Raw genomic sequence first — 47,216 nt, forward strand, 5'->3', positions numbered from 1 at the left:
CGTCATATCTGGATGAGAGCGTGCCGTCCTTGCAGGATGGGGCTGGGCGGGTTGTCGACTGCACCTGTGCAAAGAAAAATATTTGCTCGTTCTTAAAAGAAAGTCGGGCAGTTGTGGCCGATCTGATGGTGGATCAGCCATTTTTCTTGCTGCTTTCCGCTTTTGTCAGCGGTCTGTTGTTAGGACGTAGTCTTTTTTCAGGAAAGAAACCTTCCTGAGGCACATGACGTTACGACATGACCACGACCTATAATTCAAGGATCATGTCCCATGCTGCATTATGCTATCGTTTTCTTCATTATTTCTATCATTGCCGGTGTGTTCGGCTTTTCGGGCATTTCCGCAGCAACCGCTGGTATTGCCAAGCTGTTTTTCATCATCTTCCTGGTACTTGCTGTTCTGGCCATTCTGGCTGGCGTTGCCGGGCTACACGCTCTCTGAGCGCTGTATCCTTCGCCGGATGAGGGCATAAAAAAGGGCGGGATGAAAATCCCGCCCTTTTTGTTTTCAGCGTCCGTTTTTGTCTTTCTGGATGAAAGAGGGAAGCAAAGGGTTGTCGGTCTGAAGAGAGGCCTTTGTTGGGAGGTCTTTTACATTCCAGCCGCCGCCAAGATCAGTCAGCAGAGCAACTTCAGCATTGAATTGCTGCTGGCGAATGCTCAGTTGGCTCTCTTCATACTGAAGAGCGGTCTGCTGTGCTGTAATGACGGTCGTATAAATCTGGGTTCCGGCGAGATACTCATTCATGGAGACCCGTACGGCAGCCTGGGCACTTGCAACGGCCTGGTTCTGAAGTCCTAGCTGCTGATCAAGGTAATGCAGATTCGACATCTGATCTTCCGTGTCCTGCATGGCTGCAAGAACGGTCTGTCGATATGTTGCAACAGCATTATCGTAGTCTGCCTCGGCTTCACGGACAGCAGCAGTTCGCGCGCCGCCCTGGAAGATTGTTTCCGTGGCAGCCGCGCCCAGGCCCCAGGTACGGGTAGCGGTCTGGATCAGTTGCTGGAGTGGATTACCGCTATAACCATAAGATGCAGAGAGCGTGATTTCCGGGAAGAACGCGCCAATCGCATATCCGATTTCGGCATTATAGGCTTCCATGTTGCGCTCAGCCTGAGCGACGTCCGGTCGGCGTTCAAGGATCATGGAAGGAACGGCTACAGGAGCTGCCGGAATCTCCTTGGGAAGCAATGCTGGAGCGATCGTCACGTCTGCCGGTGCGCGACCGGTCAGCATTGCAATGGCATGCTCATATTGGGCGCGGGCAATATGAGCATTGGCGAGGCTGGCTTCGGTGGATTGCAGAAGATACCGGGCCTGCAGAACGCTTGTTGGGTCAGCAACGCCTGCCTCAAGCTGGTTTTCAAGAATTTTGAGATTGTCCCGGTATAGGCCCACGTTGCGCGTATAGAGATCGACCAAACTGTCCTGATATCGCAGGCTGAAATAGTCCTGCGCCAGTGTCAGCTGGTAGGACAACCGCATACTGGCAACCAGTGCGGCGTCGCCCTGCGTTGCAGCAACCTGCTGCTGAACCTGCCGCCGTATTTTTCCCCAGACATCAACCGTCCAGCTTGCAGATGGACCGGTTGCCCAAGTGTTGCTCGTGTAGGACTGTGATGAGGTGTAGGTGAAACCACCACTGGTGCTTGAGGCACTACTGCCCTGCGAATTCCTGTTGAAGCTAAAATTCCCGCTCAGTGTGGGGTACAGGCTCGCCTTGATGGAATCGATTGTCGCCGCGGCTTTGCGATACTGTGCTTCGTATTCCTTCAAGCTCTGATTGGATGTCGCGATGCGTTCTTCCAGATCATTGAGAAGCGGATCATTGAAGATGGTCCACCAGTCGCCTTTGGGCATCTGAACCAGATCAGGGCGCGCCTTGTTCCAGCCGGCTGGCGGCGGCACTTCTTTGAAGTGTGGAGAAATGACTGCCGAAGGACGATGGTAATTCGGTCCAACCATGCACCCACTCAGGAAAGGCACGGCTGCTGCTCCCAGCAGAAAAGTACGCAGGGAAGGCATACGAAGGACGGTCATCAGATTTCCGTTTCCCGGGGCGAGATGTGAAGCAGAATGGCAAAGTTATGCCGGGCGCGGCCGAGCATCTTTCCAAAACGATCGAGATATAGGAACACGACGGGCGTGCTGTAGAGCGTGAGAAGCTGGCTGACCATCAGTCCACCCAGAATGGCGATGCCAAGCGGGCGGCGCAGTTCGCAGCCATATCCATTTCCGAAGACGAGAGGCACGGCCCCAAAGGCTGCAGCCAGAGACGTCATGAGGATCGGGCGGAACCGCAGAACGCTTGCCTGTTGGATGGCCTCAAAAGCTGTCGCGCCCTCACGCTGCGCCACGAGCGCAAAATCGATCAGCATGATCGCGTTCTTTTTGACGATTCCAATCAGAAGAATAACACCAATCATCGCCATGAGTGAGAACTCCTGCCCGAACAACTGGAGAGCGAGAAGGGCGCCGACGCCAGCGGAAGGGAGCGTGGACAGGATCGTCAGGGGATGAATGAGGCTCTCATAAAGCATACCCAGAACAATGTAGACCGCAGCAAGAGCCGCAAGGATCAGCAGAGGTTCATCACTGACAGACTTCTGGAAGGCAGCGGCGTTGCCAGCAAACCCACCATGAATGGTTGGTGGAACATGCAGTTTGACCATAGCGGCTTCAACAGCCTGAACGGCAGGCCCGAGGGACGCTCCTGGCGCAAGGTTGAAAGACACAGTCGTTGCAACTGAAAGCCCATCATGGTTGACCGTCAGGGCCGTGTTTGTTGCGCGCTGGTATCCAAGCACTGAGAGCGGCACCATGTTGGAAACGCTAGTGGCAACAGCTGCACCGCTAGACGCGGATTTTCCACCTGCCAAAGCATTCGCTACGGAGTTGATGTAAGACTGTTCGCTCTGAGAGAGCGTGCTGGTTGTGGTGTCGGCTCGAACACGCAGGTTATTCGAAGACGTGCCGCCTGCGGCGGTTCCACCAGAGGCACTAACCCACATCTGTTTCAGCGTTTCGGGGCTTTCCCAGTATCGCGGAGCGACTTCCATTACCACATGATACTGGTTCAGATTCCCGTAAATGACGGAAGCTGAACGCTGACCAAACGCGTCATAGAGTGTATTCGCAATCAGCTGGGGCGTGATGGAATACCGGGAGGACATATCCCGATTGATCGCAATGGCAATGGCCTGACCGCCTTCCTCCACGTTGGATGAAACATCCATCAGCAGAGGAATTTTTGAAAGCGCCGCGACAATTTTAGGCGTCCACTCATAGAGCTCTTCGGCAGATGGGCCTTCCAGCGAGTACTGATAGGCTGCGTCTCCCGAGCGCGCACCAATACGGACTGCCCCAGGAGCCATAAGGCGGAGTTGCGCGCCTGGAACGTGCGAGAAGGCCCGGTTGATGCGTTGAACCGTCGCAGCCAGATCGTCCTTGCGCTCTTCCTTGGATTTCAGGGCGACAAAAAGATTGGCGGAATTGGCCGAGCGCCCGCCTGCGCCGCCCATGACCCCCGCAACATCCCTGTCTGCTGCGACGACTTTCATGGCGCGGGCCGTAATGTCTTTCAGGGACTGAAAGGACACGGACTGATCGGCGACGAGACGCCCCATGAGTTGCCCGGTATCTTCAGACGGAAAGAAGCCCTTGGGCATTTTCACAAAGAGAACACCGGCCAAAATCAGTGTTGCTGGCAAGGACATAACGATCAGGAACGGATGCCGAAGGCTCCATCCGAGTGACTGTTCATACCCTTTGGCGACCCGGTCGATCATGCATTCAAGCATGGAACCAATTCTGCCCCAGAAGCCCTGGGAGGCTGCGGGCGCAGAACTGAGGATCAGGGCGCTGAGCATCGGGGTGAGGGAGAGGGACAGCACCATGGAGATGGTCAGCGTGATAACCATGACCATCGCGAACTCATGGAATAGCCGACCCGCAATGCCGCCCATGAACATGATGGGAGCGAAAACCACAATCAGGGACATGGTGATGGATAAAACAGTAAAGGCAACCTCGCTTGCCCCGAGGATGGCGGCTTCCACCCGCTCATGACCCATTTCCATATAACGGGTAATGTTCTCAAGCACGACGATGGCATCGTCCACAACGAAGCCGGCGGAGATTGTCAGGGCCATCAGAGACATATTGTCGAGCTGATAACCCAGCAGCGACATGACCCCAAACGTTCCGATGATCGAAATCGGGACGACAATCGCTGGAATCAGAATGGCGGACAGGCTGCGCAGAAACAGCAGGACAACGACCACGACCAGCACTACGGCTATGATGAGGGTCTGTTTTGTATCGTTCAGGGAGGCGCGGATTGTCTTGGAACGGTCAATCAGGACGTTGATATGGGTGTTGCCCGGCATTGCCGACTGAAGAATGGGAAGGCGCTTGCGAATACCATCAACCGTCTTGATGACGTTGGCGCCACCCTGTGTGAACACTGTACAGATGATGGCGCGCTGACCATTGAGGAAGCCTGTCTGGCGTAGATCTTCAACGCTGTCATTGACTTCCGCGACGTCTGTCAGGCGAACAGGTTGGCTGTCACGATAGGCGACGACCAGCCCACGGTAATCAACGGCTTTGCTGGCCTGATCGTTCGTTGACAGCATGAGACGCGTGCCGTGGGAGTCAATGAAACCCTTCGGCGTGTGAGCATTGGCCGATGCAAGTGCCGCGCGAACATCTTCGAAACCAATGCCATAGCGGAACAGGCGGAGAGGATTCAGTTCTACACGAACCGCGGGGAGGGAACTGCCGCGGATTTCGACTTCGCCCACACCCTCAACCTGACTGAGCTGCTGAATCAGAACGTTGCTGGCAAACTCATAAAGCTCCTGTGGCGTCCTTGTGCTGGACGTCAGCGTCAGTGCAACAACCGGGGGGCCGTTGGAGTTGGCTTTGTCGTAAGTCGGGTTTGTGCGCAGAGTGGAGGGAAGATCCTGGCGTGCGCCCTGAAGTGCAGCTTCGACGTCTCGTGCGGCACCATTGATGTCGCGGGAGAGGTCAAACTGAAGAGTAATGCGCGTCTGATTGACCGTTGATTCAGACGTCATCTCCGTAACGCCCGAAATCGCACCCAGATGCCGCTCCAGCGGGGCTGCCACTGTACTGGCGATTTCGGACGGAGAACCGCCAGGCTGGTTCGCCATCACCATGATGACCGGGAAGTCTACGTTCGGCAGATCGGCGACGGGCAGGCTGAAATAGCCCAGGATGCCGCCGATCAGGAGCGCGACGGCCAGAAGGATCGTTCCAACTGGCCGCATGACGAAAAGGCGGATCAGCCTCACGGGTTGCTGTGCGTGCTTGGAGTTTGCGCCCGGCCTGCATGATAGCGCTGCATCAGCGTCCGCGTCTTACGGCCGATGCCGTCCATGAACAGATAGATGACCGGAGTGGTGAACAGGGTCAGCATCTGTGACAGCATCAGGCCACACACAATCGCCACGCCGAGGGGGCGGCGCAGTTCGGAGCCGACGCCATGGCTCAGCATGAGAGGCAGGGCACCAAACAAAGCGGCCAGCGTCGTCATGAGGATCGGACGAAAACGCAGGAGGGCTGCCTGGCGAATGGCTTCGAGCGGTGTGTGCCCTTCCAGTCGCTCAGCCTCGAGTGCGAAGTCGATCATCATGATGGCATTCTTTTTTACAATGCCGATCAGCAGCACGATGCCGATGATCCCCATGATGTCGAGGTCCATACCGAACAGGTACAGGCCAATCAGCGCGCCGATAGCAGCGGATGGCAGCGTGGACAGGATGGTGATGGGGTGGATGAAGCTCTCATAGAGAATACCCAGAACGATGTAGACCGCGATGACCGCAGCCATAACAAGCCAGACCTCGTTCGTCAGAGACGAGCGGAAAGCTGCGGCTGTGCCTTGAAACGCGGTTTCGAATGCCGGGGGAAGGCCAAGCTGCTTCTCAACCCGTTCAATGGCACTCGTTGCCGCACCGAGCGAATACCCTTTCGAGACGTTGAAAGAGATCGTCGTGGCTGGGAACTGGCCGTAATGACTGATGAGAAGGGGGGCAAGGCTATGACTGATCGTCGTAACCTGCTTCAGCGGGACCAACCCGGAAGTCGGCTGACGTGTCGGGCCGGAGGTGCTGCTGCCCGCTTCGGATGAAATCCCCGGCAGGTATAGCTGATTGAGAGATGTCAGGTCGTTCTGAAGATCCGGAAGCGCTTCCAAAATGACGCGGTACTGGTTGGCCTGCGTGTAGATCGTTGAGATCTGACGCTGGCCATAACTGTCATACAGAAGGTTATCGACCGTCTGCGGTGTGATGGAATAGCGGGCACCCGTTGCACGGTCGAGCGAGAGCTGGGCAACCAGACCTTCAGCCTGCAGATCGGACGTGACATCCGACAGGGAAGGCTCCTGTTTCAGCGCGTCGACAATTTTGGGAACCCAGGTCTTGAAGGTGTCGTAATCCGGGTTCTCCAGCATGAACTGGTATTGTGTGGCCGAAATCGAGGAATCCAGAGACAGATCCTGAATCGGCTGAACAAACAGCTGCGTTCCGATGACATTCTGGCCGACCTGACCCAGTCGCTGAAGAATGGTTGTCAGGTCAGAGGTGCGCTCATCCCGTGCCTTGAGATTAATCAGAAAACGGCCGACGTTCAGCGTCATGTTCTGGCCGTCAATTCCCACAAAAGAGGAAATGCTGGCCACATCCGGATCCTTGAGGATCTCTGCCCCCAAAGCGGCCTGACGCTCCTTCATGCCATTAAAGGAAATGGCCTGGGACATGACGGAAATGCCCTGCACAACGCCTGTATCCTGCGTTGGGAAGAAGCCTTTCGGGATTGTGTAGGCCAGTGCGCCCGTCAGGATAATTGTTCCGAGCGTGACCAGAAGTGTCAGGCCACGGAACCGCAGAACCACGTCCAGCCAGCGACCGTACAAGGCAATCATGCCATTGATGCCGCGTTCCGTTGCATCGGACAGGCGGCCCCAGAACCCACGGCTCTTGGAGGGGGCATGCGTATCCGTCAGCATCCGCGCGCACATCATTGGAACCAGCGTAATGGAAACAATGGCCGAGATGACAATCGTGATGGAGAGCGTCATGGCGAATTCGTGGAACAAGCGTCCCACGACATCCTTCATGAACAGCAGTGGGATGAGCACTGCGATCAGCGAAACTGTTAGCGAGATGATGGTGAAGCCGATTTCGCCAGCACCCTTCAGGGCAGCGGTGTAACGATCTTCGCCGGCTTCCACGTAGCGGGCAATGTTCTCGATCACCACGATGGCGTCATCCACCACAAAGCCTGTGGCAATGGTGAGGGACATCAGCGACAGGTTATCGAGCGAGAACCCGAGCAGGTACATTGCCGCCATGGTGCCCACCAGCGAAAGCGGGACCGACAGGCTGGGAATGATTGTGGCAGGGACATTGCGCAGGAAGACGAAGATGACGCCGACCACGAGCAGCATGGACAGACCCAGCTCGTATTCAACATCGTCAACAGAGGCACGGATGGTTGTTGTCCGGTCTGTCAGCGGTGTGATTTCGATGCCAGGGGGCAGGTCCTGCTTGAGCTGGGGCAGGATGCGCAGAACGTTGTCCACCACGCCAATCACGTTGGCGCCGGGCTGGCGCTGAACATTCAGGATCAGGGCAGGGGTCTTGTTCGACCATGCCGCCAGCTGAGTGTTCTCTGCGCCTTCGACGACCGTAGCCACATCGCGAACGCGGATCGGGCCGCTGTTCTGATAGGCAATGATTTGGTCCATCAACTGATCGACGGACTTGATCTGCCCATCAATGCGTAGAGATGTAGAGCGTTTTGGGCCGTCAAATGTGCCTGTTGGGGAGTTGACGTTCACGGTCGTAATGATCGTGCGCAAGGTATCAATCGCGATGCCGTACGATGTCAGCTTCGGGATGTTGACCTGAATGCGGTACGCCTTGCGATTGCCACCAGACAGCGTGACGAGACCCACGCCGGAGATCTGGCTGATCTTCTGCTCAAGACGCGTGTTGACGTAATCTTCCACTTCCGGAAGCGGCAGGGTTTTCGACGTGATACCCAGTGTCAGGACCGGAGTATCCGCCGGATTGACCTTCGCATAAATCGGAGGTGCTGGCAGATCCGTTGGCAGCAATGATGTGGCATTATTGATGGCAGCCTGAACTTCCTGCTCCGCCACATCCATGGACATGTCGAGGCCGAAGCGCAGGGTCACCACCGAGGCACCGCCAGAAGACTGTGACGTCATCTGGTCCAGGCCCGGCATCTGCCCAAGCTGCGTTTCAAGTGGAGCCGTGATGGACGTGCTCATCACGTCCGGTCCGGCGCCTGGGTAATAGGTCGAAACCGTAATGGTTGGGTATTCAACCTGAGGCAGCGCGGAGACTGCCAGGAAGTGGTAGCCGAGCAGTCCGCTCAGCAGGATGGCGAACATCAGGAGGCTGGTGGCAACCGGACGCTCGATGAACAGGCGGGACGGATTCACGGTCTTGCTGTTCCCTGTGAGCGGTCAGTGATTGCCGGTAACATCGGCTGCGGACGGATCATTGCCACGCTTGGCGGCATCGGTGCTCTGCTGGCCATTGCTGTGGCGATGATGGGTCTCGGCCGTCTTGGCTTCTGCAGCGGCGTTCTGGGTGTTCGGCGTGGACGTATCGGGGATTGAGATTTTCTGTCCCGGACGCAGATGGCTCACACCATCAGTCACGACGCGATCACCCGTCTTCACACCGGACAGAATGACGGCGTTGCTGTCGTCCGTCTCACCAACCTTGACCGGCACATCCTTCACCGTCATGTCCGGCTGAACGACATACAGGAACTGTCCGTCAGGGCCGGTCTGGAGTGCATTGCCTGGCACGATAAGGACGTTGTGCAGCGTATTGACGAGGAGATGTGCATTCACGAATTCATTCGGGAACAGCCGCTCGTCTTCATTGGCGAAAATGCCACGCATACGAACCGTACCGGTGGACGTGTCGATCTGACTGTCCAGTGCTTTCACGGTGCCGTCAGCAATCTTCTGAGTGTTATCGCTGTTCCAGGCCTCGACCGGAAGTTCCTGAACTTCACGCAGACGATCAGCAACAGGGCCAATCTGGTTCTGCGGAACCGTGAAGATGACCGAGATGGGCTCCATCTGGGTCAGGATTGTCAGGCCGCCGGATTGTCCTGCTGAGACATAGTTGCCTTTGTCGAGCACGCGGATACCAACGCGGCCATCAACCGGCGCAATAATGTGGCAGTACATGACGTCCAGCTCGGCGTTACGAACGTTCGCTTCGTCGAATTTCACAGTGCCTTCAAGCTGCTGAACCGTGAATTCCTGATCCCGGGCCGTCATGGCGGAAGTCGAGTTCTGACGGATCAGCTTCTGGTAGCGGGCATTATCAACGCGGGCTTTTTCAAGCTGGGCACGGTCTGCGGCGAGCGTACCCTTATATTGTGCAAGAACTGCCTCGTAAGGACGTGGATCAATCAGCTCCAGTTCATCGCCTTTTTTAACGTGCTGACCTTCCTGATAATACACATCAAGAATATGTCCGTTGACGCGCGGTGTAATCGTCACGTTTGTCACGGGAATGACTGTGCCGATCAGTTGCAGGATGACAGGCATGTCGCCTGTATGAACCGTGGCAACGGCAACAGGCTGAGTGTCGCCCGCTGCGCCATTTTTGTGCGATTTTCCTGAATGGGATCCATGCGTCCGCAGGACTGCAAAAAGGATCAGCAGAATCACCAGAACAATCGTGCCCCATAGCAGCCAACGACGGCGGGGGCGTCGGGCTGGGGAGGGGGACTGGGCGTTTATGCTCTGGTGGCGGTCGCTGGGTCCGGCCGTCTGCTCGTCCATAGTAGTCCTGTCTTTCCCGTACAGCTTTTTGGTATGGATGCACCTGAGAAACGGCATCCTTCCGTCAGTTCTTTCCTTATAGTGCAGTGAACGCAATGCTGCCATGACGGGACCTTAAATCCTGTTCAGGTTTGGCAACGAATACGCAACATGGAAGGCTAAGAGATTGCTTTTCAAGGCAATCTGTCTCTTGCTTCATTTCATGCTCGCACCATATCCTTATGGAAACCCGATGGTCCGTGGGCCGTTTAAGGCAGGAACGGATCACATCCGGATAAGGAGATACAGACATGGCTGATACGACAGGTACAAAGGCTGAGGGCCTACTTGATGAAGTCAAGGGCAAGGTCAAGGACGGCGTTGGCGGTCTGACGGGCGACACCGCCACGCAGGCTGAAGGCAAGTTCGATCAGCTGTCTGGCATGGCTCAGCAGGAATTCGCTGACCTCTATGACGAAGGCGAGACGAAGCTCGAAGCTGCGACGGCTTTTGTGCAGGATCGTCCGCTTATCTCGATCGTCATTGCAACAGTTGTTGGCATGATTGTCGGTGGTCTGCTGTTCGGTCGTAAGAGCAGCTGATTTCACACACGCATTACATCGTGTGCTAGAAGCCTCCCGGAGTAATCCGGGAGGCTTTTTTTCTATGGAATGGTTTTACGAGAATAACGGGCAGCAGACTGGGCCCGTATCCCGTGAAGAAATTCTGCGTCTGATCATGCAGCAGCGGATTCGTCCGGAGACGCTGGTCTGGACACCGACCTTTGGGGATTCCTGGCGTCCGGCATCGTCCGCCGGGCTGGTTTCACCATTGACGGGACTGATACGCCCTTCCGCCGAAATTTCAGAGCATTGGGCCTGGGCGCTTCTGGTTGGTCCGTGGATCATGGGGCGCCTGACGCTTTACATCATGGACTGGCGGCATGTTGCGGAAGCCGATCGCATGAGCACGATGTCTATCGTCAGTCTTCTGGTGCTGGGTCTTTTTTTTACTGCGTTTTTTATGGATCGGAATTCGATCCGGGAAACGGGCGCTACACCTCCAGGTTTCTGGTGGTGGCTGTTCCTGCCTGGATATTTCTGGCGTCGTCGCCAGATCACCGGACGAGGGCGATCTCTTCTTGCCGTCAGCATCGTGCTGCTCGTGTTCAACATCGGTGACACGATCAGCCGGTGGCCCGAAATACAGCAGCAGGTGAACCACACGCATCATGCCTCCAGCGCACCTCAGGGCCCGGCAGAGGGCGAGGGTGAGCAGGAAAACCTCTGAAAGGCACGTGAAAGAGTCTTTCGAGGCACACTTGACAACTTATTCTGAAAAATAAGCCATTTTTGGGCTTCCCTTTCGAGTCGCCATGATTCAAAACCGATTCGGTAGTCAGTTGATTGACCGGATTGGTCGGGGAGAAGTTCAGGAATGCCAGATTACGCCCTTGAAGCGGCCCACGGAGGGCTGGTCGTCGGGATCGACGAAGTCGGGCGTGGTCCTCTGGCTGGACCTGTCGTGGCAGCAGCTGTCGCGTTCACCTCTCCCCCCGATGAAATGCTGTCGCACCTTCTGGATGATTCCAAGAAACTGACAGCGAAACGGCGAATGGTCGCCTACGATCTACTGATGCAGGCTTCGAATATCCTGATCGGGGTCGGCGCAGCATCCGTCACGGAAATTGAACAGATCAACATTGCGCAGGCTTGCCACCTGGCCATGAGACGGGCGTTGGACCGGTTGGATCGCATGCCGGATCTTGCGCTGGTTGATGGCAAGCACGCGCCCAAGCTGCCCTGTCCCATTCAGATGGTGATTGGTGGAGATGGCATCAGCCTCTCCATCGCGGCAGCCTCTATTATCGCAAAAATTACACGAGACCGCCTGATGGCCCGTCTTGCCGTTCGGCATGATGCCTATGGATGGGAGCGCAATGCGGGATATGGCACCGCTGTTCATATGAGCGGCCTGAAAACACAGGGTGTGACGCCCCATCACAGGCGCGGATTTGCGCCTATTCGAAACATGATTGAAGCAGAGGCACACGCAGCATGACCGGCGAACTCCCAGTGGACCAGATCCTGCGTGGTGAATGCGTGGAGACGATGAAGACCCTGCCGGATGGCAGCGTGGACTGCATCTTTGCCGATCCGCCATATAATCTTCAGCTTCGTGGCGAACTGCGGCGCCCGGACGAAACTGTCGTTGATGGCGTTGATGATGCCTGGGACAAGTTCGACGATTACTCGGCGTACGACAAATTCACGCGTGAGTGGCTGTCAGAAGCACATCGTATTCTGGACAAGGACGGCACGATCTGGGTGATCGGCTCCTATCATAACGTGTTTCGTCTCGGTGCCATTCTTCAGGATCTTGGGTTCTGGATCCTGAACGATATCATCTGGCGCAAATCCAACCCGATGCCGAATTTCCGTGGGCGCCGGTTTACGAATGCTCATGAAACGATGATCTGGGCGGCCAAGAGCCCGCAGAGCCGTTATCGCTTCAATTATCAGGCCATGAAAGCGCTGAACGATGACCTTCAGATGCGATCAGACTGGTACTTGCCGTTGTGCACGGGGAACGAGCGCCTCAAAAACGAGCACGGTTTGAAGCTGCATCCGACGCAGAAGCCGGAAAGCCTTCTGCATCGTGTGCTTGTGGCGTCCACGAATGTTGAAGATGTCGTGCTTGACCCATTCTGTGGCAGTGGCACGACACCTGCGGTGGCCAAGCGACTGGGGCGTCACTACGTCGGAATTGAGCGTCACCCCGATTATGTGAAGGCTGCGCGTGAGCGCGTAGCCCGCGAGGAACGTCTGACGTCCGAGCATGTTGCCGTCACGCCCGCCAAACGCGATATTCCACGGATCCCGTTCGGGAGCTTTGTGGAAACGGGTGTCTTGCCTGCCGGAACGGCGCTTTACGATCGCCAGAAGCGTCTGAAGGCAACGGTCACACCAGATGGCACGCTGGTATCGGGTAATCAGCGGGGTTCCATTCACAAGTTGGGCGCAATGCTGACCAATGCGCCTTCTTGTAATGGGTGGACGTTCTGGTTCTTCGAGCGGGACGGAGAAATGGTGCCGATTGATATTCTGCGTCAGGAGAGCGTTGCCTTGCGCAACGTTGGCTAAGCGCTCTCGTGTTCTGAAAGCCAAGACATAAAAAAGGCCGGAAGGAGAGTTCTCCTTCCGGCCTTTTTTGTTTCTGAAGGTTTAGGACGTCAGCGCCCCGCAAATCCGAGGAAGCCGGATGCCGGGTCCGCGGTGCCACCTTTTTCATCGAAATGGGGTGAAGGAGCTGCGCGCATTGCCGTCGAGGCTTTGCCGCCAATCGTCAGGTGACCGCTGCCACCTTTCATCTGCACGCCGCTATCCTTGACGCTCGTTTCCAGGCGTCCATCCGGATTGTAGGTCCGCATGGAAAGCAGCAGGAACATGATGTCTTTGCGATTCAGGTCAATCGCCATGTCCAGCGGGGTCTGATCGAGAATGTTGTGGCCATTCATGTCAGCACCACGATTCAAGGCTTCTTTGGACGCATTCAGCGAACCGCGATTGATAGCATCAAAGAGAGCCGTCGTCGGGTTCGTGTCCACACGTGCATGGCCCGCATCGTCATCTGCCGCTTCTGCGCCTGGCAGAGCTGAAGGCGGGGCGGCGCGTTTCGCGGCCTTGCGGGCTTCTGCCTTTTTGGCAGATTCTTCCGCTTCCTGTTCAGCTTCTGCGTCATCGGCATCCTGCGCATGGGCAGAGTGCCAGGGCACGAAGATTGTCGGTGTGGCTGCCAAAGCGGCAATCAGCAGAAGGCGGGGCAGGGTGAGGGGCAGTCGCATAGGGTCAATATACTGCGATCTGAAGTCCTGTGCGAGTCTCCAGAATCGTCGTCCGCAACTTGTCACATGCTGCAATATCAACGTCCTTCCCGCCACCAGCCAAAGCCAAGGAATAGTAGGGCGAGAACGAGCGCAAGCCATGCTGGAACGAGGTCCTGCGTTCGCGTTTCCCCGGCCACGGCCGCTTGACTGACTGGCAGGCCGATCCATCCCGAACCGGATAGATCCTGCCCTGTGGTGATTTGTCGCAGATGAGGAATACCGATTCCTGCCCAGTTCTGGCTTCCGCCCGATGCCTGGGCCGTTGCGCCCATGACTGTTGCGGTTGCGCGGAGGTCCTGCCGTTCAAGAATATCCTGTGCGGCAGGACTGGCGAAGGCGACAAGGCCATCTTGCCGGATTGTCCAGATACCGCCGCCCGTTACCGGCATGCTGCCATGCCAGAGGCCTTTCCCGCCTGTCATGGCAATAGGCTGGGTGTGACCGTCGGGAAGAGTCACCATGGCTTGTGGAGTTATGGCGGTCTGACCCAGCGCATGACGGTCCACCAGAAGCTGGCCATTTTCGATGCGGGCACTTAGCCGGTTCTCTTCGAGATCCGGTTCTTTCATGAGCCAGTGCGAGAGGCGCCGCAGGAGTTCAGCTTGTGGCCCTCCGCCGCCTTCATTGCGTGACCAGAGCCAAAGCTGATCAGACAGAAGCATCGCAACGCGTCCCTGATCCACTCGGTCAAGCAGAAGGAGGGGTGAGCCATTGGGGCCGTTCATCAAATTCTGGCCGTGTGACTGGTCCACCTTTGCTGAACGGTACCAGGGACCCCAGTCATTGCTGTTGCCCAGTCCCGCAGTGACCGGATGAGCTTTGCCGAGATCTGTCAGAACGGGGCGGAAGGCTTGGGACACCAGGCCATCGGTTGGCACATGCGCAGGGAAAACCTGTGCCAGTGTCGTGTCCTGCAAGGAGCCATCCTGCACGAATTCCGGCCCCGCCGTGACAAGCAGGCCACCACCACGGCGAACATAATCCGCGATGTTTGTCAGATACTCTTCCGGCAGGATGTTGCTGTTACGAAATCCATCCAGAATGATGAGATCAAAGCTGCGGATTTTTTCCTGAAACAGTTCCCGGATCGGGAAAGGTATTAGCGCCAGATCCGAAAGCGGTGTGCCATCATCTGTGCTTGGAGAGCGGAGAATGGTGAAGTGGACCAGATCGACTGACGGGTCCGCTTTCAGCAGGCGGCGCCAAACGCGCTCACTCTGGTTTGGGACGCCAGAAACCAGCAGAACGCGCAGCCGGTCCCGAACGCCGCGAATGCGAATAACGTCATTGTTGTTCAGCGTAGAGGCCTCGCCCGGGAGGGCTGAGACGGAGAGGCCAACCAGTGTTTCACCGGGGTGCTGGACAGGAACGGTTATATCCTGCGGCTGGCCTGTTTGGATTGTTCGGGTCGTTGCGGGAGCGTCTCCCGCACGCACAGTCAGGGTTGCTGTCGCCGGGGCAGGCGTTCCCAGATCGTCCACCTGAAGGCGAATGGTCGCGTTCTGGCCGACAATGGCATACGGCGGAGTGCTCAAAATTCGCAGACGACGATCCGTTTCTTCTCCCTTCGCCGCCAGAACCAGATGAAGCGGTAGTTTCTGTCCGTTCGGGCCCTGAAAGCGAGTTGGAAGCCGTGATGGGACGTCATGATCCATGCCATCCGTGACAACGATGGCTCCGGCAAAACGACCTTGTGGCAGATCCGCGTGATCCATCGCGTCAAACAGGCGCGTTCCGTGGCCGGCGCCTCCCGGCACATCAATGCGGTGAAGTGTCAGGCCCGGCAGGTGCGTTGCATCCTGCGTGATCTGATTGGCTGTCTGATCTGCGAGAGACGCACGCTGCCCAACCTGCATGGACGGAGAATGATCCACGATCAGGAGGGCATCCTGTGGAACAGGTCGAAGAACCGGGTGCAGGGAGCGCGGTCCAGCCATCCAGCCCAGAAGCATCAGAACGGCCAATGCACGCCAGACCATCCCGCGTGCACCACGCACCAGACCGTAAAGGGCGCCAAGAATAACGACTGCGGCTACAGCGGCCAGTAGCCAGAGAGGAAGCATGGGGGCAAGGTCGAACGTCATGGTGCGTCCTCCTCGTCTTCGTCTGTGCCAACGGAGGGGCTTTGCGTGTCAGGATTGTCCTGCCCCAGACGATGGAGCATTTCCGGGTAATGGGCCTGATCGCTCTTGTAGTTTCCGGTCAGGGCGTAGAGCACCATGTTGACGCCAAAGCGATAGGCTTGTGTGCGTTGATCATCACCGCCGGGAAGAACGGCGTAAGGGTGATTGCCGGACGCATCGACCGCCCATGCGTGGGCCCAGTCTCCGTTGCCGATGATGACGGGGCTGACATCATCGTTTGCTTCATCTCCGTTGCGAGCCACATAAACGGGCTGGCTATTGACGCGCCCCGGGAAGCCGCTGTGGAGGAGATAGAACGTGTGTCCCAGAACGTGTTTGTCCGTTAGTTTGGCAAGAGGAGGAATAGTTAGTCCGTCTGTGACGCGCTTCAGAGCCGCTCTCACGGCACCTCCTGATCCTGCATCCATATCCGTGCCGGCGCCCTGCTGATCAATCAGCAGAATGCCGCCATGATCCATGAAGGCGTTGAGGGCTTTGGTGCGAGCGGCATCCGGTTGTGCGTCTGCTGTAATGGGCCAGTAGATGAGCGGATAAAACGCCAGATCATCTTTCCCGGGAACAACACCGTCAGGGTGCCCCAGCAGAGCGGAGCTTCGGGCACTTGTAGAGTCAGACAGCCCCTGAAGTCCTTCGCGGGAGGCTGTATCCACATCGTCATTGCCAGTGATGACGTAGGCCAGCCGGGTTTCCAATGCGGCCTGCGGCACCGTTGTCGGGAGTACTGAGGGGACTGGTTGCTGAGCTTGGGCCTGTTGGAACGAAAGTACCACAAGTGCACCACACAGAGGGCCAAGCAGGCCACGCCGTCGCAGGGACAATGCAAAATCCACAAGCAGGACCAGCAGCCCGGTGGCCAGAAGCCATGGGCCAAGCGGCCGGTCTGGTGACGCGCCTTCGGGCGTAAGCTGCGTTCCCATAAGCGCCTCTTCCCGAAGAGGGGGCGCGTGGTCGGACAGGTTCAGTGGGCGTGTTCCGCGGGCGGGACCATAGAGCCCTGCTGGGTGTGTGACGCTAACTTCGGTGGTGGCAAGAGCATTAGCTTTGACGGATCTGGCTGCTGCGGGCGGCATCGTGAGGCCGCCGGTGCTGTCCAGCGTGCGCCAAGGGGCAAGATCGGTGGGGCTCGTGCCAGTCACACCCGCGGAGCGCTCGATCAGACGCTCAAGCATCTGTGGGAACAGGCCGGAAATGGGAAGATTGGACCAGTCTGGAGAGGCTGTGATGTGGAACAGGACAATTTCTCCATTGCCTTCCGACCGTGCCGTGACCAGCGGCGTCCCGTCTGCCAAGGCGGCCCAGACGTGATCCTGCAAACCCGTTTCCGGCTTCGCAAGAACCTGGCGTGAGACTGTCACGTCTGGCGGAATGGCGAGGTCAGCAAAAGGCGACGTGGCGGGGAAAGTTTCCAGAGCCTGAGGCTTGCCCCAGGACATCGGCCCCCCAAGCTGGCGCATACCGCTCATCAGGGGAACGGGCAGCAGGGCATCCGGTACGTCGTCGGGCGCGTTATCCTGTTGCGAAGACTGAGTGGCTGCAAGGCCCGGCCCAGCAAAGCGGATAAGCATCCCACCATGGCGGACCCACTCCAGAACGCGGTTGCGGGTCTGGTCGCCAGACAGGGATCCATCGGTGGCCACCAAGACGGAAAGTGACGAACCGAGCAGAGCGCTCGCGTCACCGGTTCGGCGCTCCGAGAGTGTATCGAGCGCATGGTTAAGGAAGAATGCTGAACCAATGAGCGGTGTGTTGTCGCCGGGCGTCTGAAGGAGACCAACGGGGCGACGATGCCCGGCGTCTCCTCTCAGCACAGTTGTCGCTGGGCCTGCCAGGCCTTCTACAGCGAAATGATCCAGCTGATTGCGAAGCAGCGCAGGTAGCGGAAGTATTTTGTCTTCGCCAACCTGAACCGGATACGCCGCCAAGGTCCCGCCATTCCCTGCAACGGCACGAACCGTGACTGTTCGGCTGGGGCAGGAAAACCCTTCGACCTTTGCATGAAGAGTGCCGTTTGCTTCCTGATTGGCACTCAGGCGTAGAACATCGCAGGGGTTCCAGCGCATATCCTGCACGGCTTCTGCTTTGCTCAAGGCGTTTGGCAGAGCTTCGTCATGAGGGGCGGCGACCCCGTCAGACAGCAGAGTAATATGTTGGTTCGACAGATCCATATGGCCAAGCTCGTCAGCCAGCCCTGCGCGATCAACCGGCCAGGGCTGAGGGCGCATGTGCTCAAGACGTTCCGAAAGAGCGTGGCTGTCTCTCGTGACGAAAGGCTCCGGCATCGCGCCATCGGGGGAGCGGGCTGCACGAACAAGTATTACCGGGTTTCCGCTGCGGAGAGCTGACTGTCCAAGGGAAAGAGCCGCTGCAACGCGTTCATTCCAGTGCGGGATTGCGGCCCATCCGTCATCCAGAACAATGAGGACAGGACTGTTAGTCTTCCCAGAGCTGTGTGGAATGAGGACGGGACGGGAAAGGCCGAAAATAACCAGTGCAACTGCGGCAATCCGCAGAATCAGGAGCCACAGAGGCGAACGGGCTGCATCCTCCTGCTGCGCCGTCAGGCGGCGAAGCAGCAGCAGCGATGGAAAGGAATTCTCCTGCGGGGCCGGAGGTGTCGCGCGGACAAGCCACCACAGCGCTGGAAGTGCCAGCAGACCAAGTAGAAGAAGAGGCGAGAGAAAAATCATCGTCCGCTTCCCATGGCGAGGTGGAGTGCCAGCAACGCAGGGAGCGGGTCCTGCGATGTTTCATGCACAATGCAGTCGGCGTGCAGGTTTGCTGCACTTGCTTTCAACGCATCCAGATGCGCTGAGACCGCGTGTTCATAAGCTGAATTGAGACTTTCCACAGCGGGAAGGGTCAGAACACCGCCCTCCAGACCGGAAAAGCGGATTCGTCCTGTCTGGTTCAGGGAACGCTCGCCGGGATCCAGAATGCAGAGCAGATGGACGCGGACAGGCCGACTGGCACAATGCTTGAGAACGGCTTCGATCCGGTCTTCTTCCCAAAGAAAGTCACTGATGAGGACCAGGTCTGTCTGAGGTGACAGCGCATTTAGTGGAGGAAGTTCTGGTTCATCCGTCGAAGAGTCAAGGAGAGCTTCGCCAAGCCGGCTGAGCACCTGAGCTCCACCAAAAACGCGTCCGGCTTCTGGCCCTGTCAGAAGGCCAGCCCGTTCACCACCGCGGAGAGCCGCCCCGGCCAGTGCCAGTGTACAGAGCTGAGCACGTTCCCGTTTGGTGGGGAGCTGGTTGGAAGACCGCCAGTCCATGGATGCAGAAGGATCACACCACACGAGCAGAGACTGGGCGTTTTCCCGCTCCCGTTCCCGCACCCAGAAGGTGTTTTCGATGGGAGAGCGTGCGGACTGCCGCCAGTCAATGGCCGTTGCTGGTTCCCCAGAATGATAGGGGCGGAACTGCCAGAAGTCTTCCCCGCCTCCGGAGCGTCGGCGGCCATGTGTGCCGGCCTGAAGGCTGGCTGCAATCTTTTCGGCCTGAAGCAGCAGAGCCGGCAGGGCGAGCCGCTCGGCTGGTGCCGTGAGAGAGGCGGGAGAGTGCCTGTTCTGGGAGGAGAACAGGCCCCGGAGCGTTTCAATCGGACTTTTCACAGGGGTCAGAGAATCGTTTGAGCCTGCGCGCGGATCAGGGCTTCGACTGTTACGCCGGAGGCCCGCGCACCGAAGCCAAGACCGATACGGTGTGAGAGGACGGGTTCGGCCAACGCGATGACATCGTCCAGGCTGGGGGCAAGACGGCCGTTCAGCAGGGCGCGGGCACGGGTCGCAATCATCAGGGCCTGCGCGGCGCGAGGACCTGGGCCGAAAGAAACGGCGTCCCGGACTTCGGAAGAAGCAGACGGGTCTTCTGGACGAAGGGCGCGCGTCAGGCTCAGGATTGCGTCAACGATTTTATCACCAATAGGCAGCCGACGAACGAGGGCCTGCGCTGCCAGAAGGGATTCGGCGTTTAGAAGCGTCGGAGCCTGTGCCGTTGTAGCCCCCGTTGTTTGCAGGAGCATCTGGCGCTCTGCGTCCCGGTTGGGGAAATCCAGCGGAATGCGAAGCATGAACCGATCGAGCTGGGCTTCTGGCAGCGGGTAGGTGCCCTCCTGCTCGATCGGGTTCTGTGTTGCGAGAACGTGGAAGGGGCTTGGAAGGACGTAATCCTTGCCACCCTGCGTCACGCGGTGCTCTGCCATGGCCTGCAACAGGGCGGACTGCGTGCGGGGGCTTGCGCGGTTGATTTCATCCGCCAGTACAAGCTGTCCGAAGATCGGGCCAGGAAGGAATCGGAAGGCCCGCTGTCCGTTGACGTCCTGATCCAGGATTTCAGCACCCGTGATGTCTGACGGCATCAGATCAGGCGTAAACTGGATACGCGTGGCATCCAGTCCCAGCACGCGCGAGGCCGTGTTGACGAGAAGGGTTTTGCCGAGGCCCGGCGCGCCCATCAGAAGTGCGTGACCGCCAGACAGGATCGTGACGAGAACCTGCTCGATCACCCGGTCTTGTCCCAGCACGATACTGCCGATAGCTGTGTGGACATCGCGGAGAACAGGGGCCAGACGATCGGCCTCGGCCACATCTGCTTCGCCCCGGAGGGTTCCGGCGGAGGCGCCGGTAGAATAATGCTGCTCGCTCATATCACCAGTCTGACAGGTGTGGGGGTTTCATCAAGGCTCGATTGCACCCAACTTGGTGTGAGAAGAGAAGTTTTCATTTTAACCGGAGGGAAAATTGAGCGCTCATGATTGTCGGGATGCTTCCCCATCTGACGTTTTCCCCGCGACGGGACCTGCTGAAGCTGCCGCAGCACCCTCTGCCGGTGTCCGGAAAATTCCATTTCTGATTCGCCGGGATGGCACCTGGCTGTATCGGGGGTCTCCCGTGACGCGCAAGGCGATGCTTTGCATGTTTTCGTCCATGCTGACACGCGATAGCGAAGGCACGTACTGGCTGAAAACGCCCATGGAAAGCGGGGTTATTCAGGTCGAGGACGTTCCCTATATCGCCGTTGAAATGGACTTTCGGGGAAGCTGTGGGCGCCACCAGACGCTCTGTTTCCGCACCAATATGGACGAACTCGTTTGCGTGGGGCCGGAACACCCTATCGCGTGTGACTGGGACCGTCCGCTCGATGAGTGTGGAGCCATTCCTTACGTTCATTTGAGAAACGGGGAAGGTGATTTCCCGATTCAGGCGCGAATCAGCCGATCCGTCCATTTTGAGCTCGCGGCTCTTGCCGTGCAGGGCCATGTTGAGGGCAAGCCGTGTCTGGGCGTCTGGAGTCAGGACTGTTTCTTCCCGTTATCCCGCCAACCATGATGGAGACATCCGGACTTCTGGCCCGTCTGGATGACCGGAGCGGTCTGGATGTGTTGTGGAGGCTCCTGCCAGAGGCACGCCTGGTTGGCGGGTCCGTCAGAGATCTGCTGCGCGGCGTCTCCGTACACGATCTGGATATGGCAACGCCGGAGCCTCCCGAAATCGTACAGGACATTCTAAAGGCTGACGGAGTCCGGGTTATTCCGACTGGATTATCTCATGGCACTGTGACGGCTGTGATTCGGGGGGTGCCGTACGAAATTACAACCCTACGGCGTGACGAGCAGACAGACGGTCGGCATGCTGTTGTTGTCTGGACGGAAAGCTGGGAAGAAGACGCCGCACGCCGAGATTTTACCATCAACGCGATGTCTCTGGATCGGCATGATCGGCTGCATGACTATTTCCAAGGCAGCCAGGATCTTGAAGCCCATCACGTTCGATTTGTTGGAAATGCCGGGCGCCGCATTGAGGAAGATGCTCTGCGGGCCCTCAGATTTTTTCGCTTCGATGCCCGCTATGGCAGGGGAACACCCGATCATGAGGCCTGCACGGCGATTGCGGAACGGCTTGATCTGATTGATGGCTTGTCTGCCGAACGGATTGCCTCAGAGCTGCTGCGGATTCTGACGGGGCCAAGATTGCAGGAGACGTTGCAGGGTATGCAGGATGTCGGCCTTTTGGCTCGGATTGTCCCTGCATCCAATTTGGTTCTGTTAAAGCGGCTTTTGGCCTGTGAAGCGCCAGAAGATCCAGTGTTGCGGCTATCGGCTCTCGGTCATGGGCAAGGTGAATTTTTGGCAGAGCGTCTAAGGCTCTCCAATGCGGATCGTGATCGGCTGCGTTTGTTTGATTCTGGTCAGCCAAATCTGGCACCCGCAATGTCTGCTGACGATGTCCGGCGAGCACGTGTAGAACAAAACCTTCCCGTTTTGCTGGAAAGAAGCTGGTTGTTGCAGGCTGCGCTGATTGGTGCCCCGAGTATTGAATGGAACAGGCTGCGAGATCGTCTGACGCAGGAACCACAACCTGTGTTCCCGCTTGGAGGCAAAGAGGCCAGAGACGTCGGGATTATGCCAGGCCCAGGCATGGGGCAGTGGTTGGCTAAGGGGCGTTTATGGTGGATGAACCAGGGGTGCCTTCCGGGCCGAGACGCATGCATGGCGTATCTTCTGGATGAGATGGGCGACGCGTCAGAGTAGGCACATGGTGTCGTCGCGGTTTCGTGCTTTTGCAGAGGCCTGCTAAACCCCCTCGAATGAGCAGAAAGACAGCCCTTGATACAGACAGCCAGATTCTGATTCGACGGATCTGGCGTGATGAAATGCGTCATCACGTGCGCCAGATTGTGAGCGTGGTTGTGCTGACGGTTCTGATGGCAGGGCTGACGGCGCTCTATCCAGTGGTGATCAAACGCGCTGTAGACATGTTTGCGGCTCAGGACCCGCGCATTCTCTACCAGGTGCCGGCACTCGTTGTGATTGTGACGACCCTCAAGGCTGCCTCCCAGTACGGGCAGACAATTGCCGTTCAGGGGCTGGTACTGACTGTTATCCGTGGGCTTCAGTCGCGGATGTTCGCACATGCCCTGCAAACAGACATTTCGCGCATTGAGCGCGAAGCACCTGCTCAGTGGGCCGCACGTTTCACGACAGACGCTGTTTCGATCCGTGAAGCCATGGTCCGGGTCGTGAATGCGCTGGGCGACGCTGTTACTGTGGTCGGGCTTGTAGCAGCCATGATCTGGGCTGACTGGGAACTTAGCCTGATTGCTCTAGTGCTTTATCCGGTTGCTGCTGTGCCGATCCAGAAGCTTGGTAAAAAGGTTCGTCGGGCGTCGGGGGGGATGCAGGAGCAGATTGGCGAGACTTCTGCGCTTCTCAACGAAAGCTTCGCCTTGGCACGTCAGGTGCGCATCTACCGGATGGAAAGCCGGGAGAGTAAGCGCGTCGATCATTCCCTGGATCTGTTGCACATAGCGTTTCTGCGGATTGCGAAGGGGCGTGCGCGTGTTGATCCCGTGTTGGAAGTTCTCGGCGGAACTGCTGTCGCTGTCGTACTTGGCTTCGCTGGATGGCGTGCTGCAATGGGGGGAGCCACCCTTGGCGATTTCACGGCTTTCATTACGGCTCTGTTGACGGCGGCGCGCCCAATTCGGGCTCTGGGCTCTCTCAATACGGCGATGCAGGAAGGATTGGCCGGGCTGTCTCGTGTCTTTGCTGTCATTGATGAGCCGCCAGCGGTCGTCGAGCGTATGGACGCTCAGGCTGTCCCGTCTGGAACCGGGCATCTGGTTTTTGAGCAGGCATCCTACGAATACGAGGATGGGCGTGTCGGACTGGCCGGTCTGACCTTAGATGTTCAACCGGGGCAGACAGTGGCGCTGGTGGGCCCTAGTGGTGCGGGAAAATCAACTGCACTTTCCCTCATTCCTCGTCTGCATGACGTGACGGCAGGACGTATTCTGTTGGAGGGTGTAGATATTCGGGATGTGCGCGTATCGTCCCTGCGTGATGCGATCGCGTATGTTAGTCAGGACACGACACTTTTCGATATGTCTCTCATGGAAAATATCTGGATTGGCCGCCCGGATGCGAGCAGGGAAGAGGTCGAAAACGCCTGTCGGATGGCGGCCGTTGATTTTCTCGGTAATCTTCCACATGGATTGGAAACGCGTGTTGGACCGGGGGGACGGCGCCTTTCAGGGGGACAGCGACAGCGTGTTGCTCTCGCGCGGGCTCTTCTGCGTAACCCGCGCGTACTGTTGCTGGACGAAGCAACAAGTGCGCTGGATTCCGAAAGTGAATCTCGTGTGCAGGAAGCTCTCGGTACGCTTCGCACAGGTCGCACCACTGTTATTGTGGCGCACCGACTTTCAACCGTGCAGGCTGCCGACGTCATCGTTGTGATGGATGGAGGCAAAGCGGTTGAATCTGGGTCTCATGCTGAGCTGCTCAAGAAGAACGGCCTCTACGCCCGATTGGTCCGAAGCCAGTCTCTTGAAGCGGCCTGATAGAGGTTTTTGAGTTCAGGCAGGAGCTTTTCATAAAGCTCTCGCTTGAACCCCAGATTGCGCTGAAGAAGATCCTCAGGGGCAATCCATTCCCATGTATCGAACTCGGGCGGGAGATGAAGATCCAGACGGATATCCCCGTCCTCCCCATCAAATCCGAGAACGAACCATTTCTGTGTCTGGCCTCTAAATTTTCCGCCTAGCGCACGACCAATCAGGGGAGCAGGAAGATCGTAGGACAGCCAGTCTGACCGTTCCGCGAGCAGTGTCGCCTTCGTACAGCCAGTTTCTTCTTCAAGTTCACGGAAGGCCGCAGTTCGCGGGTCTTCTCCGTCATCAATACCGCCCTGGGGGCATTGCCAGATGTCTCCAGGAAGATCGGCGCGACGGGCGACGAAGAGCTCTCCATGACGATTGAACAACGCCACGCCAACATTTGGGCGGTAGGGCAGGTCTGAAAAATCGGTCATAGGGGTGCCGCCTGGATGTTTGTTGACTGGATGGATGCCTGATGATCCGTCGTGCCGTTGTCGGCAAGTGCGGAGGGCGGGACCAGAATGAAACGCTCTGCCGCCGGGCTTTTCAACCATGCTTCAAGGCGGTCGATTGCAACGGGTGTCAGCGGCCCCATCATCAACAGAACATGGGTGGGCTTGGCCCCCTCCGGGACTAGGGCGGAAAATTCTGCGTCAAGCGTTTTGGCATCTGTGTCACCATTGATCCACGTGGACGCTGTCATACCCCGGATACGACGGTCTTCCTGCGAAGATCTGCTGATATACAGAAAGCCACGACTGGAAATCGTATCTGCCAGAGATTGAAATGCAGGCGTAGTTGCGTAGCCATCTGCCGGTTGGCTGTCTCCGGCTTCGGAGGCATCGGTTAGACCTGTGGCCCCTTTAGCCTGCGAGAGGCACCAGTCCAGTTCCTGTCGGTCTTCCGCTTCCGAATTGCCATAGCCTAACGCATGAGGGCCTTCGTCAACCTGCTCCGGATGAGCGCTTTGCATGGGGAGTGTGACGTAAGTTTCGCGATGGGCCGCGTGTGCTCGGGACAGGACATCCGTCAGATTGCCAAGATAGGGTGACACACCGACCGCAACAGGCTCAGGGATGCGGGAAAGGACATCATATGTCATGGCGTCTGAATACCCGAAACCTTCGAGCACGATGGCCACAACGCTTTTGCCTGAAGCTGTAATTGTTGTCAGATCAGTATGGGCTGTCTGCGCAATCGGGGGCGGCATTTCCGGCGTTTTTATAGCTGACGCAGGTTGCACTGGTGAGACCGATGAATTTGCGTTGAGAGCGCCTTTGGAATTCTGATTTAGCGGCGTCGCCGGGGGGGATGTCCTCTCACCGGAAGCAGTGTTTTCTGGCGGGTGTGACGGTATCGCCAAAGCAGTTTCGGTTTTTTGTGGTGGCACGTCAGCAGGTGTTTGATGCCGAAGCATCAAGGCTGCTGACGTGCCACCAACCAGGACGACACCCCAGAACACGATCAGAAGACGCCCGATAACGGGAAGGCGGCTCCAGAGCCCAGAGCGGGATGAAGCGGGACGGTTCTGCACGGTCTGGGCTGTCCTGTGTCGTTCTACGGGTTAGTGCGTCGGCGCCGGTGCAGGAGCGGCCTTTTTGTCTGCTGGAGGCGCTTTGACTTCCGTAGCCTGCTCTACAGCCGGTGCAGGATTGGAAATTCCAGCCATGGCGTTGACGACCTTGATGGCCTGCTGCAGCTGGAAGTCCGTCGCAGGTTTGGTCAGATCAAATTTCGGCCAGTCTGCCGGCGGAGCTTTCGGAATAGACTTTGAGATCGGGGGTAGATCGGTCCGAGGCGTTTCTGCTGTTCGGTTTCCACCGACATTGGTCAGAATGTGGGACAGGTCTGCTTCCCGATAACCATAGGCGTCATCGTCCTTGGTTTCCGCAACGGGGATGTCAGGCGTGATGCCCAGTCCCTGGATGGAACGGCCAGATGGCGTGTAATAACGCGCCGTTGTCAGGCGAACGGCACCCTGATCTCCAATAGGAATCAGCGTTTGGACAGACCCCTTGCCGAACGTCTTTTCACCCAGAATGACAGCCCGACGATGGTCTTTCAGCGCTCCGGCCACGATTTCACTGGCAGACGCAGAGCCGCCATTGGTCAGAACCACAATCGGGAGGCCATTTGTGATGTCCGTGCCGCGCGCATCCCAGCGCTGGTTATTTTCAGCATGCCGCCCACGGATGGAGACGATTTCTCCTTCCTTGATGAAGTCATCAGAGACGGCAATAGCCTGATCGAGCTTGCCGCCCGGATTGGACCGCAGATCAAGGATGATACCTGTCAGCTTGTGGGCTGGACTCTTGGCAGCTTCAGCCTTCAGCTTGTCAAAGGCGGCATGCATTGCGCCTTCGAGATCATCGTCGAACTCTGTCAGGCGAATATACGCAGTGCTGCCGTACAGAGCGGACCGTACGATCTGGACGTGAACGATTTCGCGCTTCATGTCGAACGTGAGTGTCTTGCCCGTTTTCGGGCGAACCACGGTCAGGCTGATAGATGTTCCCGGATCGCCGCGCATCTTGCGAACAGCTTGATCAAGCGTCAGGCCATCAATGCTCTTGTGATCCACCATGGTGATGAAATCACCAGTCTGGATACCAGCCCGTGCGGCAGGCGTGCCATCAATTGGAGACACAACGCGCACATGGCCGGATTCAGCCTGAACCTGAAGGCCCAGACCGCCGAACTTGCCGGAAATCTCGGTCTGCATGTCCTTGAACTGGGCGGCGGTCATATAAGACGAATGGGGATCGAGTTCACCAACCATGCCGTCCAGGGCATTGTTGATGAGGTCTTTGTCCGTCACGGGATGGACGTATTCGGCTTTCACGACATCCATGACCGTGCCGAGCAGGGTTAGGAGGCGAACGGTTTCAGCGCTGTTGTCGTGAGAGACGTCGCGAGCGATGGCGGCGGTGGGGAAACTGCCAGCGGACCCGACGAGACGCAGTGCGCCCGGTCCGACAGCCAGTCCGGCCAGAAAGGCGGTGCCCAGCAACAGGCCAGTACGGAACTTCATGTGATCTCCATCCTCGGGAACGGGCGTGCTTCCGGCGTCTCTTGCAGTGTGTGAACTAGCGCGAAACGGGTTGCCGAAATGTTAAGACGTGATCTTACAGTGTCCTGCCCTGTCAGAAAACAGGGTCACAGAAACGGAGCAGGGCTGACGATCTGGGCGCCGTGGCGCAGCTGGACAAAGAGTAACCCCTCAGCAGACGGCATTTGCCCGAGTGCGGCAGCTTTCCTGACACTTTGCCCGCTGGAAACACCCAATGACCCCAGGCCGGAAAGAACAAAACGGTAATTCTGTCCGCAATCCAGAATCAACATCTGTCCAAAAGAGCGGAACGGACCGGAAAAGACGATTCGGCCACTGCACGGAGCTTGAACGGATGCAGAAGGTACAGCGGCATAGGTGATGCCTGTTGACGGACCGGCTTCCGTATCCTGTCCCCAGCGAACCGCAATACGCCCGGTGACAGGTGCGTGGCCGCTCCCGGAAGAAACACCGTTTCCGGCGGAAAGAGCCTTGACCTGAGCACGGGCTTTGCGGGCCTGTTCCATCTGATGGCTCTTTGCGAGCGCACGGGCCTCGGCTTCCAGTGTTGCTTTGGCCTGAGCTTCCTGTCGGGCGATTGCGTCAATTTCTGCAGAAAGGTCCGCAGACGCCTTCATCGCTTCGGCAACTGCGGATTTCGCACGGCGTGCGGCCTGGTCCGAAACATTTTCCTGTTTGGCCGCAATGCGGGTTCTGGCGGCTGCGATATCGCGTTGATGAGTTTGTGACTGAAGGAGGCCATCGAGCTCTTTCTGGCGGGCCTCCAGAGTGGCACCGATCTCCTGAAGCTCATCTTCCTTCGTTTGCAGGTTTGCAGCCCGCTGCTGGGTCAGGCGGGAGAAACCTCCTAAAATGGAAAGTGCGGTAATGCTCTCAGTTGCAGTCGTCGGGGAGGCTAGCAGAGCAGCATCGGGCGCTATCGAGAGTCTCGCTGCAACGGGCAGGAGCGGTTGGAGCGCTTGGTTTTCGTGGGCGATATCCTGCCGCACGTTTGCTTGCCGACTGGTGAGATCTGCGATTTCGACATTCAAAGCCGCGATACGGGAACGTGTCGTCTGTACAACGGTCTGGGCCGTGTGGGTCTGAGCGGCCAGTGCATCTTTTCGCGCGCTGTCCTGCAGGACCTTTTGCTGTGCGGCAACGGCAGCAGCCTGTCTGGCACGGAGTGTGGCGGCTTCCTGAGCCTGCTGTGTCTCAAGCGCTTTCCGAGCCGCTTGAGCACGGGCGAGCGCTTGTTGTCCCGCACTTAGGGCATGCGTCGGGTGGGCGTGGGTAGTGGTATGATGCCCATGAGGCGTGGACGCAGTCGCGGCCACCAGCAATGGCGAGAACGCCAAAACCAGTGGCAGAACGACGGCTGAGTCAGGCGTTTTCAAGTAGGGAGACGCCCGTCATCGCTGGGGGCTGAGCAAGACCCAGAAGTGCCAGAAGCGTCGGGGCCAGGTCTGCCAGGCGTCCGTCGTGAAGCGTTTTGCCGTCAGCATGGGCCAGAATGACCGGAACGACGTTGAGGGTGTGGGCCGTATGAACGCCGCCCGTCTCAGGGTCGCGCATGGTTTCGCAGTTTCCGTGATCGGCGGTGACGATCAGTGTGCCACCTGCGCGGACAAGTGCGTCATTGATGCGGCCCAGCCCTTGATCAACGGTTTCGCAGGCCTTGATGGCAGCGGGCAGGGAGCCTGTGTGGCCAACCATATCCGGGTTTGCGAAGTTCAGAATGATCATGTCGAAGCGGCCGGAATCAATGGCTTCTACGGCACGATCTGTCAGCTCAGGAGCGGACATTTCTGGTTGCAGGTCGTAGGTAGCGACCTTGGGAGATGGCACGAGAATGCGTTCTTCGCCCGGAAGCTGAACTTCACGACCACCATTCAGGAAGTATGTGACGTGAGGGAATTTCTCAGTTTCTGCCATACGAAGCTGAGTCTTGTTAGCCTTGGCCACGACCTCACCCAGAAGATCTTCCAAAGGAATTTTTGGGAACAGGACTGTCATGTAAGGCGACAGGTGATCCGAGTAGCGCGTCATGCCGGTAATGGCGGCAAACTTGATGCGGCCTCCGCTGGCGTATCCATCAAAGTCCGGAGCCACGAGAACGTCCAGCAACTGACGGATACGATCGGCACGGAAATTACAGGAGAGAATGCCGTCGCCGTCTTTCATGCCACCATACTGTCCGAGTACGGTTGGAAGGACGAACTCGTCTCCCTTGTCCTCCGCGTAACTGGCTTCGAGTACAGAGAGGGCGTCATCTGCATGAGGGCCTTGGCCATCACGGATCGCATCCACGGCCAGCTTGACGCGCTCCCAACGGCGATCGCGGTCCATGGCGTAGTAGCGACCACTGATCGTGGCAATCTGTACGGTCTCCGGCAGGTCTCGAAGGAGCGCTGAGATGAATTCTTCACCGGAGCGGGGGGGAGTATCACGGCCGTCGCTGAAAATGTGTAGAGCGACAGGCACTCCCGCTGCGCTGACGATTTTCGCGAGAGCCAGAATATGGTCCTGGTGTGCATGAACGCCGCCGGGAGAAACGAGACCCATCAGATGGCAGGTTCCGCCTGACACCTTCAGCGCATGAATATATTCTTTGAGGGCTGTATTTTCGGCGAGTGAGCCATCACGGGCACTGCGGGAAATGCGAGGCAGTTCCTGCATCACGACCCGGCCTGCACCAATATTCAGGTGGCCGACCTCGGAATTTCCCATCTGACCTTCAGGAAGTCCGACGTCTTCTCCGCATGTTTTAAGAAAAGCATGCGGGTTATTCGCCCAAAGTCCGTCAAACGTTGGAGTGTTTGCCAGTCTTACCGCGTTATCGGAGTTTTCTTCACGCCAGCCGAACCCGTCCAGAATGACAAGCATGACGGGGCGGCGTGCAGAAGAAGCGGTATGGGACATGATTGGACTTCCTGTCTCGCATTAAGGAGGAAAAGACTGTCGGGCATTATGCCACCTCTCCTCCAAAATGCGAACGCCCGCCATATGGCGGGCGTTGCAGGTGACATGACAGTCGCGTGAGCGTCAGATCTTGTCGATGCCGCCCTTGACGGCGTCCTTGACGTCACCCTTGGCGGTCTGGGCCTGTCCCTTTAGATTTTGGACAACGCCTTCACCTTCAAGCTTTTCATCGTCGGTGACACGACCAACTTCTTCCTTGATCTTGCCGACGACCTTGTTGGTGGCGCCTTTGATCTTGTCTTCAATGGAGCTCATGACATTACCTCCTGAAACAGGGTTGCCGAACATAAACGGCTGGTGAGGCAGGAAGTTTCATGTCTTGCACTCAGATATGCGTGACAAAGCGGCGTGGGGCTTCCATATATCCAAGACTGAAAACCTCAGATTTTCTGGAGATTGACCATGACCCAAAGCTGCGGTCCCGTTTCGGGAACCAATGGCGGGGGGTGTGGCGTCGGCCTCACGCCGGAACAGCGCCGTATCCTGCTCGAGCATGGCACCGAATATCCCGGTTCCAGCCCGCTGAATGATGAAAAGCGGGCAGGAATTTATGCCTGCGCAGGATGTGGGCGTGAACTTTTTTCATCCGCCACGAAATACGAGAGCGGAAGTGGCTGGCCGTCTTTTTTCGCGCCTTTGGAAAACGGTGTCGGGACGACGCAGGACGTCAGCCACGGAATGGTTCGGACGGAAGTGCACTGTGCGGGTTGTCATGGGCATCTGGGGCATGTTTTTCCTGATGGGCCACCGCCCACAGGGTTACGGTATTGCATGAACGGTCTGGCACTCGATTTTCGCCCGGCCGAAGGAGAAAAAGCATGAGTCAGGCGCTGCCGCCTATCGTTCTCGACCACCCGCTGGTGCGCCACAAGCTGACCCGTCTGCGTGATAAGAATACATCTACAGCAGGCTTTCGTCGGCTGACCCGTGAGCTCAGTCTGCTTCTGGCCTATGAAGCGACGCGCGGGCTTTCTCTGGCGTCTCGCCATATTGAAGCCCCGAGCGGGCCAATGGAAGGTGAGGAACTGGACGGCAAGAAGCTCTGCTTCGTCTCCATTCTGCGCGCAGGAAACGGCCTTCTGGACGGAATGCTGGATCTGGTTCCGTCTGCGCGTGTGGGACATATTGGTCTGCGCCGCGACCATGAAACGCTGGAAGTCAGCGAATATTATTTCAATATGCCAAGCGACGTTCCGGGGCGGACATGTATTGTTCTGGACCCGATGCTCGCCACCGGGCATTCCGCTGCGGCGGCTGTAGCGCGCGTCAAGGAAGCGGGTGCGATTTCACCTGTTTTCGCCTGCCTGCTCGCGGCACCGGAAGGCATTGATTACATGACGAAGCTGCACCCTGATGTGCAGATCGTAACGTGTTGCGTGGATCAGAAGCTTGATGAACACGGATACATCGTCCCCGGTCTGGGTGATGCGGGCGATCGTCTTTTCGGGACGCGCTAAAAAGGGTTCAAATGTTCAGCACACGCGCTTGTGTGCTGAACATCCCGCCGTTTTGTGGCCGGTTATGCATCCCCCCGTTCAGGAGATGACGTACCATGACCGCTTACGCTATTTTCATTCGTGACAAATTGACTGACCCAGCCGAGTTTGAGGCCTATTCAAATGGTGTCGGCGAAACCTTCAAAGGACATCCCGCCAAAATTCTTGCTGCCTATGGAAAGCAGGAAAAGCTTGAAGGTATCGAGCCAGATGGCGTCGTTGTCATTGAATTTCCGGATATTGCTGCTGCCCGGGCCTGGTATGACAGCCCAGCCTATCAAACGGTCGCCAAGCATCGCTGGAAAGCTGCTTCTTACAACGTGGTGATTGTAGAAGGCGTCTGAACTTCGGAAATTAAGTTACCGCAGCATTGTGTTCGGCGCTGGGAGAATAGTTCGAACACAATGCGTGCAGTTTTAGTCCCGTCGAACGATGTAATGACGGGCAAGATCGGTTTCGATCTGCGTGGCGTGCTGAGTGTCACGGGCTTCGATCATCACAACCAGCTCGGCTGTCTGAACTGACGGCGAGGCAAAAAGGCGATGATGGGACACCTCGATGATGTTTCCACCGTAGTTGCCAATACGCGCGGAGATGTCAGCCAGCATTCCGGGGCGGTCGGGAATTTGGAAGATCAGGCGAAGAATTCTTCCGTCCCGGAGAAGGGAGCGAAGGATCGTATTGGCCAGAATACGGGCATTGATGTTGCCACCCGACAAGGGAAGGGCAACCTTGCGGCCTTTGAACATCTCAGGGTTGGCCAGAACAGCAGCCAGACCCGTCGCACCAGCGCCTTCGCAGACCTGCTTGGCTTTTTCCGCCAACGTCGTGATAGCGCTTTCGACCTGAAGTTCGTTAACGACGAGAATTTTGGAAATCCGGTGACGAAATGCCCTGAGGCAATGGTCGCCCAACTGCGTTACGGCAATGCCTTCAGCAATTGTCGATCCACCGAGAGTGGCGCCACCTTCCGTCGGAAATGCGGCTAAAGAGGCATAAGCCTCGACCTGCACGCCAATGATTTCCACATCGGGGCGAAGTGCAGCCATGACGGTTGCAAAACCACCGATCAGGCCGCCGCCGCCGACAGGGACGACGACCATATCAATATCGGGTGCATCTTCGAGAAGCTCGAGTGCAGCAGTCCCCTGACCCGCAATGACGGCAGGGTCATTGAACGGATGGACGAGGACCCGGCCTTCTTTATTCTGAATTTCTTCCGCCGTTACGCATGCAGAAGCAAAATCGTCGCCTGCGAGGACAACATTTGCTCCCCATGCCTGCGTCGCTGCAACTTTGGTTGCTGGCGTAAAGCGGGGCATGACGATCGTGGCATCAATACCAAGGAGGCTGGCCTGACGCGCCACACCCTGTGCGTGATTGCCTGCCGAGACTGTAATAACGCCGCGGGCGCGTTCCTCGGGCGTCAGGAGCGCCATTTTGTTGGCTGCTCCCCGCTCCTTGAACGAGCCGATAGCCTGAAGATTTTCAAGCTTGAGCGTAATTTCAGCACCTGTCAGGCGGGAAAGGGCTGGGCAGGCAATCGTCGGCGTGCGAACTACCGTGGACGCAATACGCTTCTGAGCATTTTCAATGTCCAGGAGAGTCACAACAGGGGCGACGGACGTCAGGACGTCAGACATTAGCGGTATGTGACTTTCAGGATCTCGTAGCTGCGGTCACCGCCGGGAGCAGGAACGGAGATGGTGTCGCCTACATCTTTACCAATTAGCGCCTTCGCCAGAGGAGACGAGATTGAAATCAGGCCCTGCTTGATGTCGGCTTCATGAACGCCAACGATCTGATAGGCGTTTTCCTTGTCCGTCTCTTCGTCAACGACTTCGATATGCGCGCCGAAACGTACTTTCGTGCCGGTCAGGGTCGAAGGATCAATAACTTCTGCCGAGGAAACAATGCTTTCCAGCTCAAGCACGCGACCTTCGATGAAAGACTGACGGTCTCGGGCGGCGTGATATTCGGCGTTTTCGGAAAGGTCGCCGTGTTCGCGGGCTTCTGCGATGGCACGAATGACTGCAGGGCGGTCAACGCTCTTGAGGGTACGCAGTTCGTCTTCAAGACGCTGCAGTCCCTTTGCGGTCATGGGGATCTTCTGCACTCTGAAATCCTCGGAAAAGCGTGACTGAAATTGAATGAACAGCCTGACAACATAGGATTTTAGGGGGGTTTATGCAAGGTGGCGCGTTTTTGTTTATCGAAAAGCAATAAAACTCTTGGCAGGCAACACCTGTCGGTGCTTATCGTTTTTCGATAAGGAGAAGCCATTATGAAAAAAGTTGATACCTTGCGCCGTGTTCGTCAGATCCTGCGTTTTCTCTTTGGGATCTCATCGGTGCTTTTTTGGGGCGAACTAGTGCTCTTGGCATGCACTCTTGTTCTGACACCGGTACTCTATTTTTTCGGAGGAAACTTCTGTTATTCTCTGTCGCAGAGTGTTGTTGAGATATTTGGTCTCATCATGGCAGTTATTATTTTTTATATTTTAAAGATTATTTTTAGAAATTCTATATTTATATTTGATAGCGCTATCTCGGGAAATTTTTTCTCTCAAAATAATTCAGAAATTATATGGGATATTTTTAGAAAAACCCTTTATTTTTCTGGGATTACTTTTTTTGCAGGGATATTTTCGAGCCTTTTTGATCCTGCAAGATACGGTCCGTTCTCATGGCTGGGCTGTCTTTCAGATCTTGCTGATTCTGCGCTCTGTCTGGGATTGGTTTATCTTATTGCCTGGCTTTTCGGGGTGGGTGTTCAGCTTCAACCCGAAATCGATGAGGTTATCTGATGCCTGTGCTGGTCAAGCTGGATGAGCTTCTCAGAGAACGGGGAATGTCTCTGACAGAACTGTCGGAGAAAGTGGGGCTGACGCTGGCCAATCTCTCAATTCTCAAGACAGGAAAGGCAAAGGCGATCCGGTTTTCGACGCTTGAGGCCTTATGTCGGGTTCTCGAGTGTCAGCCGGGCGATCTTCTGCGATATTCAGGCGGCTAAAAACGAAAACCCCCGCCGGAGTACTCCGGCGGGGGTTTTCGGGATCGGGGAGAGTTCAGAACTCACCCTTGAAGTAGGACTGAAGCGGAGCGACGTCGAGGTCGCCTTCCTTGAGAACCGCGATGGCGTAGGTTGCCGCGCGGGCACCGGCAATCGTGGTGTAGTGCGGGATGCCCATGGTCAGAGCGCCGCGACGGATATCGTAGCTGTCACGTGCGGCCTGGCCACCCTGCGAGGTGTTGATGACCATTTGAACGTCACCCGAGCGGATGGCATCCACGCAGTTCGGACGGCCCTGCATGACCTTGTTCACGCGCTTTACCGGAATGTTAGCCGCTTCGAGGCGTGAAGCCGTGCCGCTGGTTGCGAGAACGGTGAACCCCATTTCAACCAGTTTGCGGGCTAGCGGCTGAACATGTCCCTTGTCGCTGTCACGGACGGACAGGAAGACCGTTCCAGCCAGTGGCAGTTTTACGCCAGCAGCAAGCTGAGACTTCGCAAAGGCACGCTCGAAGCTGGAATCCAGCCCCATGACTTCACCCGTGGAGCGCATTTCCGGACCGAGGATCGTGTCTGCGTTCGCAAAGCGGTGGAACGGGAAGACGGCTTCCTTGACCGCAACATGCGGGGAGACCGCTCCGCCATCCAGACGGAACTCGGACAGACGTGCGCCAGCCATGACGCGAGCGCCGATCTTGGCAACCGGAACGCCTGTTGCCTTGGCAACAAACGGCACGGTCCGGGAGGCGCGTGGGTTCACTTCCAGAACGAAGACTTCCTGGTCCTTGATGGCGTACTGCACATTCATCAGGCCGCGGATGCCAAGCTCACGAGCCATGGCTTCCGTCTGGGAGCGGAGTTCCGTCACCAGTGCCGGGGAGAGCGTGTAGGGTGGCAGTGAGCAGGCAGAGTCACCGGAATGGATACCAGCTTCCTCAATGTGTTCCATGACACCGGCGACATAGACGTTTTCGCCGTCCGAAATGCAGTCCACATCGGCTTCGATGGCATCGTTCAGGTAGTGATCGAGCAGGACCGGACCGGTGGAAACTTCGGGGCCGGCAGCGCGCAGAACCGTATTCAGGTAATGCTTCAGACCTGCGTTATCATAGACAATTTCCATCGCACGGCCGCCCAGAACGTAGGACGGACGAGCAACGACCGGGTATCCGACCTCTTCGGCCACTTTCTCGGCTTCTGCCGGATTGCGGGCAATGCCGTTACGTGGCTGGCGAAGGCCCAGCTTGCGCAGCATGGTCTGGAAGCGTTCACGGTCTTCCGCGCGATCAATAGCGTCAGCCGGGGTGCCGAGCAGCGGAATGCCTGCCTCTTCAAGAGCACGGGACAGCTTGAGAGGGGTCTGGCCACCGTACTGAACGATGCAGCCCAGAACCTTGCCGCCCTTCGCTTCCGTGCGGATCAGAGCAATGACGTCTTCCGCAGTCAGAGGTTCGAAGTACAGACGGTCGGACGTGTCGTAATCGGTGGAAACGGTTTCCGGGTTGCAGTTGACCATGACTGTTTCAAAACCGGCTTCACGCAGGGCGTAAGCGGCATGAACGCAGCAGTAATCGAACTCGATACCCTGACCAATCCGGTTTGGTCCACCGCCCAGAATGATGATCTTGTCGCGGTTAGTCGGGCGGCTTTCGCATTCCGGCGTGCCGTATCCGCCTTCATAGGTGGAATAGAGATACGGAGTGTCAGAAGCGAACTCTGCGGCGCAGGTATCAATGCGGCGATAGACGGGCACGACTTCAAGAGCTTCGCGCTGTGCTGCGACGTCCGGAATGCTCTGGCCTGACAAGCGTGCAAGCTGGGCATCAGAGAAGCCCTGGGCTTTCAGGCGGCGCATGCCGTAGGCGTCTTTTGGCAGGCCGTTCTTTTCCACGTCCCGCTCAGAAGACACGATGTCTTCAAGTTGGCGCAGGAACCAGGGCTCGAACTTGCAGGCCTGCTGGATCTCTTCGACCGTCAGGCCCGCGCGCAAGGCCTGCGTGGCCATCAGGATGCGTTCCGGGCGTGGTTCTGCGAGAGCAGCCAGATAGGCGTCTTTCGAACCATCGCCGGGTGCTTCAACCGGATCCAGACCCATCAGGCCCGTCTCCATGGAGCGGAAGCCCTTCTGGATCGCCTCGGCAAAGGAGCGGCCCACGGACATGGCCTCGCCGACCGACTTCATGGACGTGGACAGCAGGGCCGGGGAGCCCGGGAACTTCTCGAACGTGAAGCGGGGGATCTTGGCGACAACGTAGTCGATCGTTGGCTCGAAGGAAGCCGGGGTCGTCTTGGTGATGTCGTTCTTGAGTTCGTCCAGCGTGTAGCCAACGGCCAGTTTGGCAGCGATCTTGGCGATCGGGAAGCCGGTGGCCTTGGAGGCCAGTGCGGAGGAGCGTGAGACGCGCGGGTTCATCTCGATGACGACCAGACGGCCGTCCTTCGGATTGACGCCGAACTGTACGTTGGACCCGCCGGTCTCGACGCCGATCTTGCGCAGGCACGCGATCGAGGCGTCCCGCATGCGCTGATATTCTTTATCGGTCAGCGTCAGGGCTGGGGCGACGGTGATGGAGTCACCGGTGTGCACGCCCATCGGGTCAATGTTTTCGATGGAGCAGATGATGATGCAGTTATCCGCGGTGTCGCGGACCACTTCCATCTCGTACTCTTTCCAGCCGAGAACAGACTCTTCGATGAGCACTTCGGTTGTGGGAGAGGCATCAAGGCCGCCCGTGACGATCTGGTCGAACTCTTCGCGGTTATACGCGATGCCGCCACCCGCGCCGCCCATGGTGAAGGACGGACGAATGATGGCCGGCAGGCCGACGTCACCCAGAGCAGCACGAGCTTCTTCCAGCGTATGGGCGATGGTGCTGCGCGGGCTTTCGATCCCGATCTCGTCCATGGCCTCGCGGAACTTCTGGCGATCTTCCGCGCGGTCGATGACCTCTGCGTCCGCGCCGATCAGTTCCACATTGTGCTTCTTGAGGAAGCCGGACTTGTCGAGCGCCATGGCGGCGTTCAGGGCTGTCTGGCCACCCATGGTCGGCAGAACTGCGTCGGGCTTTTCCTTAAGGATGATGCGCTCGACGAATTCCGGCGTGATGGGTTCGATGTAGGTCGCGTCCGCCAGGCCCGGATCAGTCATGATCGTGGCTGGGTTGGAGTTGATGAGGATGACGCGATAGCCTTCCTCACGCAGGGCCTTACAGGCCTGTGCGCCGGAGTAATCAAACTCGCAGGCCTGTCCGATAACGATCGGGCCTGCGCCGATGATCAGGATGGACTTGATGTCTGTCCGTTTTGGCATGGCTCAGGCTCCTGCTTTAGCGCGACGGTCCATGACCGCGACGAAACGCTCGAAAAGATAGAAACTGTCAGACGGGCCAGGGCTGGCCTCGGGGTGATACTGAACGGAGAAGGCGTCCTTCGTGGTAGAGGCGATGCCTTCGTTGGAGCCGTCAAACAGGCTCACATGCGTCACCTTCACATCAGCGGGTAGCGACTTCTCATCCACGGCGAAGCCATGGTTCTGGCTGGTGATTTCCACCCGGCCACTTTCGATGTCCTTGACCGGCTGGTTGGCGCCGCGATGGCCACGATCCAGCTTGTAGGTCTTGCCGCCGAGGGCCTGTGCGAGAAGCTGGTGGCCAAGGCAGATGCCAAAGACTGGAACGTTGGCATCCAGAACGCTTTTGATGGCCGGTACGGCATAGGTGCCGGTCGCTGCCGGGTCGCCCGGACCATTGGACAGGAACACGCCTTCGGGCTTCAGTTCCAAGATTTCCTCGGCCGTTGCTGTCGCGGGCAGAACCGTGACGTCACACCCAGCAGTCACGAGGCAGCGCAGGATGTTGTCCTTGGCGCCGTAGTCCATGGCGACCACGCGGCGGCGGTTCTCGGTACGGGCCGGGCGGGTGCTTTCCCACACGCCTTCCGTCCAGACGCGCTTCGGCTGCGTGACCTCTTTGGCAAGATCCATGCCTTCGAGGCCGGGCCACTGACGGGCGCGGTTCAGGAGGCTGTCCGTGTCGATCCGACCATTCGCCGGGAAGGCAAGGATGGCGGTCTGTGGGCCATTGTCGCGCAGGGAGCGGGTAACTGCACGGGTGTCGACGCCGCTAATACCCGCGCGGCCGTGCTGCTTCAGCCATCCGTCGAGGGATTCTGTGGAGCGCCAGCTTGCCGGAGCGGTGATGTCTTCCTTCACGACGGCGCCAAGAGCAGCCATTTTCGGCGCTTCATTGTCGTCCGTGTTCGTGCCGACATTGCCAATATGCGGGAAGGTGAAGGTGACGATCTGCCCAGCGAAAGACGGGTCTGTCAGGGTTTCTTGATAGCCGGTCATGCCGGTGGAGAAGCAGAGTTCACCGACGGCACCATCGGTATGGGCACCGAAGCCTCGGCCCCACAGGACCGTGCCATCTGCAAGGACAAGGGCGGCATTGGCGCCGGCAGGGCAGGAATTGGACACGTCCGTCTCTCTTTCTTGCGGGGTTTCAGCGGAAGTTAGGTCCTGGAGTTCGATTCCGGGAACGCGCAGTAGGGCGGGCCAGTGCTTGGTCGGCACGGTTCGCGACTGACGCCACTTTCGTACGGCTTCAAGGCCGACACCAGCCAGCGCGGCGATTTCTTCCGCGCCGCCAGCTTTTTCAATGATTCTGTCGATGTCCATGGTCGCCCGTTCCTGGCTCCGCGTTCACTTTCCCGTCTGATAAGCGATCGAACCGGGAATGGGAAGTTTTTTCCCAATGAGTTTTTGTGTCTGTGGGGCAGTATGGGAAAAAACTTCCCTACACCTTGTGACGATCCTGGAAAGAGCTGTGCTTTCCATTGTTGGGGGGAGGCTTTTATGCGATTTTGCCGCCATTGGCTGAACAGGGGCTTTTCAGGCCCCGCGCAAACAGGAGAAGACGCATGTCGCTTCGCACGCAGATCATGGATGACCTCAAAACAGCAATGAAGGCTGGTCAGTCTGAGAAGGTGGCGCAGATCCGTGGCATCACGGCGAAGCTGAAGGATCTTGAAGTTGCTGCTCGCGCCAAGACAGGGGAAGTGACGGAAGCAGAGATTATTTCTGCTCTGCGCTCCATGATCAAGTCCCGTACTGAATCCGCAACGATGTATCGTGAAGGTGGCCGTCCGGAACTGGCGGAAAAGGAAGAGGGTGAGATCGCGACGATCAAGGCCTACCTGCCGCCAGAACTCGATGAGGCAACTCTGAAGTCTGCCATTGATGAAGCCGCCACTGCTGTAGGTGCGGAAAGCATGAAAGACATGGGCAAGGTGATGGCGGCGCTGAAAGAGCGTTTTGGTGCCGATCTGGATCCGGCCAAGGCCAGTGCGCTTGTGAAGGCACGTCTGTCTGCCTGAAGCGGGCTAGGCATCGTCGCTTGAAGAAGGCCGTCCCTTGTGGGCGGCCTTTTTTATGTTGGGTTAGTGAACCCCTGAAAGCTCGCGAAGTTTGACTTAGGTTATCTGAGGTCCCCAATCTGGCCTTTGCTTACGGAAATGAGGGCTTCATGTCTGCTGGTGGTTCAACAAAAGTCGTTTTCATCGCGCTGGGTGTCAATTTCGGCATCGCCTGCGTGAAAGGGATGGCGGCCCTTCTAACCGGCTCTGCTGCGATGTTGGCTGAGACGGTTCATTCCTTTGTGGATTGCGGAAACCAGATCCTGTTGTTGGTGGGCATGAAGCGGTCAGCGGCTCCGGCAACGAAGGAGCATCCGCTGGGCTACCATCGTGAGCTGTATTTCTGGACGATGGTTGTAGCTGGCGCACTGTTTGTGGGGGGTGGCGTCGCGTCTCTCTATGAAGGCTGGGAGAAGGTCATGCATCCGGCGGAAATGCAGCCGGTGCACCTTTTGGGGCATGTCTTTCCGGGGTGGTGGATGAACGTAGCCATTCTCGCGATTTCCGGCAGCATGGAAGGGTATGGCTTTATTGCGGCTGTGAAATCCGTGCCACGCAGCGAAGGGGTTTCATTGTGGAGAATGATTCGTCGGAGTGCCGATCCCGGTCTGTTTGTCGTACTGTTTGAGGATGGGGCTGCGCTGGTCAGTCTGGTGATTGCGCTGGTGTTTACAGTGCTTTCCGTTGTGACAGGTCTGCACGTTCTGGATGGAATTGCATCGCTGCTGATTGGTGTCGTGCTGGTTGTGGTGGCCGCATTGCTGACCAATGAGACACGCTCTCTTCTTGTGGGGGAGAGCAATCCGGAAATTGATGCTTTTGTGCGTGCGGAAGCGCGGAAATTGCCTGGCGTTATCGGGATCAATGAGGTTGTGACGGAGACCCGAGGTCCCGAGAGTATTATCGTTCTGCTGTCTCTGGACTGGGATGACGCGATCTCCTCGGGAGACGTGGAGCGAGGGGTTTCGATGCTGGAGAAAACAACCCGCACGCGATACCCCGCTGTATTGCGGATGTATGTTGAGGCGCAGGACAAGAGGGACGGGATTCCAGCCCCTCTGGCCTGATGGCGAATACTACTTCGCCGCTAGGAACGGCTCGACGGCTTTAAGAAAAGCCTCGGGTCGCTCAATGCTGGGAGCATGCCCTGATTGCGGAATGACCGTCAGATGTGCTCCGGGAATTTTTGCAGCAAAATCGTGGCCGTCGGCCAGTGGAATGACTTGGTCATTCTGTCCCCAGATCACGAGCGTGGGAATATGAATGGCCTTCATGCTGTCATCGAGAAAGGTGTCCGGCGCATTGGCGTTTCTGGCGAAGCTCTCCTGCGTATATTGTGCACCTTCGGCCAGTCGGGTTCGGAATGTTGCCTGAACCAGTTCCTCCGTAATGAGGGCTTTGTTGTAAAACAGCCCTCTCAGCCCCGTTCGAATGCCAGAAAATGAGACTGGCCCGAACAGGGGAAGGCCGTGCTCGACGAGGGACTTGTGGCCAGCGGCATCGCTCAGGACAAGCCGTAGGGGCATGGCCATGGAGGAATTCTGTGCCGCCTCGATTGTGTAAAGTCCTGCAATCCAGCCGCCGAGGGATTCTCCAGCGAGCATGAAATGCGTGATGTGGCGTACTTTGAGGAAGCCATCCAACATGTCTACCCATGTCTGAATTCCGTAGGCGATCAGTGGTTTTTCCGAAGCACCAAAGCCGAGCTGATCCATGGCTATCACATGATAGTGCCGGGACAGTTCAGGGATGACTTTGCCCCAGTCCATTGTGGCGCTGCTTCCGAGGCCATGGACCAGCACAAGGTCCGGACCCGTACCAGCTTCCAGGAAACGGATCTGCTGACCGTAAACGGAGACACTTTGCAGGGGCGGGAGAGTTTGTGCCTGGCCGTGACTGGGGATGCATGCTGCGCCGAGCGTGGATGCGAGCACGGCGGTTCGAAGCGTTTTGGACAGTCGTCTCATGGCGGCCGAGCCTTTATGGTCAGATGATATGTTTCTAATTCGGAATAGTATTATCGATCTGGCCCGGCTGTCTTCAACATATCATTCCCGGAATGAACGGGATCTTTCGGTGCGGTGACCTTGTCATGAACGGCTGCCTGATACTTGCGGATATGGAGTGGCGTCCATGGCAATGGCGGTTCTTTGGTTAGAGAAGGGTCTGACGCGGGAGAGAGCCAGATGGTCGCGTGAAGTGGGTCCAGAAGGATATGGAAATGGTTCAGAGCATCAGTGCCTAACTCGTCATAGGCAATGGTGGAAGCGATAACGATCTTCGGGTGAGGCAGCAGAAACGAACCGATTTTCAGTGTATCGAACGTATGAAGATAGCCACCAACTGTATTGCCGGCATTGATGCGGACCGGATCATCTTTATCTGGCTCGGAAGCAATGCCTATTGCTCTGGCTGTATCTTTCTGGATCAGGGTTCGGTTGGAGCTTAGGTTGATTTTCATTCGAACTGGGTGGCCGTTGAGCTCAACGAGAACCGTGTTCGAGAGTGGATAACTGTCTTGATAGAGGTGCAGTTTTGTTTTCGGCGAGGGGAGCAAATCTCCGATCGATGGACATTTTTCATCGTCGTATCGAAAGAACGTGACGCTGCGAGAGGAGCGGTCAATCAGGGTGGAAATATGGGAGAGAAAATGGTCTCCCAGTTCGACTTGGAGTGCTGGAGTGATATTATTGGGTGCTGAATAATCCGCTACATAAGCAGTATAATTTTTGAGTGTGAGTGCACCAATATTTACGGTTGAGAGCATCTTTACAAATACTGTCGCTTCGCCTGTCTCTGATGCCGCATCTTCAGGAGCTGAGCCCAAAAACGTGACATTGTGATTGGCAAAAACAAAAGTATCGCTTGCCTGCGGGGCAAGGAAAAAGCGGGCAGGTAATCCGTCTATACTGCCCAGCATGGAGGGGGGCGCATTATAGTGCTCCAGTGGAACGGAGACCGCGCCATGAAGGCAAGTCTGCCAGGGTGTAGCTTGAGCATGCCCGCAGAATTGAAAGGCGATCAGGAGAAGAGCTGTCTTACGCATGAAGTGCCTGTCGCCTTATTGTGACACAGTATGTCTTTCCTAGGCGATGGGGCTGTTAAGAGCGAGGGCAGAGTAGTGATGTCCGCTTATGGAATGAGAACAGCTGCTCCCTCAAAACGACCGTGGCGCAGGTCATCCAGAGCCTGATTGGCATCTTTGAGGGCATAAGGCGTATTCGTGACCTTGATGCCGATCTCAGGAGCCAGTTTCAGAAAATCCAGTCCGTCCTGCCGGGTCAGGTTGGCAACGGAAACGATTTCGCGTTCTTCCCAAAGTGTATCGTAGGAAAAGGACGGGATCGGGCTCATGTGGATGCCGCCACACACGACCTTTCCACCCTTGCGGACGGCTTTTAGCCCGGCCGGAACCAGCGCGCCGACAGGCGCAAACAGGATGACGGCGTCAAGCGGTTCGGGCGGGAGTTCGTCTGAACCGCCTGCCCAAACCGCGCCAAGGGAGCGGGCAAATGCCTGCTTCTCTGTGTCTCCGGGGGAGGTGAAGGCATAAACCTCGCGTCCCTGCCAGCGCAGCACCTGAATGATGATGTGAGCGGCGGCTCCGAAGCCATACAGGCCGATCTTTTTGCCGTCGCCAGCTTTGCTGAGGCAGCGCCAGCCGATCAGTCCAGCGCAGAGCAGTGGGGCGAGGTCCTTGTCTTTCCCTTTGTCACCCATGGGAAAGGCATATTTTGCATCAGCGACTGTCATAGTCGCGTAGCCGCCATTGCGGGTGAAGCCTGTGAAAAGAGGATGGTCGCAGAGATTTTCCATCCCGTGCGTGCAGTAATAGCAATGCCCACAGGTATGGCCGAGCCAGGGAATGCCGACCCGTTCCCCGACGCTAAGGCTTTTAACTTTGCTTCCGAGCTTGTCGATCCGGCCAACAATTTCATGCCCGGGAATGATGGGAAGGGTGGGGTTGGCGAGCTCGCCGTCTACGACATGCAGGTCTGTGCGGCAGACGCCACAGGCCCCGATGCGGATGCGGATTTCGTCCGGGCCGGGTTCGGGGTCTGGCAGCTCCACCCATTCCAGAGGCTGGTGGTGTTGGCGGAGCTGCATGGCAAACATGGCGTGTGCTTTCTAAAGTCTCAGGTGTTCTGTCTCAGGACCGGAAGTCCAGAACCGTGCGGCCCTGAAGGCGTCCGTTTTTGAGGTTGTCGAAGATCGTGTTGATGTTCTCAATCTTGTCTGCGGTGACGACGGATTTCACTTTGCCACGGGCGAAGAAATCCATGGCTTCGATCATGTCCAGCCGTGTGCCCACGATGGAGCCACGAATGGTCGTGCCGTTCATGACCATATCGAAGATCGACACCGGGAAGTCTCCGGGTGGCAGGCCGTTCAGAACGATTGTGCCGCCGCGGCGGGCATAACCCATGGCCTGCGAGAACGCGGTGCGACCCACCGCTGTAACAAGGGCACCGTGCGCGCCGCCAACTTCCTGCTGGATGAAGGCTGCTGGGTCCTTGTCCTTGGCATTGACGGTCAGAGCCGCGCCAAGCTTTGTGGCGGTGGCGAGCTTGTCGTCGTCAATATCGACGGCCACGACATTCATGCCCATGGCGACCGCATATTGAACGGCCATCTGACCAAGGCCGCCGACGCCCGAAATAGCCATCCACTGACCGGGGCGTGCCTCGGTCATTTTCAGGCCCTTGTAGACTGTCAGGCCTGCGCAAAGCACGGGTGCGGCCTGTAGTGCATCGATGTTGCTGGGCAGATGTGCGACATAGTTCGGATCTGCGACGACATATTCGGCGAAGCAGCCATTGACCGTGTAGCCGGTGTCGTCCTGATCCTTGCACAGCGTTTCCCAGCCGCCGAGGCAGTGTTCGCAGTGCCCGCAGGCCGAGTAGAGCCACGGCACACCGACCACGTCGCCGATCTTGGCGTGGCTGACCTGACTGCCAACGGCCACGATGTGACCGATGCCTTCATGGCCGGGAATGAACGGTGGGTTCGGCTTTGCAGGCCAGTCACCTTCTGCGGCATGCAGGTCGGTGTGGCAGACGCCGCAGGTATCGACTTTCACGAGGATCTGGTTTGGCCGGATCTCGGGGATGGGAAGCCTCTCTACCGAGAGAGGCTTCCCGAACTCGCGGACGACGGCGGCTAGCATTGTATCAGCCATGAGAGTGTCTCCTTGAGAACTGGTTTACGATGCGCCGAGAGCCTTGACGGCTTCGACCATCTTGCTGAGGACGGCCTGCGCATCGCCGAAGACCATGGCGCAGTTGTCCTGGAAGAAGAGCGGGTTCTGAACGGCGGAGTAACCCATGCCCATGCCACGCTTGATGACGAAGACCTGACGGGCCTGATCGGCATTCAGGATCGGCATGCCGTAGATCGGGGAGGATTTGTCCGTCCGGGCGGATGGGTTCACCACGTCGTTGGCGCCGATGATGAGGGCGACATCCGTGTCAGCGAAGCTGTCGTTGATGTCTTCCATGTCATAGATCATGTCGTACGGAACGCCGGCTTCGGCGAGCAGCACGTTCATGTGGCCCGGCATACGACCGGCGACCGGATGGATGGCGAACTTGACGTCCACGCCTGCGGCTTGAAGCTGCTTGACGAAGTCGTACAGCTTGCCCTGAGCCTGAGCGACGGCCAGACCGTAACCCGGCACGATGATGACAGACGAAGCATAGCGCATCGTCGTAGCAGCATCGCTTGGAGCAACGGACTTGGCTTCTTTTTCGGGGCCTGTGGCCGTGGAGGCAGAAGCTTCACCGAAGTTGCTGAACAGCACGTTGGCAATCGAACGATTCATGCCCTTGGCCATCATGACCGTCAGCAGTGTACCGGCGGAACCCACGACCATACCGGCGATCATCAGAGCCGGATCGGCCATGACATAGCCTTCGAGACCCACAGCCAGACCCGTGAAGGCGTTATACAGCGAGATCACGACCGGCATGTCGGCGCCGCCGATGGGGATCGTCATGCAGATGCCAGCCAGCAGGGCGCCGATGAAGAACAGCAGCGTGGCGATACCGCCGCCATCCTGATGGTACAGGAAGGCTGCCATGATGCCGAGCAGGACTGTCAGCATGAAGACGGCTGCATTGACGATACGCTGCCCGCCGAAGCGGATCGGCTTGTTCATGCGGCCATCGAGCTTGGCCCAGGCGATGATGGAACCAGACAGGGACATGCTGCCGATCAAGCCACCAGCGACGGTGACGAGCAGCGGAACGATGCCTGTCTCTTTCGGGCCGGTCAGGGCGATGACGGACACAGCCGCGGCCGCACCGCCACCCATGCCGTTGAAGAGAGCGACCATCTGCGGCATGGCCGTCATGGCAACGCTGCGGCCTTTCCAGCCAGCCCAGCCGCCACCGATGACGAGGGCGAGGATGGCCAGAATGACGTTGACGACCAGATGCGGCTTTGCGGCTTCAGAAACGCTGAAGATGCCGAGGAAGCTGGCAGCCGTGACGAACAGCATACCCCAGCCCGCCGTCACAATGCCGGAAACGGCCGTGACGGGAGAGGACATGCGCTTGAGGCCGTAGACCAGCAGGCCGGAGGCGATAAGGGCGCTGATAGCGACGATATATTCGAGGAGAATCATTTCTGCGCTCCCTTCTGCGGAGCCGCTTTGTCACTGGGCTTGAACATGGCCAGCATACGGTCTGTCACGACGTAACCGCCGACAACGTTACCAGCACCCATCATGACGCCGAGGAAACCGACAACCTGTTCGAGGATGGATGAGGCGTTGAACAGGGCTGTCAGCGCCCCCACGACCACGATGCCGTGCACGAAGTTCGAGCCGGACATCAGCGGTGTGTGCAGAATGGAGGGTACGCGGCTGATGACCTCGTAGCCCGTGAAAGCAGCGAGCATGAAGATGTAAAGCGCGATGATGAAGGTCATTGCGGTGATCATCGTGCGGCCTCCTGTCCTGAAGCCTGTGCCGGTGCGGCGGGGGCGGCAGCCGGGGCAGGGGGTTGCGG

The 47,216-nt window shown here is 57.6% G+C and carries 41 protein-coding genes (1 of these 41 only partly in view); 16 read left to right on the forward strand and 25 right to left on the reverse strand.

Annotation, left to right across the window (positions count from 1 at the left end; translation table 11 throughout):
• Together KP702_RS09545 and KP702_RS09550 are read left to right on the forward strand one after the other, a co-directional pair.
• Nucleotides 1-218, forward strand: the 3' portion of a protein-coding gene (locus KP702_RS09545; RefSeq protein WP_202207709.1) for a hypothetical protein. It extends 16 nt beyond the left edge of the window; the window shows 218 of its 234 coding nt (coding positions 17-234); the start codon falls outside the window, past its left edge; its stop codon occupies nucleotides 216-218.
• Between the two features lie 52 nt (nucleotides 219-270).
• A complete protein-coding gene (locus tag KP702_RS09550) occupies nucleotides 271-441 on the forward strand; it encodes a DUF1328 domain-containing protein (RefSeq protein WP_007282750.1) in 171 nt (56 codons plus the stop codon).
• A gap of 66 nt (nucleotides 442-507) precedes the next feature.
• Here the strand turns inward: KP702_RS09550 and KP702_RS09555 are convergent, their stop codons facing one another.
• From KP702_RS09555 to KP702_RS09570, 4 genes are read right to left on the reverse strand one after another with little or no spacing between them, the layout of a single operon-like run.
• On the reverse strand, nucleotides 508-2,043 hold the full coding sequence (locus tag KP702_RS09555) for an efflux transporter outer membrane subunit (protein ID WP_215768820.1): 1,536 nt from the start codon (nucleotides 2,041-2,043) through the stop codon (nucleotides 508-510).
• Complete coding sequence (locus KP702_RS09560) at nucleotides 2,043-5,321, reverse strand: efflux RND transporter permease subunit (protein ID WP_215768821.1); 3,279 nt, start codon at nucleotides 5,319-5,321, stop codon at nucleotides 2,043-2,045. Before KP702_RS09560 ends, KP702_RS09555 begins: the two co-directional genes overlap by 1 nt.
• A complete protein-coding gene (locus tag KP702_RS09565) occupies nucleotides 5,318-8,503 on the reverse strand; it encodes an efflux RND transporter permease subunit (protein ID WP_202207706.1) in 3,186 nt (1,061 codons plus the stop codon). Before KP702_RS09565 ends, KP702_RS09560 begins: the two co-directional genes overlap by 4 nt.
• Before the next feature lie 24 nt (nucleotides 8,504-8,527).
• Nucleotides 8,528-9,871: an efflux RND transporter periplasmic adaptor subunit gene (locus KP702_RS09570; protein WP_202207705.1), complete on the reverse strand. Its 1,344-nt coding sequence runs from the start codon at nucleotides 9,869-9,871 to the stop codon at nucleotides 8,528-8,530.
• 290 nt (nucleotides 9,872-10,161) lie between these two features.
• On the opposite strand from KP702_RS09570, the gene KP702_RS09575 reads away from it, so the two are divergent.
• The 4 genes from KP702_RS09575 to KP702_RS09590 all read left to right on the forward strand — a co-directional run bounded on the left by KP702_RS09575 (nucleotide 10,162) and on the right by KP702_RS09590 (nucleotide 12,993).
• Complete coding sequence (locus KP702_RS09575) at nucleotides 10,162-10,452, forward strand: CsbD family protein (RefSeq protein WP_046901199.1); 291 nt, start codon at nucleotides 10,162-10,164, stop codon at nucleotides 10,450-10,452.
• Nucleotides 10,453-10,516: 64 nt separating this feature from the next.
• Nucleotides 10,517-11,140, forward strand: coding sequence for a DUF4339 domain-containing protein (locus KP702_RS09580; protein WP_202207704.1), 624 nt, complete (start codon nucleotides 10,517-10,519; stop codon nucleotides 11,138-11,140).
• Nucleotides 11,141-11,287: 147 nt separating this feature from the next.
• Nucleotides 11,288-11,911, forward strand: a complete 624-nt coding sequence (locus KP702_RS09585; RefSeq protein ID WP_202207703.1) for a ribonuclease HII — start codon at nucleotides 11,288-11,290, stop codon at nucleotides 11,909-11,911.
• Entirely contained in the window at nucleotides 11,908-12,993 is a 1,086-nt protein-coding gene (locus tag KP702_RS09590) for a DNA methyltransferase (RefSeq protein ID WP_046901202.1), read from the forward strand. Before KP702_RS09585 ends, KP702_RS09590 begins: the two co-directional genes overlap by 4 nt.
• 89 nt (nucleotides 12,994-13,082) lie before the next feature.
• On the opposite strand, the gene KP702_RS09595 is transcribed toward KP702_RS09590, so the two are convergent.
• The 5 genes from KP702_RS09595 to KP702_RS09615 form a co-directional block, all read right to left on the reverse strand.
• A complete protein-coding gene (locus tag KP702_RS09595; RefSeq protein WP_202207702.1) occupies nucleotides 13,083-13,694 on the reverse strand; it encodes an ankyrin repeat domain-containing protein in 612 nt (203 codons plus the stop codon).
• 77 nt (nucleotides 13,695-13,771) lie between these two features.
• A complete protein-coding gene (locus KP702_RS09600) occupies nucleotides 13,772-15,820 on the reverse strand; it encodes a VWA domain-containing protein (RefSeq protein ID WP_202207701.1) in 2,049 nt (682 codons plus the stop codon).
• Complete coding sequence (locus KP702_RS09605) at nucleotides 15,817-18,567, reverse strand: DUF4159 domain-containing protein (protein WP_215768822.1); 2,751 nt, start codon at nucleotides 18,565-18,567, stop codon at nucleotides 15,817-15,819. Before KP702_RS09605 ends, KP702_RS09600 begins: the two co-directional genes overlap by 4 nt.
• A complete protein-coding gene (locus KP702_RS09610; RefSeq protein ID WP_215768823.1) occupies nucleotides 18,564-19,490 on the reverse strand; it encodes a DUF58 domain-containing protein in 927 nt (308 codons plus the stop codon). The genes KP702_RS09605 and KP702_RS09610 overlap by 4 nt, the downstream gene beginning before the upstream one ends.
• Nucleotides 19,491-19,495: 5 nt before the next feature.
• Nucleotides 19,496-20,524, reverse strand: a complete 1,029-nt coding sequence (locus KP702_RS09615) for a MoxR family ATPase (protein WP_215768824.1) — start codon at nucleotides 20,522-20,524, stop codon at nucleotides 19,496-19,498.
• A gap of 94 nt (nucleotides 20,525-20,618) precedes the next feature.
• Between KP702_RS09615 and KP702_RS09620 the strand changes: the two genes are divergently transcribed.
• The 3 genes from KP702_RS09620 to KP702_RS09630 are packed head-to-tail and all read left to right on the forward strand — an operon-like array spanning nucleotide 20,619 to nucleotide 24,219.
• Nucleotides 20,619-21,206 carry a DUF1285 domain-containing protein gene (locus KP702_RS09620; RefSeq protein WP_215768825.1) on the forward strand — a complete coding sequence of 196 codons (588 nt, stop codon included), beginning with the start codon at nucleotides 20,619-20,621 and terminating at the stop codon, nucleotides 21,204-21,206.
• Nucleotides 21,203-22,408 (forward strand): CCA tRNA nucleotidyltransferase, encoded by a 1,206-nt coding sequence (locus KP702_RS09625; RefSeq protein ID WP_215768830.1) that lies wholly within the window; start codon nucleotides 21,203-21,205, stop codon nucleotides 22,406-22,408. Before KP702_RS09620 ends, KP702_RS09625 begins: the two co-directional genes overlap by 4 nt.
• Before the next feature lie 56 nt (nucleotides 22,409-22,464).
• Nucleotides 22,465-24,219, forward strand: coding sequence for an ABC transporter ATP-binding protein (locus KP702_RS09630; protein ID WP_202207696.1), 1,755 nt, complete (start codon nucleotides 22,465-22,467; stop codon nucleotides 24,217-24,219).
• Here the strand turns inward: KP702_RS09630 and KP702_RS09635 are convergent.
• From KP702_RS09635 to KP702_RS09660, 6 genes are all read right to left on the reverse strand, one after another.
• Nucleotides 24,177-24,689 (reverse strand): RNA pyrophosphohydrolase, encoded by a 513-nt coding sequence (locus tag KP702_RS09635; RefSeq protein ID WP_202207695.1) that lies wholly within the window; start codon nucleotides 24,687-24,689, stop codon nucleotides 24,177-24,179. The genes KP702_RS09630 and KP702_RS09635 overlap by 43 nt on opposite strands.
• Entirely contained in the window at nucleotides 24,686-25,789 is a 1,104-nt protein-coding gene (locus tag KP702_RS16175) for a divergent polysaccharide deacetylase family protein (protein ID WP_202207694.1), read from the reverse strand. The genes KP702_RS09635 and KP702_RS16175 overlap by 4 nt, the downstream gene beginning before the upstream one ends.
• Nucleotides 25,790-25,819: 30 nt before the next feature.
• A complete protein-coding gene (locus KP702_RS09645) occupies nucleotides 25,820-27,286 on the reverse strand; it encodes a S41 family peptidase (protein WP_099213195.1) in 1,467 nt (488 codons plus the stop codon).
• Between the two features lie 125 nt (nucleotides 27,287-27,411).
• The gene (locus tag KP702_RS09650) at nucleotides 27,412-28,701 is read right to left on the reverse strand and encodes a murein hydrolase activator EnvC (protein WP_202207693.1); all 1,290 of its coding nucleotides are present in this window, start codon (nucleotides 28,699-28,701) and stop codon (nucleotides 27,412-27,414) included.
• Entirely contained in the window at nucleotides 28,688-30,226 is a 1,539-nt protein-coding gene (gene gpmI, locus KP702_RS09655) for a 2,3-bisphosphoglycerate-independent phosphoglycerate mutase (RefSeq protein ID WP_202207692.1), read from the reverse strand. Before gpmI ends, KP702_RS09650 begins: the two co-directional genes overlap by 14 nt.
• 123 nt (nucleotides 30,227-30,349) lie before the next feature.
• Nucleotides 30,350-30,541 (reverse strand): CsbD family protein, encoded by a 192-nt coding sequence (locus KP702_RS09660; RefSeq protein WP_046901216.1) that lies wholly within the window; start codon nucleotides 30,539-30,541, stop codon nucleotides 30,350-30,352.
• Nucleotides 30,542-30,688: 147 nt separating this feature from the next.
• Between KP702_RS09660 and msrB the strand changes: the two genes are divergently transcribed.
• The 3 genes from msrB to KP702_RS09675 all read left to right on the forward strand — a co-directional run bounded on the left by msrB (nucleotide 30,689) and on the right by KP702_RS09675 (nucleotide 32,126).
• The gene (msrB, locus tag KP702_RS09665; protein ID WP_086632972.1) at nucleotides 30,689-31,108 is read left to right on the forward strand and encodes a peptide-methionine (R)-S-oxide reductase MsrB; all 420 of its coding nucleotides are present in this window, start codon (nucleotides 30,689-30,691) and stop codon (nucleotides 31,106-31,108) included.
• Nucleotides 31,105-31,743, forward strand: coding sequence for a uracil phosphoribosyltransferase (gene upp / locus KP702_RS09670; RefSeq protein WP_064275018.1), 639 nt, complete (start codon nucleotides 31,105-31,107; stop codon nucleotides 31,741-31,743). Before msrB ends, upp begins: the two co-directional genes overlap by 4 nt.
• A 95-nt stretch (nucleotides 31,744-31,838) precedes the next feature.
• Entirely contained in the window at nucleotides 31,839-32,126 is a 288-nt protein-coding gene (locus tag KP702_RS09675) for a DUF1330 domain-containing protein (protein ID WP_046901219.1), read from the forward strand.
• A 72-nt stretch (nucleotides 32,127-32,198) separates the two neighbouring features.
• Here KP702_RS09675 and KP702_RS09680 read toward each other — a convergent pair whose 3' ends face one another.
• Both KP702_RS09680 and greA read right to left on the reverse strand, forming a co-directional pair.
• Nucleotides 32,199-33,425 carry a threonine ammonia-lyase gene (locus KP702_RS09680; RefSeq protein WP_202207691.1) on the reverse strand — a complete coding sequence of 409 codons (1,227 nt, stop codon included), beginning with the start codon at nucleotides 33,423-33,425 and terminating at the stop codon, nucleotides 32,199-32,201.
• The gene (gene greA / locus KP702_RS09685) at nucleotides 33,425-33,898 is read right to left on the reverse strand and encodes a transcription elongation factor GreA (RefSeq protein WP_086632975.1); all 474 of its coding nucleotides are present in this window, start codon (nucleotides 33,896-33,898) and stop codon (nucleotides 33,425-33,427) included. Before greA ends, KP702_RS09680 begins: the two co-directional genes overlap by 1 nt.
• Nucleotides 33,899-34,066: 168 nt before the next feature.
• Here greA and KP702_RS09690 point away from each other — a divergent pair, with 168 nt between their 5' ends.
• Both KP702_RS09690 and KP702_RS09695 read left to right on the forward strand, forming a co-directional pair.
• A complete protein-coding gene (locus KP702_RS09690; protein WP_202207690.1) occupies nucleotides 34,067-34,588 on the forward strand; it encodes a hypothetical protein in 522 nt (173 codons plus the stop codon).
• Nucleotides 34,588-34,794, forward strand: a complete 207-nt coding sequence (locus KP702_RS09695) for a helix-turn-helix transcriptional regulator (protein ID WP_202207689.1) — start codon at nucleotides 34,588-34,590, stop codon at nucleotides 34,792-34,794. Before KP702_RS09690 ends, KP702_RS09695 begins: the two co-directional genes overlap by 1 nt.
• Before the next feature lie 55 nt (nucleotides 34,795-34,849).
• On the opposite strand, the gene carB is transcribed toward KP702_RS09695, so the two are convergent.
• Both carB and carA read right to left on the reverse strand, forming a co-directional pair.
• On the reverse strand, nucleotides 34,850-38,104 hold the full coding sequence (gene carB, locus KP702_RS09700; protein ID WP_215768826.1) for a carbamoyl-phosphate synthase large subunit: 3,255 nt from the start codon (nucleotides 38,102-38,104) through the stop codon (nucleotides 34,850-34,852).
• Nucleotides 38,105-38,107: 3 nt separating this feature from the next.
• On the reverse strand, nucleotides 38,108-39,469 hold the full coding sequence (carA, locus tag KP702_RS09705) for a glutamine-hydrolyzing carbamoyl-phosphate synthase small subunit (protein WP_215764119.1): 1,362 nt from the start codon (nucleotides 39,467-39,469) through the stop codon (nucleotides 38,108-38,110).
• A 242-nt stretch (nucleotides 39,470-39,711) separates the two neighbouring features.
• Between carA and KP702_RS09710 the strand changes: the two genes are divergently transcribed.
• Nucleotides 39,712-40,167, forward strand: a complete 456-nt coding sequence (locus KP702_RS09710; RefSeq protein ID WP_046901226.1) for a GatB/YqeY domain-containing protein — start codon at nucleotides 39,712-39,714, stop codon at nucleotides 40,165-40,167.
• A gap of 149 nt (nucleotides 40,168-40,316) precedes the next feature.
• Nucleotides 40,317-41,273: a cation diffusion facilitator family transporter gene (locus tag KP702_RS09715; protein ID WP_202207686.1), complete on the forward strand. Its 957-nt coding sequence runs from the start codon at nucleotides 40,317-40,319 to the stop codon at nucleotides 41,271-41,273.
• Nucleotides 41,274-41,282: 9 nt separating this feature from the next.
• On the opposite strand, the gene KP702_RS09720 is transcribed toward KP702_RS09715, so the two are convergent.
• The 6 genes from KP702_RS09720 to KP702_RS09745 form a co-directional block, all read right to left on the reverse strand.
• Nucleotides 41,283-42,173 (reverse strand): alpha/beta fold hydrolase, encoded by an 891-nt coding sequence (locus KP702_RS09720; RefSeq protein WP_202207685.1) that lies wholly within the window; start codon nucleotides 42,171-42,173, stop codon nucleotides 41,283-41,285.
• A 50-nt stretch (nucleotides 42,174-42,223) separates the two neighbouring features.
• Nucleotides 42,224-43,252 carry a retropepsin-like aspartic protease gene (locus KP702_RS09725; protein WP_202207684.1) on the reverse strand — a complete coding sequence of 343 codons (1,029 nt, stop codon included), beginning with the start codon at nucleotides 43,250-43,252 and terminating at the stop codon, nucleotides 42,224-42,226.
• Between the two features lie 86 nt (nucleotides 43,253-43,338).
• Complete coding sequence (locus KP702_RS09730) at nucleotides 43,339-44,322, reverse strand: zinc-dependent alcohol dehydrogenase family protein (protein WP_202207683.1); 984 nt, start codon at nucleotides 44,320-44,322, stop codon at nucleotides 43,339-43,341.
• Between the two features lie 34 nt (nucleotides 44,323-44,356).
• The gene (adhP, locus tag KP702_RS09735) at nucleotides 44,357-45,385 is read right to left on the reverse strand and encodes an alcohol dehydrogenase AdhP (RefSeq protein WP_046901231.1); all 1,029 of its coding nucleotides are present in this window, start codon (nucleotides 45,383-45,385) and stop codon (nucleotides 44,357-44,359) included.
• A 24-nt stretch (nucleotides 45,386-45,409) separates the two neighbouring features.
• Nucleotides 45,410-46,831 carry an NAD(P)(+) transhydrogenase (Re/Si-specific) subunit beta gene (locus KP702_RS09740; RefSeq protein ID WP_046901232.1) on the reverse strand — a complete coding sequence of 474 codons (1,422 nt, stop codon included), beginning with the start codon at nucleotides 46,829-46,831 and terminating at the stop codon, nucleotides 45,410-45,412.
• Complete coding sequence (locus KP702_RS09745; protein ID WP_202207682.1) at nucleotides 46,828-47,148, reverse strand: NAD(P) transhydrogenase subunit alpha; 321 nt, start codon at nucleotides 47,146-47,148, stop codon at nucleotides 46,828-46,830. The genes KP702_RS09740 and KP702_RS09745 overlap by 4 nt, the downstream gene beginning before the upstream one ends.
• Nucleotides 47,149-47,216 lie beyond the last annotated feature (68 nt).

It is taken from the genome of Gluconobacter sp. P5B12 (genome assembly GCF_018812035.1).
GTDB lineage: Bacteria > Pseudomonadota > Alphaproteobacteria > Acetobacterales > Acetobacteraceae > Gluconobacter.

Bases quoted from the DNA above. Each gene is read 5' to 3' on its own strand.
- carA (WP_215764119.1), bottom strand. From the start codon at position 39,469: ATGGACATCGACAGAATCATTGAAAAAGCTGGCGGCGCGGAAGAAATC.
- KP702_RS09660 (WP_046901216.1), bottom strand. From the start codon at position 30,541: ATGAGCTCCATTGAAGACAAGATCAAAGGCGCCACCAACAAGGTCGTC.
- KP702_RS09740 (WP_046901232.1), bottom strand. From the start codon at position 46,831: ATGATTCTCCTCGAATATATCGTCGCTATCAGCGCCCTTATCGCCTCC.
- KP702_RS09730 (WP_202207683.1), bottom strand. From the start codon at position 44,322: ATGTTTGCCATGCAGCTCCGCCAACACCACCAGCCTCTGGAATGGGTG.
- KP702_RS09680 (WP_202207691.1), bottom strand. From the start codon at position 33,425: ATGTCTGACGTCCTGACGTCCGTCGCCCCTGTTGTGACTCTCCTGGAC.
- KP702_RS09570 (WP_202207705.1), bottom strand. From the start codon at position 9,871: ATGGACGAGCAGACGGCCGGACCCAGCGACCGCCACCAGAGCATAAAC.
- KP702_RS09710 (WP_046901226.1), top strand. From the start codon at position 39,712: ATGTCGCTTCGCACGCAGATCATGGATGACCTCAAAACAGCAATGAAG.
- KP702_RS09720 (WP_202207685.1), bottom strand. From the start codon at position 42,173: ATGAGACGACTGTCCAAAACGCTTCGAACCGCCGTGCTCGCATCCACG.
- KP702_RS09555 (WP_215768820.1), bottom strand. From the start codon at position 2,043: ATGACCGTCCTTCGTATGCCTTCCCTGCGTACTTTTCTGCTGGGAGCA.
- KP702_RS09580 (WP_202207704.1), top strand. From the start codon at position 10,517: ATGGAATGGTTTTACGAGAATAACGGGCAGCAGACTGGGCCCGTATCC.
- gpmI (WP_202207692.1), bottom strand. From the start codon at position 30,226: ATGTCCCATACCGCTTCTTCTGCACGCCGCCCCGTCATGCTTGTCATT.
- KP702_RS09605 (WP_215768822.1), bottom strand. From the start codon at position 18,567: ATGATTTTTCTCTCGCCTCTTCTTCTACTTGGTCTGCTGGCACTTCCA.
- KP702_RS09725 (WP_202207684.1), bottom strand. From the start codon at position 43,252: ATGCGTAAGACAGCTCTTCTCCTGATCGCCTTTCAATTCTGCGGGCAT.
- KP702_RS09600 (WP_202207701.1), bottom strand. From the start codon at position 15,820: ATGACGTTCGACCTTGCCCCCATGCTTCCTCTCTGGCTACTGGCCGCT.
- KP702_RS09550 (WP_007282750.1), top strand. From the start codon at position 271: ATGCTGCATTATGCTATCGTTTTCTTCATTATTTCTATCATTGCCGGT.
- carB (WP_215768826.1), bottom strand. From the start codon at position 38,104: ATGCCAAAACGGACAGACATCAAGTCCATCCTGATCATCGGCGCAGGC.
- KP702_RS09635 (WP_202207695.1), bottom strand. From the start codon at position 24,689: ATGACCGATTTTTCAGACCTGCCCTACCGCCCAAATGTTGGCGTGGCG.
- KP702_RS09715 (WP_202207686.1), top strand. From the start codon at position 40,317: ATGTCTGCTGGTGGTTCAACAAAAGTCGTTTTCATCGCGCTGGGTGTC.
- KP702_RS09745 (WP_202207682.1), bottom strand. From the start codon at position 47,148: ATGATCACCGCAATGACCTTCATCATCGCGCTTTACATCTTCATGCTC.
- upp (WP_064275018.1), top strand. From the start codon at position 31,105: ATGAGTCAGGCGCTGCCGCCTATCGTTCTCGACCACCCGCTGGTGCGC.
- adhP (WP_046901231.1), bottom strand. From the start codon at position 45,385: ATGGCTGATACAATGCTAGCCGCCGTCGTCCGCGAGTTCGGGAAGCCT.
- KP702_RS09575 (WP_046901199.1), top strand. From the start codon at position 10,162: ATGGCTGATACGACAGGTACAAAGGCTGAGGGCCTACTTGATGAAGTC.
- KP702_RS09690 (WP_202207690.1), top strand. From the start codon at position 34,067: ATGAAAAAAGTTGATACCTTGCGCCGTGTTCGTCAGATCCTGCGTTTT.
- KP702_RS09625 (WP_215768830.1), top strand. From the start codon at position 21,203: ATGATGGAGACATCCGGACTTCTGGCCCGTCTGGATGACCGGAGCGGT.
- KP702_RS09595 (WP_202207702.1), bottom strand. From the start codon at position 13,694: ATGCGACTGCCCCTCACCCTGCCCCGCCTTCTGCTGATTGCCGCTTTG.
- KP702_RS09615 (WP_215768824.1), bottom strand. From the start codon at position 20,524: ATGAGCGAGCAGCATTATTCTACCGGCGCCTCCGCCGGAACCCTCCGG.
- KP702_RS09590 (WP_046901202.1), top strand. From the start codon at position 11,908: ATGACCGGCGAACTCCCAGTGGACCAGATCCTGCGTGGTGAATGCGTG.
- KP702_RS09585 (WP_202207703.1), top strand. From the start codon at position 11,288: ATGCCAGATTACGCCCTTGAAGCGGCCCACGGAGGGCTGGTCGTCGGG.
- msrB (WP_086632972.1), top strand. From the start codon at position 30,689: ATGACCCAAAGCTGCGGTCCCGTTTCGGGAACCAATGGCGGGGGGTGT.
- KP702_RS09675 (WP_046901219.1), top strand. From the start codon at position 31,839: ATGACCGCTTACGCTATTTTCATTCGTGACAAATTGACTGACCCAGCC.
- KP702_RS09645 (WP_099213195.1), bottom strand. From the start codon at position 27,286: ATGAAGTTCCGTACTGGCCTGTTGCTGGGCACCGCCTTTCTGGCCGGA.
- KP702_RS09695 (WP_202207689.1), top strand. From the start codon at position 34,588: ATGCCTGTGCTGGTCAAGCTGGATGAGCTTCTCAGAGAACGGGGAATG.
- KP702_RS09630 (WP_202207696.1), top strand. From the start codon at position 22,465: ATGAGCAGAAAGACAGCCCTTGATACAGACAGCCAGATTCTGATTCGA.